53 protein-coding genes and 1 pseudogene are annotated in these 55,132 nt (G+C 73.7%); 44 read left to right on the top strand and 10 right to left on the bottom strand.

Translation table 11 applies throughout. From position 1 onward, the window contains the following. The 10 genes from ACSNOC_RS06450 to mutM form a co-directional block, all read left to right on the top strand. The coding region (locus ACSNOC_RS06450) for an ATP-dependent DNA helicase RecG (RefSeq protein ID WP_436746279.1) at positions 1-1,465 on the top strand (1,465 nt) is incomplete at its 5' end. A 116-nt stretch (positions 1,466-1,581) separates the two neighbouring features. Then, the gene (locus ACSNOC_RS06455; RefSeq protein WP_436746280.1) at positions 1,582-2,100 is read left to right on the top strand and encodes a hypothetical protein; all 519 of its coding nucleotides are present in this window, start codon (positions 1,582-1,584) and stop codon (positions 2,098-2,100) included. A gap of 134 nt (positions 2,101-2,234) precedes the next feature. Next, on the top strand, positions 2,235-2,660 hold the full coding sequence (locus ACSNOC_RS06460; protein WP_436746281.1) for a DUF6227 family protein: 426 nt from the start codon (positions 2,235-2,237) through the stop codon (positions 2,658-2,660). A gap of 113 nt (positions 2,661-2,773) precedes the next feature. Then, on the top strand, positions 2,774-3,361 hold the full coding sequence (gene rsmD, locus ACSNOC_RS06465) for a 16S rRNA (guanine(966)-N(2))-methyltransferase RsmD (RefSeq protein WP_436746282.1): 588 nt from the start codon (positions 2,774-2,776) through the stop codon (positions 3,359-3,361). A 26-nt stretch (positions 3,362-3,387) separates the two neighbouring features. Next, on the top strand, positions 3,388-3,867 hold the full coding sequence (gene coaD, locus ACSNOC_RS06470; protein ID WP_436746325.1) for a pantetheine-phosphate adenylyltransferase: 480 nt from the start codon (positions 3,388-3,390) through the stop codon (positions 3,865-3,867). A 70-nt stretch (positions 3,868-3,937) separates the two neighbouring features. Continuing rightward, complete coding sequence (locus ACSNOC_RS06475; protein ID WP_436746283.1) at positions 3,938-4,999, top strand: ATP synthase F0 subunit B; 1,062 nt, start codon at positions 3,938-3,940, stop codon at positions 4,997-4,999. A 193-nt stretch (positions 5,000-5,192) separates the two neighbouring features. Next, a complete protein-coding gene (locus tag ACSNOC_RS06480; protein WP_436746284.1) occupies positions 5,193-5,810 on the top strand; it encodes a YceD family protein in 618 nt (205 codons plus the stop codon). A gap of 2 nt (positions 5,811-5,812) precedes the next feature. Continuing rightward, the gene (gene rpmF / locus ACSNOC_RS06485) at positions 5,813-5,986 is read left to right on the top strand and encodes a 50S ribosomal protein L32 (protein ID WP_326596328.1); all 174 of its coding nucleotides are present in this window, start codon (positions 5,813-5,815) and stop codon (positions 5,984-5,986) included. A gap of 19 nt (positions 5,987-6,005) precedes the next feature. Then, positions 6,006-6,779, top strand: coding sequence for a ribonuclease III (rnc, locus tag ACSNOC_RS06490; RefSeq protein WP_436746285.1), 774 nt, complete (start codon positions 6,006-6,008; stop codon positions 6,777-6,779). Next, a complete protein-coding gene (gene mutM, locus ACSNOC_RS06495) occupies positions 6,772-7,632 on the top strand; it encodes a bifunctional DNA-formamidopyrimidine glycosylase/DNA-(apurinic or apyrimidinic site) lyase (RefSeq protein WP_436746286.1) in 861 nt (286 codons plus the stop codon). Before rnc ends, mutM begins: the two co-directional genes overlap by 8 nt. 22 nt (positions 7,633-7,654) lie before the next feature. Here the strand turns inward: mutM and ACSNOC_RS06500 are convergent, their stop codons facing one another. Then, a complete protein-coding gene (locus ACSNOC_RS06500; RefSeq protein WP_436746287.1) occupies positions 7,655-8,545 on the bottom strand; it encodes a CAP domain-containing protein in 891 nt (296 codons plus the stop codon). A gap of 131 nt (positions 8,546-8,676) precedes the next feature. Between ACSNOC_RS06500 and ACSNOC_RS06505 the strand changes: the two genes are divergently transcribed. The 5 genes from ACSNOC_RS06505 to ftsY all read left to right on the top strand — a co-directional run bounded on the left by ACSNOC_RS06505 (position 8,677) and on the right by ftsY (position 16,268). Further along, positions 8,677-8,988 carry an acylphosphatase gene (locus ACSNOC_RS06505; protein ID WP_436746288.1) on the top strand — a complete coding sequence of 104 codons (312 nt, stop codon included), beginning with the start codon at positions 8,677-8,679 and terminating at the stop codon, positions 8,986-8,988. A 335-nt stretch (positions 8,989-9,323) separates the two neighbouring features. Beyond that, the gene (locus tag ACSNOC_RS06510) at positions 9,324-9,530 is read left to right on the top strand and encodes a hypothetical protein (protein ID WP_059011724.1); all 207 of its coding nucleotides are present in this window, start codon (positions 9,324-9,326) and stop codon (positions 9,528-9,530) included. A gap of 196 nt (positions 9,531-9,726) precedes the next feature. Then, on the top strand, positions 9,727-13,323 hold the full coding sequence (gene smc / locus ACSNOC_RS06515; RefSeq protein ID WP_436746289.1) for a chromosome segregation protein SMC: 3,597 nt from the start codon (positions 9,727-9,729) through the stop codon (positions 13,321-13,323). A gap of 121 nt (positions 13,324-13,444) precedes the next feature. Then, the gene (locus ACSNOC_RS06520) at positions 13,445-14,938 is read left to right on the top strand and encodes a sugar porter family MFS transporter (RefSeq protein ID WP_436746326.1); all 1,494 of its coding nucleotides are present in this window, start codon (positions 13,445-13,447) and stop codon (positions 14,936-14,938) included. Positions 14,939-15,071: 133 nt separating this feature from the next. After that, complete coding sequence (ftsY, locus tag ACSNOC_RS06525; protein WP_436746290.1) at positions 15,072-16,268, top strand: signal recognition particle-docking protein FtsY; 1,197 nt, start codon at positions 15,072-15,074, stop codon at positions 16,266-16,268. On the opposite strand, the gene ACSNOC_RS06530 is transcribed toward ftsY, so the two are convergent. Beyond that, entirely contained in the window at positions 16,265-16,942 is a 678-nt protein-coding gene (locus ACSNOC_RS06530) for a bifunctional DNA primase/polymerase (protein WP_436746291.1), read from the bottom strand. The two genes, ftsY and ACSNOC_RS06530, sit on opposite strands and share 4 nt — an antisense overlap. Before the next feature lie 313 nt (positions 16,943-17,255). On the opposite strand from ACSNOC_RS06530, the gene nsdA reads away from it, so the two are divergent. From nsdA to ACSNOC_RS06620, 18 genes are all read left to right on the top strand, one after another. Then, the gene (nsdA, locus tag ACSNOC_RS06535; protein ID WP_436746292.1) at positions 17,256-18,773 is read left to right on the top strand and encodes a transcriptional repressor NsdA; all 1,518 of its coding nucleotides are present in this window, start codon (positions 17,256-17,258) and stop codon (positions 18,771-18,773) included. A gap of 389 nt (positions 18,774-19,162) precedes the next feature. After that, positions 19,163-20,416, top strand: a complete 1,254-nt coding sequence (locus tag ACSNOC_RS06540) for an ammonium transporter (protein WP_436746293.1) — start codon at positions 19,163-19,165, stop codon at positions 20,414-20,416. Next, complete coding sequence (locus ACSNOC_RS06545) at positions 20,413-20,751, top strand: P-II family nitrogen regulator (protein ID WP_059011713.1); 339 nt, start codon at positions 20,413-20,415, stop codon at positions 20,749-20,751. Before ACSNOC_RS06540 ends, ACSNOC_RS06545 begins: the two co-directional genes overlap by 4 nt. Positions 20,752-20,776: 25 nt before the next feature. Continuing rightward, positions 20,777-23,275, top strand: coding sequence for a [protein-PII] uridylyltransferase (locus tag ACSNOC_RS06550; protein ID WP_436746294.1), 2,499 nt, complete (start codon positions 20,777-20,779; stop codon positions 23,273-23,275). Between the two features lie 75 nt (positions 23,276-23,350). Continuing rightward, positions 23,351-24,883 (top strand): signal recognition particle protein, encoded by a 1,533-nt coding sequence (gene ffh / locus ACSNOC_RS06555; protein WP_436746295.1) that lies wholly within the window; start codon positions 23,351-23,353, stop codon positions 24,881-24,883. Between the two features lie 43 nt (positions 24,884-24,926). Further along, the gene (gene proS, locus ACSNOC_RS06560; protein ID WP_436746296.1) at positions 24,927-26,342 is read left to right on the top strand and encodes a proline--tRNA ligase; all 1,416 of its coding nucleotides are present in this window, start codon (positions 24,927-24,929) and stop codon (positions 26,340-26,342) included. 132 nt (positions 26,343-26,474) lie between these two features. Then, on the top strand, positions 26,475-27,074 hold the full coding sequence (locus ACSNOC_RS06565; protein ID WP_436746297.1) for a hypothetical protein: 600 nt from the start codon (positions 26,475-26,477) through the stop codon (positions 27,072-27,074). 151 nt (positions 27,075-27,225) lie between these two features. Further along, positions 27,226-27,666 carry a 30S ribosomal protein S16 gene (rpsP, locus tag ACSNOC_RS06570; RefSeq protein ID WP_436746298.1) on the top strand — a complete coding sequence of 147 codons (441 nt, stop codon included), beginning with the start codon at positions 27,226-27,228 and terminating at the stop codon, positions 27,664-27,666. A gap of 2 nt (positions 27,667-27,668) precedes the next feature. Next, the gene (locus ACSNOC_RS06575) at positions 27,669-27,908 is read left to right on the top strand and encodes an RNA-binding protein (RefSeq protein WP_436746299.1); all 240 of its coding nucleotides are present in this window, start codon (positions 27,669-27,671) and stop codon (positions 27,906-27,908) included. A gap of 98 nt (positions 27,909-28,006) precedes the next feature. Next, positions 28,007-28,585 (top strand): ribosome maturation factor RimM, encoded by a 579-nt coding sequence (gene rimM, locus ACSNOC_RS06580; RefSeq protein ID WP_436746300.1) that lies wholly within the window; start codon positions 28,007-28,009, stop codon positions 28,583-28,585. Then, positions 28,582-29,391, top strand: a complete 810-nt coding sequence (gene trmD / locus ACSNOC_RS06585) for a tRNA (guanosine(37)-N1)-methyltransferase TrmD (RefSeq protein WP_436746301.1) — start codon at positions 28,582-28,584, stop codon at positions 29,389-29,391. The genes rimM and trmD overlap by 4 nt, the downstream gene beginning before the upstream one ends. Before the next feature lie 139 nt (positions 29,392-29,530). After that, positions 29,531-29,878: a 50S ribosomal protein L19 gene (rplS, locus tag ACSNOC_RS06590; protein WP_436746327.1), complete on the top strand. Its 348-nt coding sequence runs from the start codon at positions 29,531-29,533 to the stop codon at positions 29,876-29,878. A 29-nt stretch (positions 29,879-29,907) separates the two neighbouring features. Next, positions 29,908-30,609: a signal peptidase I gene (lepB, locus tag ACSNOC_RS06595; RefSeq protein ID WP_436746302.1), complete on the top strand. Its 702-nt coding sequence runs from the start codon at positions 29,908-29,910 to the stop codon at positions 30,607-30,609. Next, a complete protein-coding gene (gene lepB / locus ACSNOC_RS06600) occupies positions 30,602-31,753 on the top strand; it encodes a signal peptidase I (RefSeq protein WP_436746303.1) in 1,152 nt (383 codons plus the stop codon). The genes lepB (ACSNOC_RS06595) and lepB (ACSNOC_RS06600) overlap by 8 nt, the downstream gene beginning before the upstream one ends. Further along, complete coding sequence (gene lepB / locus ACSNOC_RS06605) at positions 31,647-32,645, top strand: signal peptidase I (protein ID WP_436746304.1); 999 nt, start codon at positions 31,647-31,649, stop codon at positions 32,643-32,645. The genes lepB (ACSNOC_RS06600) and lepB (ACSNOC_RS06605) overlap by 107 nt, the downstream gene beginning before the upstream one ends. A 58-nt stretch (positions 32,646-32,703) precedes the next feature. After that, positions 32,704-33,468 carry a signal peptidase I gene (gene lepB / locus ACSNOC_RS06610; protein ID WP_436746305.1) on the top strand — a complete coding sequence of 255 codons (765 nt, stop codon included), beginning with the start codon at positions 32,704-32,706 and terminating at the stop codon, positions 33,466-33,468. Positions 33,469-33,481: 13 nt separating this feature from the next. After that, positions 33,482-33,817: a DUF2469 domain-containing protein gene (locus tag ACSNOC_RS06615; protein ID WP_436746306.1), complete on the top strand. Its 336-nt coding sequence runs from the start codon at positions 33,482-33,484 to the stop codon at positions 33,815-33,817. 108 nt (positions 33,818-33,925) lie between these two features. After that, positions 33,926-34,528 carry a murein hydrolase activator EnvC family protein gene (locus ACSNOC_RS06620; RefSeq protein WP_436746307.1) on the top strand — a complete coding sequence of 201 codons (603 nt, stop codon included), beginning with the start codon at positions 33,926-33,928 and terminating at the stop codon, positions 34,526-34,528. Here ACSNOC_RS06620 and whiG read toward each other — a convergent pair. The 4 genes from whiG to ACSNOC_RS06640 form a co-directional block, all read right to left on the bottom strand. Continuing rightward, complete coding sequence (whiG, locus tag ACSNOC_RS06625) at positions 34,518-35,360, bottom strand: RNA polymerase sigma factor WhiG (protein WP_436746308.1); 843 nt, start codon at positions 35,358-35,360, stop codon at positions 34,518-34,520. The two genes, ACSNOC_RS06620 and whiG, sit on opposite strands and share 11 nt — an antisense overlap. A 153-nt stretch (positions 35,361-35,513) precedes the next feature. Then, positions 35,514-36,677: a DNA-processing protein DprA gene (gene dprA / locus ACSNOC_RS06630; protein WP_436746309.1), complete on the bottom strand. Its 1,164-nt coding sequence runs from the start codon at positions 36,675-36,677 to the stop codon at positions 35,514-35,516. After that, entirely contained in the window at positions 36,674-38,284 is a 1,611-nt protein-coding gene (locus ACSNOC_RS06635) for a YifB family Mg chelatase-like AAA ATPase (protein ID WP_436746310.1), read from the bottom strand. The genes dprA and ACSNOC_RS06635 overlap by 4 nt, the downstream gene beginning before the upstream one ends. Next, positions 38,284-38,670, bottom strand: coding sequence for a YraN family protein (locus tag ACSNOC_RS06640; RefSeq protein WP_436746311.1), 387 nt, complete (start codon positions 38,668-38,670; stop codon positions 38,284-38,286). Before ACSNOC_RS06640 ends, ACSNOC_RS06635 begins: the two co-directional genes overlap by 1 nt. Before the next feature lie 380 nt (positions 38,671-39,050). Here ACSNOC_RS06640 and rpsB point away from each other — a divergent pair, with 380 nt between their 5' ends. The 9 genes from rpsB to ACSNOC_RS06685 all read left to right on the top strand — a co-directional run bounded on the left by rpsB (position 39,051) and on the right by ACSNOC_RS06685 (position 48,604). Continuing rightward, the gene (gene rpsB, locus ACSNOC_RS06645) at positions 39,051-39,905 is read left to right on the top strand and encodes a 30S ribosomal protein S2 (RefSeq protein WP_436746312.1); all 855 of its coding nucleotides are present in this window, start codon (positions 39,051-39,053) and stop codon (positions 39,903-39,905) included. Between the two features lie 121 nt (positions 39,906-40,026). Continuing rightward, on the top strand, positions 40,027-40,863 hold the full coding sequence (gene tsf, locus ACSNOC_RS06650) for a translation elongation factor Ts (protein WP_436746313.1): 837 nt from the start codon (positions 40,027-40,029) through the stop codon (positions 40,861-40,863). Between the two features lie 166 nt (positions 40,864-41,029). Next, positions 41,030-41,767 (top strand): UMP kinase, encoded by a 738-nt coding sequence (gene pyrH, locus ACSNOC_RS06655; protein ID WP_436746314.1) that lies wholly within the window; start codon positions 41,030-41,032, stop codon positions 41,765-41,767. Positions 41,768-41,816: 49 nt separating this feature from the next. Continuing rightward, the gene (gene frr, locus ACSNOC_RS06660) at positions 41,817-42,374 is read left to right on the top strand and encodes a ribosome recycling factor (protein WP_436746328.1); all 558 of its coding nucleotides are present in this window, start codon (positions 41,817-41,819) and stop codon (positions 42,372-42,374) included. An 81-nt stretch (positions 42,375-42,455) separates the two neighbouring features. Continuing rightward, positions 42,456-43,466 carry a phosphatidate cytidylyltransferase gene (locus ACSNOC_RS06665; protein WP_436746315.1) on the top strand — a complete coding sequence of 337 codons (1,011 nt, stop codon included), beginning with the start codon at positions 42,456-42,458 and terminating at the stop codon, positions 43,464-43,466. 60 nt (positions 43,467-43,526) lie between these two features. Next, positions 43,527-44,633 carry a 23S rRNA (adenine(2503)-C(2))-methyltransferase RlmN gene (rlmN, locus tag ACSNOC_RS06670; RefSeq protein ID WP_436746316.1) on the top strand — a complete coding sequence of 369 codons (1,107 nt, stop codon included), beginning with the start codon at positions 43,527-43,529 and terminating at the stop codon, positions 44,631-44,633. A gap of 187 nt (positions 44,634-44,820) precedes the next feature. Further along, positions 44,821-45,903, top strand: coding sequence for a thiamine ABC transporter substrate-binding protein (locus tag ACSNOC_RS06675; RefSeq protein WP_436746317.1), 1,083 nt, complete (start codon positions 44,821-44,823; stop codon positions 45,901-45,903). After that, positions 45,900-47,543, top strand: coding sequence for an ABC transporter permease (locus ACSNOC_RS06680; protein WP_436746318.1), 1,644 nt, complete (start codon positions 45,900-45,902; stop codon positions 47,541-47,543). The genes ACSNOC_RS06675 and ACSNOC_RS06680 overlap by 4 nt, the downstream gene beginning before the upstream one ends. A 2-nt stretch (positions 47,544-47,545) precedes the next feature. Further along, the gene (locus tag ACSNOC_RS06685; protein WP_436746319.1) at positions 47,546-48,604 is read left to right on the top strand and encodes an ABC transporter ATP-binding protein; all 1,059 of its coding nucleotides are present in this window, start codon (positions 47,546-47,548) and stop codon (positions 48,602-48,604) included. Between the two features lie 212 nt (positions 48,605-48,816). Here the strand turns inward: ACSNOC_RS06685 and ACSNOC_RS06690 are convergent, their stop codons facing one another. Then, entirely contained in the window at positions 48,817-50,016 is a 1,200-nt protein-coding gene (locus tag ACSNOC_RS06690; protein WP_436746320.1) for a hypothetical protein, read from the bottom strand. Further along, a pseudogene (locus tag ACSNOC_RS06695) lies at positions 49,998-50,624 on the bottom strand (ABC transporter ATP-binding protein); the annotation flags it as partial. The gene ACSNOC_RS06690 and the pseudogene ACSNOC_RS06695, both read right to left, overlap by 19 nt. Positions 50,625-51,040: 416 nt before the next feature. On the opposite strand from ACSNOC_RS06695, the gene ACSNOC_RS06700 reads away from it, so the two are divergent. Both ACSNOC_RS06700 and ACSNOC_RS06705 read left to right on the top strand, forming a co-directional pair. Next, positions 51,041-52,474: a gamma-aminobutyraldehyde dehydrogenase gene (locus ACSNOC_RS06700; RefSeq protein ID WP_436746321.1), complete on the top strand. Its 1,434-nt coding sequence runs from the start codon at positions 51,041-51,043 to the stop codon at positions 52,472-52,474. Between the two features lie 67 nt (positions 52,475-52,541). Further along, a complete protein-coding gene (locus tag ACSNOC_RS06705) occupies positions 52,542-53,156 on the top strand; it encodes a Uma2 family endonuclease (protein ID WP_436746322.1) in 615 nt (204 codons plus the stop codon). Positions 53,157-53,166: 10 nt separating this feature from the next. Here the strand turns inward: ACSNOC_RS06705 and ACSNOC_RS06710 are convergent, their stop codons facing one another. Together ACSNOC_RS06710 and ACSNOC_RS06715 are read right to left on the bottom strand one after the other, a co-directional pair. Then, a complete protein-coding gene (locus ACSNOC_RS06710; protein ID WP_436746323.1) occupies positions 53,167-53,856 on the bottom strand; it encodes a glycerophosphodiester phosphodiesterase in 690 nt (229 codons plus the stop codon). Further along, positions 53,844-54,866 carry an adenosine deaminase gene (locus ACSNOC_RS06715; protein WP_436746324.1) on the bottom strand — a complete coding sequence of 341 codons (1,023 nt, stop codon included), beginning with the start codon at positions 54,864-54,866 and terminating at the stop codon, positions 53,844-53,846. The genes ACSNOC_RS06710 and ACSNOC_RS06715 overlap by 13 nt, the downstream gene beginning before the upstream one ends. Positions 54,867-55,132: the final 266 nt, after the last annotated feature.

Here is a 55,132-nt window from a genome sequence, read left to right on the forward strand (position 1 = left end):
CGCCGCCCCCCGCCGCCCCGCCCCCGACGGCCTGCTCAGCGCCTTCGACGCCCGGCTGCCGTTCACGCTGACCGAGGGACAGCGGCAGGTCAGCGCGGAGATCTTCGCCGACCTGGCCGCCGAGCACCCCATGCACCGGCTGCTCCAGGGCGAGGTCGGCAGCGGCAAGACCCTGGTCGCGCTGCGCGCCATGCTCGCCGTCGCGGACTCCGGCGGCCAGTCGGCGCTGCTCGCGCCCACCGAGGTGCTGGCCCAGCAGCACCACCGCTCCATCACCGGGATGATGGGGCCGCTGGCCGAGGGCGGGATGCTGGGCGGGTCCGAGCGGGGCACGAAGGTGGTGCTGCTGACCGGCTCCATGGGGGCGGCGGCCCGGCGGCGGGCGCTGCTGGACGCCGCGACCGGCGAGGCGGGCATCGTGATCGGCACGCACGCGCTGATCGAGGACGTGGTGACGTTCCACGACCTCGGGCTGGTGGTCGTGGACGAGCAGCACCGCTTCGGCGTCGAGCAGCGCGACGCCCTGCGCGCCAAGGGCGAGCGGCCACCCCACCTGCTGGTGATGACCGCGACGCCGATCCCGCGCACGGTCGCGATGACCGTCTTCGGGGACCTGGAGACCTCGGTGCTGGACCAGCTCCCCGAGGGCCGCTCCCCGATCGCCAGCCACGTCGTTCCGGCCAGGGACAAGCCGCACTTCCTCTCCCGGGCGTGGGAGCGGGTCCGCGAGGAGGTCGAGGCGGGCCACCAGGCGTACGTCGTCTGCCCGCGCATCGGGGACGACGAGGAGCCGGGCCCGGGCGCGGCGGCGAAGAAGGGCCGGGCCGGGGAGCCGGAGGGCGAGGAGCGCCGCCCGCCGCTCGCCGTGCTGGACGTGGCGGCCGAGCTGGCCGGGGGCCCGCTGCGCGGCCTGCGCACCGAGGTGCTGCACGGCCGCCTCGCCCCGGACGCCAAGGACGACGTGATGCGCCGCTTCGCCGCCGGGGAGGTCGACGTGCTGGTGGCCACCACGGTGATCGAGGTCGGGGTCAACGTGCCCAACGCCACCGCCATGGTGATCATGGACGCGGACCGGTTCGGCGTCTCCCAGCTCCACCAGTTGCGCGGTCGCGTCGGCCGCGGCACCGCGCCGGGGCTGTGCCTGCTGGTCAGCGAGGCCCCGGAGGGCAGCGCCGCCCGGACCCGGCTGGCGGCGGTGGCGGCGACGACGGACGGCTTCGAGCTGTCCCGCGTCGATCTGGAGCAGCGCCGGGAGGGCGACGTGCTGGGCCAGGCCCAGTCGGGCGGGCGGAGCAGCCTGCGGATGCTCGCCGTCATCGACGACGAGGAGGTCATCGCCGAGGCCCGCGCGGAGGCCACCGCCCTGGTCGCCGCCGACCCGGACCTGGCCGGTTCGCCCGCCCTGCGGGCGGCGCTGGACGCGCTGCTCGACGCGGCGCGCGAGGAGTTCCTCGACAAGGGCTGACCTGCGCCTCGACCCTGTCTGACGGCCCGTCAATTGTCAGTGCCGCCTGGGAGAATGATTCCAGTCCGCGCCGATCCATCCGGGATCGGGCGGGATGGACCGTTGGGGGTTGCTCGATGGCATTCCGGCACATCAACGAACTGCCGCTCGGCGACAAGATCTTCCGCGTCGAGCTGGCGAGCGACGACGACATCACCGTGACCCTGTCCCTGACCGGCTGGCGCGAGTCGCTGCCCGAGGTCCCGCTGGCCTCCGGCTCGCTCACCATGCCCCTGGCCGACGTCCCCACGCTGCGCATCGCCCTCAACCGGGGCCTGCGCGCGCTCGCCCTGGCCGCCGACGTCGCGGAGCCCATCCCGGACCGGGACATCCTCCGCGAGCTGTTCCCCGGCCACGGCGCCCCCTGGATCCCGCAGCACGAGGAGGACCTCACCCGCCGGTTCCACGCCGGCGAGACCATCGCCCGCATAGCGGCCCGCTTCGGCCGCACGCCCGACTCCGTGCGCACCAAGCTCAGGGAGCTGGGCCACGACCCGCGCCGCCCGGAGCACTGCCCGCCCGACGGCTGCATGTCGTGGTCGCGGTATGCCTCGCCGGCGCTGATCGGCGCCCCCGAGGAGCCCGCCGGGAGCTGACAGCGTGTGCTCGGCGCGTGCTCATCCGCCGCGCACATGTTCTTGATTCCGTAAAGGGGGTCCCCCGGAGCGCATCCGGGGGACTACGGTGAGTACGCACGGGCATCGGACGCCGCATATCGGAAGGATTCAGCATGACCGATCGCCGCGAAGCTCCGCGGGACCGGAGCCTCGGGCCGGACGCGCTCACCGTGCTGGGAGTCGGGATCCCGGGCCAGCGGGCCTACCCGGGCCAGGACTCCTCGGAGCACGCTCGCCGGCTGCTCCGCCGCGCGGTCAACGCCGACCGGCCGGGCGAGGAGATACTCCGCCTGCTGTCGGCCGCCCGCGGGTACGGCATCGAGCGGCTGCCCGAGCCCCGCGGCCACGCCGGCGGCGGGCACTGGTGCTCGCTGTACGAGCACGCCTTCCTGCTCGACGACGACAGCGAGCTCTGCCTGTACGAGCTGGAGCACGACCGCACGGCGGACGGCGGGCTCGTCTGCGAGGTCTACCCGGACGTGCTGAGCGCGGGGCGCGCCGCCCAGCGGCACGCCCGCGTCCGGGGAGGTGACGCCTGACGCCGCCCACCGGGAGCGTCCCCGGGCCCCTCGCCGTGCTCGTCGGCGAGGGGCCCGTATAGCGTGGAGTCCGACGGCTGACGGACGAGCGTGTGAAGGGGACGAGGACGCCCATGACCCGCGTGATCGCCGGCATCGCCGGCGGGCGGCGGCTGGCGGTGCCGCCGGGCGGTGGCACCCGCCCGACGTCCGACCGGGCGCGCGAGGGGCTGTTCTCCACCTGGACCGCGCTGTGGGGCCCGCTCGACGGGGCCCGGGTGCTCGACCTCTACGGCGGCTCGGGTGCCGTCGGCCTGGAGGCGCTCTCCCGCGGAGCCGCTCACGCCCTGCTCGCCGAGACCGACGCGAGAGCCGCCAGGACCATCAGGGACAACATCCGCGCCCTCGGGCTGCCCGGCGCCGAGCTGCGCGCCGCGCGGGCCGAGCAGCTCGCCGCGGCACCGCCCGCCGATGGCCCCTATGACCTGGTTTTTCTCGATCCGCCCTATGCCGTGGGCGACGACGATCTCCGCGAGATCCTGCTCACACTCGTGACGAACGGCTGGCTGGCGGCCGGTGCCGTCGTCACGGTGGAGCGCAGCACCCGGGGCGGTGCCTTCGACTGGCCGGACGGATTCCAGGGGCTGCGTTCACGCCGCTACGGCGAGGGCACTCTCTGGTACGGACGGTCCACCGACCACCACGTAAGCGACCGGCCATGAGCGGCCGGAAGAGCGAGGAGAGACCGTTGCGCCGCGCAGTCTGTCCGGGGTCCTTCGACCCCATCACCAATGGCCACCTCGACATCGTCGCCCGCGCCTCGAAGCTCTACGACGTCGTCCATGTCGCCGTCATGATCAACAAGTCCAAGCAGGGGCTGTTCAGCGTGGAGGAGCGCATAGCCCTGATCGAGGAGTGCACCAGCGGCTACGGCAACGTCGTGGTCGAGGCGTTCCACGGCCTCCTCGTCGACTACTGCAAGCAGCGTGACATCCCCGCCATCGTCAAGGGGCTGCGGGCGGTCAGCGACTTCGACTACGAGCTGCAGATGGCCCAGATGAACAACGGCCTCTCCGGCGTCGAGACGATGTTCATCCCCACCAATCCCGTCTACAGCTTCCTCTCCTCCAGCCTGGTCAAGGAGGTCGCCGCCTGGGGCGGGGACGTCTCCCACCTGGTCCCCGAGCCCGTGCTGCGGGTCCTCGGGGAGCGGCTGGCCCAGCGCTAGAGGGCTTCCGCACGGCACCGGCCGCACCGACCGGTGCCCGCGGGTCCCCCGTTGGCCGTACAGTCGCACCGTGGACGTACAGCAGAAACTCGACGAGATCGTCGCGGCGGTCCGCAGCGCCAAGAGCATGCCCATGTCGGCGTCCTGCGTCATCAACCGCTCCGAGCTGCTCTCCCGGCTCGACGAGGTCCGCCAGGCGCTGCCCGGCTCGCTCGCCGAGGCCAGGGAGGTGCTCGGGGACCGCCACCAGGTCGTCGCCGAGGCCCAGCAGGAGGCGCGGCGCATCGTCGAGGCGGCGCACGCGGAACGCGGCTCGCTCGTCGGGACCACCGAGATCGTGCGCCAGGCGCGGGAGGAGGCCGCCCGCATCCTCGCCGAGGCCCGCCGCGAGGCCACCGAGGTGCGCGCCGAGGCCGACGACTACGTGGACAGCAAGCTGGCCAACTTCGAGGTGGTCCTCGGCAAGACCATCGGCTCGGTCGACCGCGGCCGGGCCAAGCTTCTCGGCCCCGACCGCGGCGACCCGCAGGAGCTGCTCGCGCAGGCCGACGCCTATGTCGACGCCCAGTTCGGCGCCATCGAGGCGGTGCTCCGCAAGACCCTGGAGGCGGTCGGCCGCGGCCGGCAGAAGCTGACCGGCCACCGCCCCAGCGACGAGCTGGCCGAGCACGTCGCCGAGCAGGAGGCGCGGGACGGCACCGGCGGCGGGCAGCCCGGCGACGCGTACTTCGACCGGGCCGAGCAGGACACCTACGACTACCTCGGGATGCCGCAGCCCGAGCCGGCCGCCCCGGCGGTCCCGGCCCCGGCTCCCGCCCCCGCGGGCTACGACGCGCCGGACCCGTACGCCCTCCAGCCCGCCGCGCGGGCCGACGGCTACGGCACCGGCCAGGACGGCTACGACGGCCGGCCCTACGGCCAGGAGCAGGGCTACGCGCCCGCCACCCCGTACGGCGACGACGGCTACGGCGCCGGCGGATACCCCCAGGAGGACCCCTACGCGCAGCCGTCGGCCCAGCAGCAGCCGTCGTACGGATACCCGTCCCCGGCGGTGCTGGACGAGACCAGCCTCTTCGACACCGGCATGATCGACGCCGAGCAGCTCCGCCGCTACCAGCAAGGACAGTCCTGACCGCCGCCGATTGGGTGCCCGGCGGCCCGGGAGGTATGCTGGCTCTTCGGCCGTGGCACCCGTCTCCCGACTCGTGATCCCGGCCGCCCGCCCGGCCCCTCGGTGAGGGGCCTGCGTGCGCGGCTCCGTCGCAGGCAGCACCGTGAGAAAGCAGAACGCCCTGAACGCCCCGCTGGACCACCGAGCCCCTCTCGTGTTCGACACACGTGAGCTGGGGCGGCGTCCCGGTGCGCTCAAGCGGATCTCCCGCACGGTCGACGCCCCGCCCGACCTCGGCACCGAGGTCATCGGGGTCCCCGAAGGGGCGCCGCTGACGGTGGAGCTGCGCATGGAGTCGGTGATGGAGGGTGTGCTGGTCACCGGCACCGTCCGGGCGCCGCTGGCGGGGGAGTGCGTAAGGTGTCTGGAGCCGCTGGCCCGTGAGGGCGAGGCGGAGTTCCAGGAGATGTTCTCGTACCCCGAGACCGATGGGCACGGCCGCCGTCCGGCGGACGCCGTCGAGGACGAGGGGGACGAGGAGACGCTGTTCCTTCAGGGCGACCTGTTCGACCTTGAGCCCGTGCTGCGCGACGCGGTGGTGCTGTCACTGCCGCTGCAGCCGGTGTGCCGGGAGGACTGCCCGGGTCTGTGCCCCGAGTGCGGGGCACTGCTCGCGGAGGACCCCGACCACCATCACGACGACGCCGTCGACATCCGTTGGGCGGCTCTGCGGGAGTTCGCCGGGACCCTCGGTCCCGGGGAGACCTCCGGCAGGCAGGACAAGCAGAACAAGGCACCCCGCGGTCGCGGGGACGAATCACAGGAGAAGTAGCCGTGGCTGTTCCGAAGCGGAAGATGTCGCGCAGCAACACGCGCCACCGCCGGTCGCAGTGGAAGGCTGTGGCCCCGAGCCTGGTGCGTTGCGAGCGCTGCCAGGAGCCGAGGCTGCAGCACACCGCGTGCGGCAACTGCGGCACCTACAACCGTCGTCAGGTCCTCGAGGTCTGATCGGCGGGTGACAGGCTCCATGCCACACGCCAGGAGGTCGCAGCCCCAGGCGTCGGAGGACACAGCCTCATCCCTCGCGATTCTGGAAGGGCGGCTCGGCTACCGGCTCGAGCCCGCCCTTCTGGTGCGTGCGCTGACCCACCGCAGCTACGCGTACGAAAACGGCGGACTGCCGACCAACGAGCGGCTGGAGTTCCTCGGGGACTCCGTGCTCGGCCTGGTCGTCACCGACACCCTGTATCGCAGGCATCCGGACCTGGCCGAGGGACAGCTCGCCAAGCTGCGCGCGGCGGTGGTGCAGGCCAGGGCGCTGGCCGAGGTGGCCCGCGGGCTCGACCTGGGCGCCTTCGTCCGGCTCGGGCGGGGCGAGGAGGGCACGGGCGGCCGGAACAAGGCGTCGATCCTCGCGGACACCCTGGAGGCCGTGATCGGCGCCGTCTACCTCGACCAGGGCCTGGACGCGGCGGACGAGCTGGTGCACCGGCTCTTCGACCCGGTGATCGAGCGCTCCTCGAACCTGGGCGCGGGGCTCGACTGGAAGACCAGCCTCCAGGAGCTGAGCGCGGCGGAGGGCCTCGGCGTGCCCGAGTACGTGATCACGGAGAGCGGCCCGGACCACGAGAAGACCTTCACCGCTGCCGCCCGTGTCGGTGGCGAGACCTACGGCACCGGCACCGGCCGCAGCAAGAAGGAAGCCGAGCAGCAGGCCGCCGAGACGGCCTGGCGGGCCATCCGTTCCGCGATCGACGGCCGCGACGGCACCGCGACGGCCGGGGGAGCGCCCGTTGCCTGAGCTGCCGGAGGTCGAGGTCGTCCGGCGCGGCCTCGACCGCTGGATCAGCGGCCGGACCATCACCGCGGCGGAGGTGCTGCACCCGCGCGCCGTCCGCCGCCACGTGGCGGGCGCCGGGGACTTCGCCGACCGGCTGCGGGGCGCGCGGGTGGCCGACGTGCGCCGCCGGGGCAAGTATCTGTGGCTGCCGCTGGGGTCCGAGTTCGCGCTGCTGGCGCACCTGGGCATGAGCGGGCAGCTTCTCGTCCAGCCGGACCGCGCCCCTGACGAGAAGCACCTGCGGATCCGGATCACGTTCACCGACCCGGCGGGCGGCGAGCTGCGCTTCGTCGACCAGCGGACCTTCGGCGGGCTGTCCCTCCACCCGGTCACGACGGACGGGGTGCCGGACGTGATCGGGCACATCGCGCGCGACCCGATGGACCCGGAGTTCGACGAGGACGCCTTCCACGCGGCGCTGCGCCGCCGCCGGACGACCATCAAGCGGGCGCTGCTCGACCAGTCGCTCATCAGCGGCGTCGGGAACATCTACGCCGACGAGGCGCTGTGGCGCACCGGGCTGCACTACGACCGCCCGACCGCCGGCCTCACCCGGACCAGGACCGCCGAGCTGGTCACGCACATCCGCGCGGTGATGGCGGCGGCCCTGGCGGTCGGCGGCACGAGCTTCGACAGCCTCTACGTGAACGTCAACGGCGAGTCCGGCTACTTCGACCGCTCGCTGGACGTGTACGGCCGCGAGGGCCGCCCCTGCCGCCGCTGCGCCACCCCGGTCCGCAGGCGCCCGTGGATGAACCGCTCCAGCTACTTCTGCCCCCGCTGCCAGCGCCCGCCGCGCCTGCCGCGGCCTTGAGGCCCGGCCCGGCGGCGCCGGGTCAGAAGCCGAACTCCTGCGTCCACCAGGGGCCGTCGGCCTGGATGTGGACACCGATGCCCACGGTGGTGAACGCGCAGTTCAGGATGTTGGCGCGGTGGCCCTCGCTCTCCATCCAGGCGTCCATGACCGCCTCCGGGTTCGGCTGGCCCCAGGCGATGTTCTCGGCGCCCAGGCTGGTCACGCCCGCCGCGGCCGCGTGGTCCCACGGGGTGAGCCCGTCCGGGTCGGTGTGCGCGAAGTAGTCCCGTGCGGCCATGTCCGCGCTGCGGCCGGCGGCCAGCTCCGTCAGCTCCGGGTCGGTGGTCAGCGGTCGGCAGCCGACGGCCGCCCGCTCCTCGTTGACCAGGGCCAGCACCGCCTGGGCGGCGGCCAGCTCGGGGTCCGTGACCGGGGCGGGAGCAGGGGCGGGGGCGGGCTCCGGGGCCTCCTCGGCGGGCGGGTCGGCCCGGTCCGGCTCGGGTGCCGCCTCGGCGTCCCGCTCCTCCTCGGGCTCCGGCTCCTGCTCCGCGGCCTCGGGCTCCGGCTCCGGGGCGGTCCTGGACCCGGCCTCCGGCTCGGGCTCCCGCTCCCGGGGGGAGGGCTGCTCCCGCGAGGGGGCCGGTGTCCCGGCGGACGACGTCTCCTCCTCGGCCGGCCCCGACGTCTGGCCGGTCGGCTCCGGCGCGCTGCCGCGCTCCTCCGCCCGCGGGGACGAGGGCGAGGACGACGCCCCGGCGGAGGCGGCGCTCCGCTCGACGGCCGTCCGCTCGTCGGGGCCGCTGAGCGTGAGGCCGTCCCCGAGACCGGGCAACAGGCCCGTGCTCACGGCCACCGCACCCACGGCGAGGGCCGCGGAGGCACCGATCAGCCCGGTCCGCGCATGCCCCCCATGGCGGCGATGGCGTCCCATCCGACGCACCTTCCTTGTCACCTAGATGATCACAAATCACCCGAACAGGTGATTCGTTACCGCGTGACTGTACGCGATGTGAGCATGGGCGCCAGTGTCTCGCTCCGGATCGAGGGGATAGCGTGCGTCACATGGACCGACCGACTCCGCCGTCCGCCGGTGATTCCGGGCCCGTCCGGCTGACCGCCTGGGTGCGCGGCCAGGTGCAGGGCGTGGGCTTCCGCTGGCACACGCGCGCCCGCGCGCTGGCCATCGGCGAGCTGCGTGGATTTGCCCTGAATCTGGCGGACGGCCGGGTGCAGGTCGTCGCGGAGGGCGACCGCGAGCGGTGCCTCCTCCTGCTGGAGTGGCTCCGCGGCGGCGACACGCCCGGACGGGTGACGGGCGTCACCGAGATTTGGGACACACCGCGCGGGGGATACGAGGGCTTCTCGGTCCGCTGAGGGGTGCGCCCGGGGCCCCGGGAAAATTCCGGAAACTGCTTGCCAACCCCGCTCCGACGTGCGAGGCTGCCGCCACCACCGCCGCCCGGCGGAGCCGCCCGACCCGCCGACGAGTGATCCTCCACCCCCTCGCGCGGGCCTTCCGAGGCCATGGCACACGGGCGATACGCGGTGTGATCGTGTTGACCGTCCCACTTTTTGGTGAGACGCTGAAAGTCCCGCGCATCTCAGCTTTGTGACCCTGGAACACATCGCGGAGCCCATGGCGCGGATTCATTCACCTCATGACCCACCAACGGCTTCGGTCGGTCACTCAGTGTGGAGGACCATCCATCATGGCAAAGGCGCTTCTTGGTCACGTCGGCGGCTTCGACCCCCGAGTGCTCGCCGAGATGCGGCGGCTTCAGCAGCGCGTTCAGGACCTGGAGACGCAGCTCCTCCGGGTCCAGGCGGAGAACGACGCGCTTGCCGCCGCCGCCCGGCACGGCGACTCGGTGCTCGACAGCATCGACGTGCACAAGGCGGAGCCCGCCCTGACCTGACCTCAAAGGCGAGGCAGACCGCGAGGGCACGGCTTGGCTTGCGGAAGTAGTTAATGCGAGGGACGCTTCGGCGTCCCTTCGTCATGTGCGGGTCCCCTGGCACCGCTTGGCTTGCTTGGCTCACTGACTGATGTGCCCTGCATCCTCTGCGTCGAAACGGCGAATCCCAGAAGAGCGACAGGTAAAGTCCCACGGCGTGCACCTCAAGAGCCTGACCCTGCGCGGGTTCAAATCCTTCGCGTCCGCCACCACGCTGCGCTTCGAGCCCGGAATCACCTGCGTGGTCGGCCCCAACGGGTCCGGCAAGTCCAATGTGGTGGACGCCCTTTCGTGGGTCATGGGGGAGCAGGGCGCCAAGTCGCTGCGCGGCGGCAAGATGGAGGACGTCATCTTCGCCGGCACCACGGGCCGCCCGCCGCTCGGCCGCGCCGAGGTGTCCCTGACCATCGACAACTCCGACGGCGCCCTCCCGATCGACTACACCGAGGTCACCATCACGCGGACCATGTTCCGCAACGGCGGCAGCGAGTACCAGATCAACGGCGACACCTGCCGCCTCCTCGATGTCCAGGAGCTGCTGTCCGACTCCGGCATCGGCCGCGAGATGCACGTCATCGTCGGGCAGGGCCAGCTCGACTCCGTCCTGCACGCCGACCCCACCGGCCGCCGCGCCTTCATCGAGGAGGCCGCGGGCGTGCTCAAGCACCGCAAGCGCAAGGAGAAGGCGCTGCGGAAGCTGGACGCCATGCAGGCGAACCTGGCCCGCGTCCAGGACCTCACCGACGAACTGCGCCGCCAGCTCAAGCCGCTGGGGCGGCAGGCCGCGGTCGCCCGGCGGGCCGCCGTCATCCAGGCCGACCTGCGGGACGCCAGGCTCCGGCTGCTCGCCGACGACCTGGTGACGCTGCGGACCGCGCTGCGCGCCGAGATCGCGGACGAGGCCGCCCTGAAGCAGCGCAAGGAGGCCGCCGAGGAGCGCCTGCGGGAGGCCCTGCGCCGGGAGGCGGAGCTCGAACAGGAGGTGCGGACCCTCGCGCCGCGCGTGCAGCGGGCCCAGACCACCTGGCACGAGCTGTCGCAGCTCGCCGAGCGGGTGCGGGGCACCGTCAGCCTCGCCGACGCCCGGATCACCAGCGCCCGCGCCCAGGTGCCCGAGGAGCGGCGGGGGCGCGATCCGGAGGACATGGAACGGGAGGCCGCCCGGATCCGCGAGCAGGAGGCCGAGCTGACGGCGGCCATGGAGGCGGCCGACCGGGCGCTGGAGGACACCGTCGAGCACCGGGCCGCGCTCGAACGGGCGCTGGCCGAGGAGGAGCGGCGGCTGAAGGACGCGGCCCGCGCCCTCGCGGACCGCCGCGAGGGCCTGGCCCGGCTGCACGGGCAGGCGAACGCCGCCCGCAGCCGCGCCGCGTCGGCCCAGTCCCAGATCGACCGGCTGGCCACCGCCCGCGACGAGGCGCGCGAGCGGGCCGCCGCGGCCCAGCGCGAGTACGAGGCGCTGCGCGCCGAGGTGGACGGGCTCGACGCGGACGACACCGAGCTGGCCGGGGAGCACGAGGCGGCCAGGGCCGCCCTCGCCGCCGCCGAGTCCGCGCTGACCGCCGCCAGGGAGGCCGCCACCGCCGTGGAACGGGAGCGCGCCGCCGTCTCCGCCCGGCACGACGCGCTCGCCCTCGGCCTGCGCCGCAAGGACGGCACCGGCGCGCTGCTGGCCGCCGCCGACCGGCTCGCGGGGCTGCTCGGCCCGGCGGCCGGGCTGCTGACCGTCACGCCGGGGTTCGAGGTCCCGGTGGCCGCCGCCCTGGGCGTGGCCGCCGACGCGGTGGCCGTGGACGGGCCCGCCACGGCGGCCGAGGCGCTGCGGCTGCTGCGCAAGACCGATGCGGGCCGGGCGGCCCTGCTGCTCGGCGCGCCCGGCGCCCCGGCCGAGTCCGCCGCGTCGGGGCCGGAGGGCGGCGCCCCCGCCGTGCCCGGGCCGGGGGCCGAGCCGGTCCCGGCGGCGGCCCTGGTGAGCGGCCCCGCGCATCTGCTGCCCGCCGTGCGCCGCCTGCTGCGCGACGTCGTGGTGGTCGGCACGCTGGACGACGCCCAGCAGGTGCTGGCCGCCCGGCCGGAGCTGACCGCCGTCACCACCGAGGGCGACCTGCTGTCCCGGCACCTGGCCCAGGGCGGGTCGGCCGGCGCGCCCAGCCTGCTGGAGGTCCAGGCGTCGGTGGACGAGGCGGCGGCGGCGCTGCGCCGTCTGACCGGGCGCTGCGCGGAGCTGGCCGCCGCCCAGGAGGAAGCGGACGAGCGGCGCCGGGCGTGCGCCGCGGCGGTGGAGGAGCTGGCCCGGCGGCGCAGCGCGGCGGAGCGGGAGAAGTCGAAGGTGGCCCAGGACCTGGGCCGCCTGGCGGGCCAGGCGCGGGCGGCCGGTGGCGAGGCGGACCGGGCGGAGGCCGCCGTGGCGCGGGCCAGGGAGGAGCTGGCCCGCGCCGTCGAGCAGGCCGAGGAGCTGGCCGAGCGGCTGGCGGTCGCGGAGGAGGCGGCGGACGGCGAGGAGGAGCCGGACACGACGGTCCGCGACCGGCTCGCGGCCGACGGCGCCAATGCCCGGCAGACCGAGATGGAGGCCAGGCTGCAGCTGCGCACCCACGAGGAGCGGGTCAGGGGACTGGCCGGCCGGGCGGATTCCTTGGACCGCGCGGCGCGCGCCGAGCGGGAGGCGCGGGCGCGCGCCGAGCAGCGGCGCGCGCGGATGCGGCACGAGGCCGCGGTCGCCGCCGCCGTGGCCGCCGGGGCGCGGCAGCTCCTGGCGCATGTGGAGGTCTCGCTGGCCCGTGCCCTGCGGGAGCGGGAGGTCGCCGAGCGGGCCAGGGCGGAACGGGAGCAGGCGCTCGTGGTCGAGCGCAACGCGGGGCGGGAGCTGAAGGAGGAGCTGGACAAGCTGACCGACTCGGTGCACCGCGGGGAGGTGCTGGGCGCGGAGAAACGCCTGCGCATCGAGCAGCTGGAGGCCAGGGCGCTGGAGGAGCTGGGCGTCGAGCCGGAGATCCTGGTCCGCGAGTACGGCCCGGACCAGTTGGTGCCGCCCGCGCCGCCCGCCGAGGGCGAGGAGCTGCCCGCGGACCCGGACGACCCGCGCAACAAGCCGCGGCCCTACCGCCGGGCCGAGCAGGAGAAGCGGCTGCGGGCCGCCGAGCGGGCGTACAAGCAGTTGGGCAAGGTCAACCCGCTGGCGCTGGAGGAGTTCGCGGCCCTGGAGGAGCGGCACAAGTTCCTCAGCGAGCAGCTCGACGACCTCAAGAAGACGCGCGCCGACCTGCTTCAGGTGGTGAAGGACGTGGACGAGCGGGTGGAGCAGGTCTTCACCGCCGCCTACCACGACACGGCCCGCGAGTTCGAGGGCGTCTTCTCCCGGCTCTTCCCGGGCGGCGAGGGACGGCTGCTGCTGACGGACCCGGCGAACATGCTGACCACGGGCGTGGACGTGGAGGCCAGACCGCCGGGCAAGAAGGTCAAGCGCCTGTCGCTGCTCTCCGGCGGCGAGCGCTCGCTGACGGCGGTGGCCCTGCTGGTGTCGATCTTCAAGGCGCGGCCCAGCCCGTTCTACGTCATGGACGAGGTCGAGGCGGCGCTGGACGACACCAACCTCCAGCGGCTGATCCGGATCATGGAGGAGCTCAAGGACAGCTCCCAGCTCATCGTGATCACCCATCAGAAGCGGACCATGGAGGTCGCGGACGCCCTGTACGGCGTTTCCATGCAGGGAGACGGGGTATCCAAGGTGATCAGTCAGCGCCTCTCTTCATGACGTGAAAAGCCATCAGGCGCATGTGAGCGGGATCACGGATTTCAGGCGGACTTGACTTAGGAGCTTGAAGGCATAACCTCTCCAAGGCCGCTCGTACGTTCAACTGGTGGCTCTCGTGCGGATGTGCCCCACTGGACCGTGCGAGCTGAAGGACGGACCGGCAGTGCCGCCGGACACCCAGGAGTGCACCGTGACCCCAACCACCAAGGTGGAGCCGGCGGCCCGTGACCGACGCCCGCCGCACCTCACCTACGTGATCTTCATCGCCGCCACCGCGGCGCTGGGAGGCTTTCTCTTCGGCTACGACAGCGCCGTCATCAACGGCGCCGTCGAGGGGATCCGCGGCAGATTCGACATCTCCTCCGGCAGGCTCGGCACCGTCGTGGCCATCGCGCTCCTCGGCGCCGCGCTCGGCGCGGTCGTCGCCGGCCGCCTCGCCGACCGTCTCGGCCGCATCCGCGTCATGCAGATCGCCGCGGTGATCTTCGCCGTCAGCAGCGTCGGCTCGGCGCTGCCGTTCGGGGTCTGGGACCTGGCGTTCTGGCGCACGCTGGGCGGCGTCGCCATCGGCATGGCCTCGGTCATCGCCCCCGCCTACATCGCCGAGGTCTCCCCGCCCGCGTACCGGGGCCGGCTCGCCTCCTTCCAGCAGGCCGCGATCGTGCTCGGCATCGCCATCTCCCAGCTCGTCAACTACGCGCTGGTCAACCTCGCCGACGACGACCAGCGCGGCTCGCTCCTCGGCCTGGAGGCATGGCAGGTCATGCTCGGCGTCGGGGCGATCCCCGCCCTGCTCTACGGCCTGATGACCCTGCGCATCCCCGAGTCGCCGCGCTTCCTGATCAGCGCCGGCCGGCGGGACGACGCGCGGCGCGTGCTCGCCGACGTGGAGGGCGCGGACACCGACCTGGACGCCCGGGTCGCCGAGATCGAGCACCACATCCGCACCGAGCACAGGTCCACCTGGCGCGACCTGATCGGCGGGCGGGCCGGGCTGCTGCCCATCGTCTGGATCGGCATCGGCCTGTCGGTCTTCCAGCAGCTCGTCGGCATCAACGTGATCTTCTACTACTCGAACTCGCTGTGGCAGTCGGTCGGCGTCGACCCCGAGGGCTCGTTCTTCTACTCGTTCACCACGTCGATCATCAACATCATCGGCACGATCATCGCCATGCTCCTGGTGGACCGCATCGGCCGCAAGCCGCTCGCCCTCATCGGCTCCGCGGGCATGGCCGTCTCGCTGGGCCTGGCCGCCTGGGCGTTCTCCTTCAAGGAGGGGACCGGCGACGACATCCGGCTCCCCGACACCCAGGGCACCGTGGCCCTGATCGGCGCCCACGGCTTCGTGCTGTTCTTCGCCCTCTCCTGGGGCGTGGTCGTCTGGGTGCTGCTCGGCGAGATGTTCCCCAACCGGATCCGCGCCGCCGCGCTGGGCGTCGCCGCCTCCGCGCAGTGGGTCGCCAACTGGGCCATCAGCCAGAGCTTCCCGACCCTGTCGGACTGGAACCTCTCCGGCGCCTACGTGATGTACACCTGCTTCGCCGTGCTCTCGATCCCGTTCATCCTGCTGTGGGTGCCGGAGACGAAGGGCAAGGCGTTGGAGGAGATGGGCTGACCCCCCCGCCGCCCGTCTCCTCGTTCACCACCGCTGCCCCTGTCCGCCACTCGCGGGCGGGGGCAGCGGTCCCCGGGGGCCGCTTCGGTACGTTAGACCCGTTGTCCCACCGCCAGGCCGCTCAAGGGAACCGATGGACATCCTCATCCTCGTCGTCATCATCGCCGTGGTCGCCGTCGCCGCGATCAGCGGGCTCGTCGTCACCAGTCGCCGCGGGAAGCGCGGGCAGGCGCCGCCGGAGGGCGGGCGGCCCGTGACGGCGGCGCCGCCCGAGCCGCGCGTCGGCGACGAGGCCGCCACGCCCGTGGACGAGGAGCGCCGCACCATCGAGGACGTCACGCTGCCCGGCGGCGCGGCGGCCCCGGTGCCCGAGGCGCCCCCGGTGGAGGTGCCCGAGCCCGCCGCGGGCCGGATGGTCCGGCTGCGCGCCCGGCTCGCCCGGTCGCAGAACACGCTGGGCCGCGGCCTGCTCACCCTGCTGGCCCGCGAGCACCTGGACGAGGACACCTGGGAGGAGATCGAGGACACGCTGCTGACCGCCGACATCGGCGTCGGCCCCACCCAGGAGCTGGTGGAGCGGCTGCGCGAGCGGGTCCGCGTGCTGGGCACCCGCACCCCCGACGGACTGCGGGCCCTGCTGCGCGAGGAACTGCTGGCCCAGCTCGGCCCCGACCTCGACCGGGTGGTCCACACCGAGGGCGGCGTCTCCGCCGAGGGCGAGGAGCTCCCGGCCGTGATCCTGGTGGTCGGCGTCAACGGCACGGGCAAGACCACCACCACCGGAAAGCTCGCGCGGGTCCTGGTCGCCGACGGCAGGTCCGTCGTCCTCGGTGCCGCCGACACCTTCCGCGCCGCCGCCGCCGACCAGCTCCAGACCTGGGGCGAGCGGGTCGGCGCCCGCACGGTGCGCGGTCCCGAGGGCGGCGACCCGGCCTCGGTGGCGTTCGACGCGGTCAAGGAGGGCATCGCCGCCGGCGCCGACGTGGTGCTGGTCGACACCGCCGGGCGGCTCCACACCAAGACCGGCCTCATGGACGAGCTGGGCAAGGTCAAGCGGGTCGTGGAGAAGCACGGCCCGGTCAACGAGGTGCTGCTCGTGCTGGACGCGACCACCGGGCAGAACGGCCTGGTCCAGGCCCGGGTCTTCGCGGAGGTCGTGGACATCACCGGCATCGCCCTTACCAAGCTCGACGGCACGGCCAAGGGCGGGATCGTCGTCGCCGTCCAGCGCGAGCTGGGCGTCCCGGTGAAGCTGGTGGGCCTGGGGGAGGGCCCGGACGACCTCGCCCCGTTCGAGCCCGAGGCGTTCGCCGACGCGCTGATCGGCTAACGCGCGCCGGGCCGCGCCGCGTCGTCCAGGGCCGGGCCGGACCGGCGGCAGGCGTAGGCCAGCACGCCCAGCAGCAGCCGGGCGCGGGGCGGTCGCGCGGCCGTCTCCAGACCGGGCGGGCGCAGCCAGCGGACCGGGCCCAGGCCCGCGTGGTCCGAGGGCGGCGCGGTCACGTGCCCTCCGGGCCCCAGGGCCCGCAGGTCCAGCGGGGCGTCGTCCCAGCCCGCCCGGTACAGCAGCCGGGGCAGCTCCGCCGCCGCGCCCGGCGCGACGAAGAACCAGGCCCTGCCGTGCGGCGCCAGGGCGACCGGGCCCAGCGGCAGGCCCATCCGCTCCAGCGGCGGCAGCGCCCGCAGCCCCGCGGTCGCGGGCACGTCGATCACGTCGAAGCTCCGCCCGGTGGGCAGCAGCACGGACGCGCCCGGCGTGCGCGCCCACGCGTCCACCACCCCCTCCAGCGTGGTGCCGGCCGGGATGAGGAGCGCCGGGTCGAGCGGATGCGCCCCCGGCGCCGGGCAGCCCGGCCGGCCGCAGGAGCAGTCCGGGCGGCCGTCGCCGCCCAGCCCGGCGCGCGCTCCCGGCAGCACGTCCCACCCCCACAGGCCGGTGTACTCCGCGACCGCCGTGGGGAAGCAGATCCGGTCGGCCCGCCGTCCGCCGATCGTGAAGCCCATGCCCCTCCAACGGGTCCGTTCGGCCGATGGTTACGGACCGGCACGGCGCGGCCGAACAGGGGGAGCGAGCCGGATCGTGCGCGCCCCCGTCGTGCTTCGCATCGCCCGCCGCCGGGGTGCCGTCCGCACAAGTCAAGCGCGCCGCGCGGGCAATAGGTTCAGGCAGAGGGGTGGCGAATGGTGGCGATTGGTAGCCTCCCCTCGCCACGCCGGTGACCGCGGGACTGCTTTCGGTGCGCCTTCCGGGCGTGGTGCCGCCACACATCCGTCATTTCGCGCATCGCGACAGACTCCCTGGATTGGGGGCGACACCGTGTCCGGCAACGGCAGCGGCATCTCCGCGAAGCGGCCCAACGAGCGCCTGAACTCGTGGTTCCGGCGCAGCGGCTGGTCCAAGGGCGAACTGGCCCGCCAGGTGAACCGGCGCGCCCGCCAACTCGGCGCCCACCACATCAGCACCGACACCTCCCGGGTGCGGCGCTGGCTCGACGGCGAACAGCCGCGCGAGCCGATCCCGCGCATCCTCTCCGAGCTGTTCTCGGAGCGCTTCGGCAGCGTCGTCGGCATCGAGGACCTCGGGCTGCGCTCGGCCCCCCAGTCGGCGGCCGTCTCCGGCATCGACCTGCCGTGGGCCGGACCGCAGACGGTCGCGCTGATCAACGAGTTCTCCCGCAGCGACCTGATGCTCGGCCGCCGCGGCTTCCTGGGCACCTCGCTCGTCATGTCGGCCGGACCCGGCCTGATAGAGCCCATGCAGCGCTGGCTGGTGCCCGCGCCCGCCGGGGAGGCGCCGCCGTCGGCCGGGGCCCGGCTGACCGTGCCGGCCCAGAGCCGGTCCGAGCCCCGCCGCCTGACCGGCCTGTCCGGTCCGGAGCTGGCGCAACTGGAGGACTCCACCGCCCAGTTCCGGCGCTGGGACGCGGTCAGCGGCGGCGGCCTGCGGCGCAAGGCGGTCGTCGGCCAGCTCCACGAGGTCACCGACCTGCTCCAGGAGTCGCACCCCGAGGGCGTGCGGCGGCGGCTGTTCCGGATCACGGCCGAGCTGTCGGAGCTGGCGGGTTGGATGAGCTACGACATCGGGCTCCAGCCGACCGCCCAGAAGTACTTCGTGCTGGCCCTGCACGCGGCCAAGGAGGCGGGGGACCGGCCGCTCGGCGCGTACATCCTGTCCAAGATGAGCCGGCAGATGATCCACCTCGGCCGCGCCGAGGACGCGCTGGAGCTGATCCACCTCGCCCAGTACGGCAGCCGCGGCCGTGCCACCCCGCGCACCCAGTCCATGCTCTACGCGCTGGAGGGCCGGGCCTACGCCACGCTGGGCCAGGTGCCCAAGTGCCACCGCGCGGTGCGGATGGCGCAGGAGGCGTTCGGCGACATCGCCGCCGGGGAGCGGGAGCCGGACTGGATCCGCTTCTTCTCCGAGGCCGAGCTCAACGCCGAGAACGCCCACTCCTACCGTGACCTGGCGTACGTCGCGGGCCGCAGCCCGGCGTATCTCGCCCGGGCCAGGCCCCTGATGGAGCGCGCGGTCGAACTCTTCGCGCGCGAGTGCGCGGAGAACGCGACCGGGGGACACCAGCGTTCGTATGCACTCAACCTCATCGGCATGGCCACCGTGCACCTGCTGGAGCGGGAGCCGGAGGCGTGCGCGGCGCAGACCGCCGAGGCGGTGACCCTCGCCCGGCGGCTGCGCTCGGAGCGCGTGAACAACCGGCTGCGGAAGACGTGGGCCACCGCGCGGCGGGATTACGGAAAGGTCCCGGAGATCATCGCGCTGACCGAGCGCCTCACCACGGAATTCCCGGAAAGCGAGGCCGGCCGGGCGGTGTGATCCGCCGCCCGCACCCCGGCGCCGGCCGCGCCGGCCGTCCCGCCGAGCCCCGGCCCGGCTCCCCCGCGCCGGGCCGCGCCGGACGGCCGCCGCGGCCGGCGGTTCCGTGCCCGGCGCGCGCGGCGACGGGCGTCGGACGGCAGTGCGGGACACCGTAACCGGGCTCTCCCCCGCGACTAACCGACTTCATCGCGGTGTAACGCACGGGCCGCCATCGTCACATCCACGAAACATGGGGGGCCATCGGCGGAAACGGCCCTCAGAGAGCCTGTGGCGAATCCTGACCCGACCAAGATCCTGCCCGCACGGGTCGTAATTCCGAGGAGACGTCCACTTTGAGTCCTGAAGACACCAGTTTCGTATTGATCTGTTCGGCCTTGGTGATGCTCATGACCCCAGGGCTCGCCTTCTTCTACGGCGGCATGGTCCGGGTCAAGAGCGCCCTCAACATGCTGATGATGTCCTTCATCTCCCTGGGCGTCGTCAGCGTGCTGTGGGTCCTGTACGGCTTCAGCCTCACCTTCGGCTCCAACTACTCGGCCAGCACCGACGACGGTGGCATCATCGGCAACCTGGACTTCATCGGGTTCCAGGACACCATCGCGCTGACCCCGGACGGCGTCTCGCCGGAGAGCACCGGTCTGCTGACCTTCGCGCTCTTCCAGCTCATGTTCGCGATCATCACCCCCGCGCTGATGAGCGGTGCGCTGGCCGACCGCGTGAAGTTCAGCAGCTGGGCCGTCTTCATCGCGCTGTGGGTCACGGTTGTCTACTTCCCGGTCGCCCACTGGGTCTGGGCCGCCGACGGCTGGCTCTTCGGCGAGGAGGTCATCGACTTCGCCGGCGGCACCGCCGTCCACATCAACGCGGGTGCCGGCGCGCTGGCCGCCGTGCTGGTGATCGGCAAGCGCAAGGGCTTCAAGAAGGAGCCCATGCGCCCGCACAACCTCCCGATGGTGCTGCTCGGCGCCGCCCTGCTGTGGTTCGGCTGGTTCGGGTTCAACGCGGGCTCCGCCCTGTCCCCGACGGGCACCGCCGCCGTGATGGCCCTCAACACCCAGCTCGCCACCGCCGCCGCCATGATCGGCTGGCTCGTCTACGAGCGGATCCGCCACGGCGCGTTCACCACGCTGGGCGCCGCCTCCGGCGCGGTCGCGGGCCTGGTCGCCATCACCCCGTCCGGCGCGCACGTCAGCCCGATGTCCGCGCTGCTCATCGGCGTGGTCGCCGGCGCCGTCTGCGCCTGGGCCGTCAGCCTGAAGTTCAAGCTGGGCTACGACGACTCGCTCGACGTCGTGGGCGTCCACCTCGTCGGCGGCCTCATCGGCACCCTGATGGTGGGCTTCCTGGCCTCCGACAAGATCAACACCATCGCCGGCGGCTTCGAGCAGTTCGGCAAGCAGGCCCTGGGCGCCTTCTCCGTGCTGGCGTACTCCTTCGTCGTCACCTTCATCCTGGCGACGGTCATCCAGCGCACCATCGGCTTCCGCTCCTCCGAGGACGAGGAAGTCGCCGGGCTGGACCTGGCGTACCACGCGGAGACCGGGTACGACTTCACCCAGGGCGGCACCGGTTCCGTGCCCGTCAGCAGCACCCCGGCCCCCGCCGACCTGGCGGCCGGCGAGAAGAAGGTGGACGCATGAAGCTCATCACCGCGGTGATCAAGCCGCACCGGCTGGACGAGGTCAAGGACGCCCTCACGGCTTTCGGGGTGCACGGCCTGACCGTGACCGAGGCCAGCGGCTACGGCCGTCAGCGCGGTCACACCGAGGTCTACCGGGGCGCCGAGTACACCGTCGACCTGGTGCCGAAGGTCCGCATCGAGATCCTGGCCGAGGACTCCGACGCCGAAGCCCTCATCGACGTCGTGGTCAAGGCCGCGCGCACCGGGAAGATCGGGGACGGCAAGGTCTGGAGCCTGCCCGTCGACACCGCGATCCGCGTGCGCACCGGTGAGCGCGGCCCGGACGCCCTCTAGCAGAACACCAGGAGTTGGGGACCGCATGACGGCGGAGACGACATCCACGACCGGCGGAGAGACGGGCCCCAGCGGTGGCTACGCGGCGGCCCGGCTGCACCTCCTCACCACGGAGGAGCAGCCCGGGCCGCCGCGCCGCGCGCGGCTCGCGCGCCTCACCGACGCCTGGCTCGCGGGCCTCCTCGGGGACGGACCCCGCCCCACCCGGGTCGCGCTGGTGGCCGTCGGCGGCTACGGCCGCGGGGAGCTCTCCCCGCGCAGCGACCTCGACCTCCTCCTGCTCCACGACGGCAAGGCGAGCCGTGCCGAGATCGCGGCCCTCGCCGACCGGCTCTGGTACCCCGTGTGGGACCTGGGCATCTCCCTCGACCACTCGGTGCGCACCCTGGCCCAGGCGCACGAGACCGCCGCGGAGGACCTGAAGGTCCACCTCGGCCTGCTGGACGCCCGCCACGTCGCCGGCGACGCCGCCCTCACCGCCGAACTGCGCACCGCGCTGCTCGCCCAGTGGCGCGCCCAGGCCCCCGCCCGCCTCCCCGAACTCCACGAGCTCGGCAGGGAACGCGCCCGCCGCCAGGGCGAGCTGCCGTTCCTCCTCGAACCCGACCTGAAGGAGGCCCGCGGCGGACTGCGGGACGCCACCGCCCTGCGCGCGGTCGCCGCCTCCTGGGTGGCCGACGCCCCCCGTCAGGGCCTGGAAGCCGCCCGCAACACCCTCCTCGACGTCCGCGACGCCCTGCACCTGGCCACCGGGCGGGCCACCGACCGGCTCGCCCTGGAGGACCAGGACCAGGTGGCCAGGGCCCTCGGCCTGCTCGACGCCGACGTCCTGCTGCGCCGCGTGTACGAGGCGGGCCGCACCATCGCCTACGCCTCGGACGTCACGTGGCGCGAGGTCAGCCGGGTGCTGCGCGCGCGCTCCGCGCGGAGCCGGTTCCGCGGCCTGCTGGGCGGGCGTCCGGCCCGCCGCGCCCCGGGCGAGGAGCGCACCCCGCTCGCCGAGGGCGTCGTGGAGCAGGAGGGCGAGGTGGTGCTCGCCCGGACCGCCCGCCCCGACCGCGACCCGGTGCTGCCGCTGCGCGTCGCCGCCGCGGCGGCCCAGGCCGGCCTGCCCCTCGCCCTGCCCGCCGTGCACGCGCTGGCCGCCGCCGACACCACCCTCCCGGTGCCCTGGCCGGCCGAGGCGCGCGAGCAGTTCATCACCCTGCTGGGCGCCGGCCCCGACACCGTCCCCGTCTGGGAGGCGCTGGAGGCCGCCGGGCTGATCACGCGCCTGCTGCCCGACTGGGAGCGCGTCCGCTGCCGCCCGCAGCGCAACGCCGTGCACCGCTGGACCGTCGACCGGCACCTGGTGGAGACCGCCGTGCGCGCCTCCGCCCTCACCCGCCGGGTCCAGCGCCCCGACCTGCTGCTCGTCGCCGCGCTCCTGCACGACATCGGCAAGGGCTGGCCCGGCGACCACAGCGTCGCCGGGGAGACCATCGCCCGCGACATGGCCGCCCGGATCGGCTTCGGGCCGGCCGACACCGAGGTGCTCGCCACCCTCGTCCGCCACCACCTGCTGCTGATCGAGACCGCCACCCGGCGCGACCTGGACGACCCGGCCACCCTGGCCCACGTCGCCGGGACCGTCGGCAGCCGGTCCACCCTGGAACTGCTGCACGCCCTCACCGAGGCCGACGCCCTCGCCACCGGCCCCGCCGCCTGGTCCTCCTGGCGCGCCTCGCTCCTGGCCGACCTGGTCAAGCGGGTCGCGGCCGTACTGGAGGACGGCGGCGACCCGGCGCGCCCGGCGCCTGCGCAGCCGAGCGTCGCGGCCGAACGGCTGGCCGTCGAGGCGTTCCGCACCGGCGCCCCCGTGCTCGCCCTCCACCCGCGTCCCGACCGGGACCCGGCGGGCGGGCCGGACCGCGGCGAGGAGGCCGAGCCGGAGCCGGTCGGCGTGGAGCTGGTGGTCGCCCTTCCCGAGCAGCCGGGCGTGCTCCCGGCGGTCGCCGGGGTCCTGGCGCTGCACCGGCTGACCGTGCGCTCCGCCGAGCTGCGCGGCGTCGACCCGACGGGCCAGAGCTCTGTCCTGCTGCTCGACTGGCGGGTGGCCGCCGAGTACGGCTCGCTGCCCCAGGCCGAGCGGCTGCGCGCCGACCTGGTCCGGGCCCTGGACGGCTCCCTCGACATCGCCGGCCGGCTCGCGGAGCGGGAGGCCGCCTACCGGCGCCCGCGCCGCAGGCTGCCGCTGACCCCGCCGCCCCGGGTCACCGTCGCGCCCCAGGGCTCGAAGGTCGCCACCGTCATCGAAGTGCGCGCCCAGGACGCCCCCGGCCTGCTCTATCGGATCGGCCACGCCCTGGAGGGCGCGGGCGTCACGGTCCGCAGCGCGCACATCAGCACGCTCGGCTCCAACGTCGTGGACGCCTTCTACGTCACCGGGCCCGACGGCCTGCCGCTCACCGAGGACGCGGCGGCCGGCCTCGCCGGCGACGTCGAACGCGCCCTGGCCGACCGGCCCCCGGCCACCGCGGGCTGACGGCACCCGCGCCGGGCGGGATACGCTGGAGGACACCGCCGACCGACCGCCTACGTGTAAGGATCCGCCAGCGCCGTGTTCGACACACTCTCCGACCGCCTTGCGGCAACGTTCAAGAACCTCAGGGGCAAGGGCCGCCTGAGCGAGGCGGACATCGATGCCACGGCGCGCGAGATCCGTGTCGCCCTGCTGGAGGCGGATGTCGCGCTGCCGGTCGTCCGCTCCTTCATCAAGCAGGTCAAGGAGCGGGCCCTCGGCTCCGAGGTGTCCAAGGCGCTGAACCCCTCCCAGCAGGTCGTCAAGATCGTCAACGAGGAGCTCGTCGCCATCCTCGGCGGCGAGACCCGGCGGCTGCGCTTCGCCAAGACCCCGCCGACCGTGGTGATGCTCGCCGGCCTCCAGGGCGCGGGCAAGACCACCCTGGCCGGCAAGCTCGGCCGCTGGCTGAAGAGCCAGGGCCACACCCCGCTGCTGGTCGCGTGCGACCTCCAGCGCCCCAACGCGGTCAACCAGCTCAGCGTCGTCGCCGAGCGGGCCGGCGTCGCCGTCTTCGCGCCCGAGCCGGGGAACGGGGTCGGCGACCCGGTCAAGGTGGCCGAGGACTCCCTCGCCCACGCCAGGGACAAGCAGTACGACGTCGTCATCGTCGACACCGCCGGCCGGCTCGGCGTCGACGAGGAGATGATGCGGCAGGCCGCCGACATCCGCGACGCCGTCCGCCCCGACGAGATCCTCTTCGTGGTGGACGCCATGATCGGCCAGGACGCCGTCACCACGGCGGAGGCGTTCCGCGACGGGGTCGGCTTCGACGGCGTCGTCCTCTCCAAGCTCGACGGCGACGCGCGCGGCGGCGCGGCCCTGTCCGTCGCGCAGGTCACCGGCCGGCAGATCATGTTCGCCTCCAACGGCGAGAAGCTGGACGACTTCGACGCGTTCCACCCGGACCGCATGGCGTCCCGCATCCTCGGCATGGGCGACGTCCTCAGCCTCATCGAGCAGGCCGAGCGGACGTTCAGCCAGCAGGAGGCCGAGAAGCTGGCCAGCAAGCTGGCCAAGGGGCCCAAGGAGTTCACGCTCGACGACTTCCTCCAGCAGATGGAGCAGGTCCGCAAGATGGGCTCGATCTCCAAGCTGCTCGGGATGATGCCCGGCATGGGCCAGATGCGGGAGCAGATCAACAACCTCGACGAGCGCGAGGTGGACCGCACCGCCGCCATCATCAAGTCCATGACCCCGGCCGAGCGCGCCGACCCGAAGATCATCAACGGCTCGCGCCGCGTCCGCATCGCCCGCGGCTCCGGCGTGGACGTCAGCGCGGTCAAGGGCCTGGTGGAGCGCTTCTTCGAGGCGCGCAAGATGATGTCGCGGATGGCCCAGGGCGGCGGCCTGCCCGGGATGCCGGGCATCCCCGGCATGGGGGGCGGCGGCGGCAAGCGCAAGCCCAAGCAGCAGAAGAAGGCCAAGGGCGCGCGTCGTTCGGGCAACCCGATGAAGCGTCAGGAGGAGGAGCGGACGGCCGGCCGGGGGCCGGGCGAGGGCGGTGCGGCGTTCGATCCCGAATCCTTCGAACTGCCCAAGGAGTTCCGGGACATGCTCCCGCCCAAGTAATCCGATTCACGCTTCGGGGCGGTTGCCCCGTACCATTCCCGCCATGGCTAAGGCTCCCGTGCTCACCCCCCAGGCGGAGGACTTCCCGCGCTGGTACCAGGACATCATCAACAAAGCCGAGCTGGCCGACAACGGCCCGGTGCGCGGCACGATGGTCATCCGGCCGTACGGGTACGGGCTCTGGGAGCGGATGCAGCAGGAGATCGACGCCCGCATCAAGGCGGCGGGCGCCCGCAACGCGTACTTCCCGCTGTTCATTCCGCAGAGCTACCTGGCCAAGGAGGCCGAGCACGTCGAGGGCTTCGCCCCCGAGCTGGCGGTGGTGACGCACGGCGGCGGCAAGCAGCTGGAGGAGCCCGCCGTCGTGCGGCCCACCTCCGAGATGATCATCAACGCCTCGTTCGCCAAGTGGGTGCAGAGCTACCGGGACCTGCCGCTGCTGATCAACCAGTGGGCGAACGTGGTCCGGTGGGAGATGCGCCCCCGGGTGTTCCTGCGCACCACCGAGTTCCTCTGGCAGGAGGGGCACACCGCGCACGCCAGCTACGAGGAGGCGCGGGACTTCGCCGCGCACATCCACCGGGAGGTCTACGCCGACTTCATGGTCAACGTGCTGGCCATCGACGTCGTGCTGGGCCGCAAGTCGCCCTCCGAGCGCTTCGCCGGCGCCATCAACACCCTCACCCTGGAGGGCATGATGGGCGACGGCAAGGCGCTCCAGATGGGCACCAGCCACGAGCTGGGGCAGAACTTCGCGCGGGCCTTCGACACCCGCTTCCTGGCCAAGGACGGCAGCCGCGAGCTGGTCTGGCAGACCTCCTGGGGCTGCTCGACCCGCATGGTCGGCGGCCTGATCATGTCCCACGGCGACGACGACGGGCTGCGCGTCCCGCCGCGCCTGGCGCCCGTGCAGGTCGTGGTGCTGGCCATCAAGGACGACGAGGCGGTGCTCGCGAAGGTCCGCGAGATCGGGGCGGCGCTGGCCGCGGCCGGGATCAGGGCCGAGGTCGACGACCGCACCGAGACCCCGTTCGGCCGCCGCGCGGTGGACTGGGAGCTCAAGGGCGTCCCGGCCCGCGTCGAGGTCGGCCCGCGCGACCTCCAGGCCGGCACGGCGATGCTGGCCCGCCGCATCCCCGGCGGCAAGGAGCCCGTCGCCATCGACGCGCTGCCCGCGCGGCTGCCGGAGGTCCTTCAGGAGGACCAGGCACTGCTGCTGCGCCAGTCCCGCGAGCGCCGCGAGGCCAGGACCACGGACGTGCGGACGATCGAGGACGCGATCGCGGCGGCCACCGCGGGCGGCTGGGCCCGGATCCCGTGGGCCGACCTCGGCGCCGAGGGCGAGGCGCGACTGGCACAGGACGCGGTCACGGTGCGCTGTCTGGTCGGCGAGGACGGCTCCATCCCCGAGTCCGACGACGCGCCGGGCACGCTCGCCGTCGTCGGCCGGGCGTACTGATCCGGGCGGATCCGGCCGCTGTCGCCTGTGCGGGTCGCGCGTCCCCATAGGCGGCGAACTGACTGGTAAGTGCAAATTCGTGGACTTGGCCCGGAATCGGAACACCCCGGGGGACTCGCTCGTTAGGTAGACGTGAGCACGACACCACCAGTTCTCGCCGCCGAGCTGGCGCACGCGTGGGCCGATATTCAACGGCACCACCCGGAGCTGCCTGATCTGGCCGCGCCCGAATCCTTGATCGGAGAGTCCTCGTCCGCCTGCGGCTCCGAGCTCTCCTTCGAACGGCTGTTGCACGAGGCCGTGCACGGTATCGCCGCCGCCCGGGGGGTGAGGGACACCTCCCGCGCGGGGCGGTATCACAACCGCCGCTTCCTCGCGATCGCGGAGGAGCTCGGCCTCGACCACGCCGACGACCCGCATCCCAGCAGCGGCTTCTCGCTCGTCACGATGAACGCCGAGGCCCGCCGCCGGTACCGGCCCACGGCCGAGCGGCTGGCGCGCGCGCTGAAGGCCCACATGGCCGCCACCGCGACCGACACCAAGCGGAGCTTCCGCGGCCCGGCGGCGCGGCACGGCTCCTCGGGCGGCGGCGTGCGCGTGAAGGCGGTCTGCGAGTGCGGGCGGAACGTGCGGGTCGTCCCGTCGGTGCTGGCGCAGGCGCCCATCGTGTGCGGCGCGTGCAAGAAGCCGTTCCAGATCGCCGAGGCCATGACGGTGGCGGCTTCCTCCTGACGGCCTATGGCAGAATAGGCGGTTGAACTCGGCAGTCGCACAGGATCCCTCTCTCCTCCGGCTGACGCGTCCACCGGGCCCGAAGGCGCCGCAGCCCCACGCGGTCCGCCGCCACGGCCCATCACGCCAAGACGCAGGAGACACCACACTCGTGGCAGTCAAGATCAAGCTGAAGCGACTGGGCAAGATCCGGTCGCCGCACTACCGCATCGTCGTCGCCGACTCCCGCACCCGCCGGGACGGCCGCGCCATCGAGGAGCTGGGCCTGTACCACCCGGTGCAGAACCCCTCGCGCATCGAGGTCAACTCGGAGCGCGTGCAGTACTGGCTCGGGGTCGGCGCGCAGCCGACCGAGCCGGTCATGGCGATCCTCAAGGTGACCGGCGACTGGCAGAAGTTCAAGGGCCAGCCGGCGCCGCCGCCCATGAAGGTCGCCGAGCCCAAGCCGGACAAGCGCGTCCTCTTCGAGGCCGCGGCCAAGGAGACCGGCGGCGAGCCGAGGGGCGAGGCCATCACCCCGAAGGCGAAGAAGGCCGAGAAGAAGGCTGACGCCGAGGCCACGGAGGCCCCGGCCGAGTCGACCGAGGGCTGAGGATGCTCGAAGAGGCCCTGGAGCACCTGGTGAAGGGCATCGTCGATCATCCCGACGAGGTCCAGGTCGCCTCGCGCACGCTGCGCCGTGGGCGGATCCTCGAAGTCCGGGTGCACCCCGACGACCTCGGCAAGGTGATCGGCCGCAACGGCCGCACCGCGCGTTCGCTGCGCACGGTCGTGGGCGCGCTCGGCGGCAAGGGCGTCCGCGTCGACCTGATCGACGTGGACGAGGTCCGCTGAGGGCGCCGTCGGTATCGCATCGAGGGCCGTGGACGGCGAATCGCCGCCCACGGCCCTCGTCGTCTGTCACGCACGCAAGGGAAAGCGGAAGAAGCACAGTGCAACTCGTCGTCGCGCGCATCGGCCGCGCCCATGGCATCAAGGGTGAGGTCTCCGTCGAGGTCCGCACCGACGAGCCCGAGGTCCGGCTGGCGCCGGGCGCGGTCCTGGCCACCGACCCGCCGGAGACCGGCCCGCTCACCGTGGCCGGCGGCCGGGTGCACAGCGGCCGGCTGCTGCTGCGCTTCGAGGGGGTGGCCGACCGGACCGCCGCCGAGGCGCTGCGGAACACCCTTCTGATCGCGGAGGTCGACCCGGACGAGCAGCCGGAGGACCCCGAGGAGTTCTACGACCACCAGTTGGTCGGCCTCGACGTGGTGACCGGGGACGGCGTGCGCGTCGGCTCCGTCACCGAGATCGCCCACCTGCCGGGCCAGGATCTGCTGGTCGTCGCGCGGGACGGCGGGGGCGAGGCGCTGATCCCGTTCGTCGCGGAGATCGTCCCGACGGTCGACCTCGCCGCGCGCCGCGCGGTCGTCACCCCGCCCCCCGGCCTGCTCGACGGCGAGGAGGGCCCGGAAGGCGACAAGGGCGACGAGGGGGACGAGGGGGACGAGCGCGGGGACGCCGGCGCATGAGGCTGGACGTCGTCACGATCTTCCCCGAGTACCTGGAGCCGCTGAACGTCTCGCTGGTCGGCAAGGCCCGCGCCCGCGGCCTGCTGGACGTGCGGGTGCACGACCTGCGCGCGTGGGCGCGCGACCGGCACCACACCGTGGACGACACCCCGTACGGCGGCGGCCCCGGCATGGTGATGAAGCCCGAGCCCTGGGGCGACGCGCTGGACGCGGTGCTGGCCTCGGGGGAGGGCAGCCCGGTCGTCATCGTGCCCACGCCCAGCGGCCGGCCGTTCACCCAGGAGCTGGCCGGGGACCTGTCGGGCAAGCCGTGGCTGGTCTTCACCCCGGCCCGGTACGAGGGCATCGACCGCCGGGTGATCGAGGAGTACGGCAGCCGGCTCGACGTGCGCGAGGTCTCCATCGGGGACTACGTGCTGGCGGGCGGCGAGGCGCCGGTGCTGGTCATGGTCGAGGCGATCGCCCGGCTGCTGCCCGGCGTGCTGGGCAACGCCGACAGCCACCGCGACGACTCGTTCGCGCCGGGACCGATGGCGGACCTGCTGGAGGGACCCGTCTACACCAAGCCGCCCGAGTGGCGCGGCCGGACCGTGCCCGAGGTGCTGATCAGCGGCCACCACGGGCGGATCGCCCGCTGGCGCCGTGACGAGGCGCTGCGCCGCACCAGCCGGCACCGGCCGGACCTGATCGAGCGCTGCGACCCCGGGGCGTTCGACCGGCACGACCGGGCGACGCTCGCGGAGCTGGGCTGGCGGCAGGAGGCGGACGGCCGATTTGGGCGGGCGCCGGACGGCGTGGAAGAATAGGTCCTCGGCTCTCGTCCGGCGCGCGACCCTGCCACAGGGGGACCGACGCCCGCCGCAGGCGACCGGGCCGCATCCGTCTTCGTCATCACCACCGTTTCCGCCGATGACCTGTGGCATCGGCGAGGAAAGCAGACAGGTCATGAACCTCCTCGACAGTGTCGACTCCGCGTCCCTGCGGGACGACATCCCGGCCTTCCGTCCCGGGGACACCGTCAACGTCCACGTCCGCGTCATCGAGGGCAACCGCTCCCGGGTGCAGCAGTTCAAGGGCGTGGTGATCCGCCGCCAGGGCTCCGGCGTGCGGGAGACCTTCACGGTGCGCAAGGTCAGCTTCGGCGTCGGCGTGGAGCGCACCTTCCCGGTGCACACCCCGGTCGTGGAGCGGATCGAGCTGGTGACCCGCGGCGCCGTCCGCCGGGCCAAGCTCTACTACCTGCGGAACCTGCGCGGCAAGGCGGCCAAGATCAAGGAGAAGCGCGAAAACTGAGCGGCACACCCGCCGGTTACCATCGCGGCGTGACCGATGCCGACGCACCACCTCCGGAGCGCGACCACACCCCCAGCCCCCTCAGGGGCGGGTGGTGGCGGTCGCGCTCGGTGCGTCTGTGGACGACGGCCCTGGTGAGCACCATGGTCCTCACCTCCTGCACCAGCTCCTTCGTGGCGCAGCCGTTCCTCATCCCCAGCGGGTCGATGGAGGGCACCCTCCAGGTGGGCGACCGGGTGCTGGTGAACAAGCTGGCGTACCGTTTCGGTGGCGAGGTCGAGCGCGGGGACGTGATCGTCTTCGACGGCACGGGGTCCTTCGTCGCCGAGGGGTCGGAGCCCGGGCTGCTCGGCGGCCTGCTGCGGAGCGCGGGCGCGGCGGTGGGGCTCGTCCCGGCCGCCGGCACGGACTACGTGAAGCGGGTGATCGGCGTCGGCGGCGACCGCGTGCGCTGTTGCGACGGCTCAGGCAGGATCGAAGTCAACGGCGAGCCGCTGGAGGAGCCGTACCTGTACCCCGGGGACGCTCCTTCGATTGTCAGGTTTGATGTCATAGTCCCGGAGGGACGGTTGTGGGTGATGGGCGATCACCGTTCTGACTCGGCGGATTCCCGGGAGTATCTGGGCTCCCCGGGGGGCGGCACCGTTCCCGAGGAGAAGGTGATCGGCCGCGTGGAACTGATCGGCTGGCCGGCGGACCGCTGGGGCTGGGTGCGGTCGGACCATGGGTGAGCGGGGACGGCCCAGGTCCATGAGCCGCCACGGGACGACGCGGGACGAGCCGGGGCAGATGTACGAGCGGGTGGACGCCGAGCCGCGTCCGACGCTGCGCGGTCCCGGCGAGGGCCGGGCGGCCCGGCGGCGCGCGGCCAAGCGGATCAAGCGCCGCCGGCGGCTGCGGGCCACCCGCGAGGTGCCGATCCTCATAGGCACGGCGCTGCTGATCGCGCTGATCCTCAAGACGTTCCTGGTGCAGGCGTTCGTCATCCCGTCCGGGTCGATGGAGCAGACGATACGGATCGACGACCGGGTGCTGGTCGACAAGCTGACGCCCTGGTTCGGCTGGGAGCCGGAGCGCGGCGAGGTCGTCGTCTTCAAGGACCCCGGCGGCTGGCTCCAGGCGGACCCGCAGGCCACCGCCGACGACGAGGCCCCGATCGTGATCGAGCAGATCAGGGACGCGCTGACCTGGATAGGACTGCTGCCGACCCAGAACGACCAGGACCTGATCAAGCGGGTCATCGGGGTCGGCGGCGACCGCGTGGTCTGCTGCGACGACGAGGGCCGGGTCACGGTCAACGGGGAGCCCCTGAACGAGGAGGCGTACCTGTACCCGGGTAATCCCCCCTCGACCATCACCTTCGACGTCACGGTTCCCGAGGGACGGCTCTTCGTCATGGGGGACCATCGCTCCAACTCCGCTGATTCCCGCTACCACTTGGACGAGGCCGGGCAGGGTACGGTACCCGAGGACCTGGTCGTGGGCCGGGCCGTGGTGATCGCCTGGCCCTTCGGGCACTGGGGCCGGCTGGACGGGACGGAGGCGTTCGCCTCGGTGCCCGACCCCGGGCCGGGCACCGAGGGTGCCGCCGCGGGGGTCGATCCGGACGAATTCGCGCGTCTCCCGATGCCTGTGGAACTTCCGCTCGTTATGGGAGTGGTGGGCCTGTCGCGGGCGCGAACCAGGCCGGAGCGGAGCGTGAGGAGCGAATGTGGGGGATGTAGCGGTGGATGCGCGGACCGGCTCGGGCGAACCGGAGAAGCGTCCGGTGGATCCGGGTGGCGAGGCATCCGGCGAGGATTCCCCCGGTGCACGGCCCGGCTCCGGTGGCGCCGCCGGAGGCGACGAGCCGGGCCATGGCGATCACGGGCGTGACGCCCCCCCGGGGGACGCGGACACCGCGGCGGACGCGGACGCGGCCGTGGGGCACGGGGACGACGCGGAGGACGACGCGGCGGGGCGCCGCAGGCGGGCCGCGAAGCAGCGCTCGTTCTGGAAGGAGCTGCCGCTCCTGATCGGCATCGCCGTGGTGCTGGCGCTGCTCATCAAGACATTCCTGGTGCAGGCGTTCTCCATCCCGTCCAACTCGATGCAGGACACCCTCCAGAAGGGCGACCGGGTCCTGGTCGACAAGCTGACCCCCTGGTTCGGCAGCGAGCCCGAGCGCGGCGAGGTCGTCGTGTTCCACGACCCGGGCGGCTGGCTGGCGGAGGCGCCGGAGCGCGGCGGGGTCGGCTCGGCCGTCCAGAGCGCGCTGAGCTTCATCGGGCTGATGCCCTCGGCCGACGAGCAAGACCTGATCAAGCGGGTGATCGCGGTCGGCGGGGACACCGTGGAGTGCCAGGAGAACGGCCAGGTGATGGTCAACGGCGAGCCCCTGGACGAGAGCGACTACCTGTACCCGGGGAACACGCCGTGCGGCGACGAGCCCTTCGGGCCCATCGAGGTCCCCGAGGGCCGGCTGTGGGTGATGGGCGACCACCGGCAGGACTCGCTGGACTCCCGGTATCACCAGAACCTGATCGGCCAGGGCACCGTCTCCGAGGACGACGTGGTCGGCCGTGCCATCGTCATCGCCTGGCCCGTGACCCGCTGGGGCACGCTGCCGGTGCCGGACGCGTTCGGGACCCTGGGTGCCGCGGCGGCGGCCGGGCCCGCGGCGCTCGGCCTGGCCGGGGCGCTGCCGCTGGTGCTGTGGCGCCGCCGCAGGCTGCTGGACCGGGCCGTCGCGTCGGCCGCGGCGGGCGAGGAGCAGGTCCGGGGCTGACCGGCGGCCCGGCGCTGGGTAGGGTCGACCTCCTGACGACTCTTCGGGAGGGGACGTGATGAGCGGAGCGCCGCCGCGCCGCGGGGGCCGGGTGAGCCGGACGCTGTCCGGTCTCGTCCTGGGCCTGGGCTGCGTGCTGCTGCTGGGCGGGTTCGTGCTCGCCGCCGTCCTCTACCAGCCCTACACGGTCCCCACCGACTCCATGGCGCCGACGGTGGCCGCGGGGGACCGGGTGCTTGCCCAGCGGATCGACGGCGGCGAGGTGCGCCGGGGGGACGTCGTCGTCTTCACGGACGCCGAGTGGGGCCCCTCACCGATGATCAAGCGGGTCGTCGGGACCGGCGGCGACACGGTCGCCTGCTGCGACGACCAGGGCCGGCTCACGGTGAACGGCGACCCGATCACCGAGCCGTACGTCGAGGAGGAGACCGGGGCGTCGCCCATGGGCTTCTCGGCCGAGGTGCCCGAGGACGAGCTGTTCCTGCTGGGCGACAACCGGGGGGACTCGCGGGACTCCCGGACCCTGCTGGCGGAGACCGGCACGGGAAGCGTGCCCCGGGACGCCGTCTCCGGGCGGGTCGAGGCCGTGGTGTGGCCGACGGGCGAGGCCGGGCTGCTGGACCGGGCGACGGGGTTCGCGGACCAGCCCGGCGGGGTGTCGGGGGAGGGGCCGCTGCGGCCGTTGTTCTACGCCACGAGCGCGGGAGCCGCGCTGATTCTCGTGGGGGCGGCGTGGGGCGGGATCGCCCACCGGGTCTCCCGGAAGGGCCGCCGCGGCGTGCGGACGTCCGGAGTGGCGCACAATGAGGGAACGCACGGCTGAAGGGGATCACGCCATGAGTGCCGAGGACCTCGAAAAGTACGAGACCGAGATGGAGCTGAAGCTCTACCGGGAGTACCGGGACGTGGTCGGGTTGTTCACTTATGTGATCGAGACCGAGCGGCGTTTCTACCTCACCAATGATTATGAGATGCAGGTGCACTCGGTACAGGGGGAAGTGTTCTTCGAGGTCTCCATGGCCGACGCGTGGGTGTGGGACATGTACCGCCCGGCTCGCTTCGTCAAGCAGGTGCGGGTCCTGACGTTCAAGGACGTCAACATCGAGGAGCTCAACCGCAGCGAGCTCGACCTGCCCGAGGACTCGGGCTTCGGCGGCGGCCGGACCGGCTGAGCCGCCCGATTCACCCGACCGGGGGGCGGCCGTATCCGCCGTACCCGGTTTGTCCACAGATTTCCGGCGCGGGCACCACGGCGCGACCGGGCGCGGCAGGCTGCCGGTATGAGCGTTCTCACCGCGTTGCTGTCCGTCCTGCTGCTTGCCGCGCCCGCGGTGCCGGTGCGTCCCGCGGAGCCGGCGGCGCCCGGTGCCGGGGCTCCCGCGTTCGGCGCGTGGCCGGTCCCCGGCGCCGCCGGGGCCGCCCGGCCGCTGGTCGCCCGGCCCTGGGATCCGCCTCCGGCCCCCTGGGCGGCCGGTCACCGGGGCGTCGACCTGGCCACCGAGGCGGGCGCGCGGGTGGTGGCCCCGGCCGCGGGGCGGGTGAGCTTCGCGGGGCAGGTGGCCGGGCGCGGGGTGGTCACGATCGAGCTGGCGGGCGGCGAGGGGGAGGCGGTCCCGCTGCGCACCACCCTGGAGCCGGTGTCCGCCGGTGTGGCGGAGGGGGAGCGGGTGGCGGCGGGCGACGTGGTCGGCACGGTGCCGGCCGGCGGCCCGTTCCACTGCGCCGGGCCGTGTCTGCACTGGGGTCTGCTGCGCGGAGAGACCTACCTCGACCCGCTGTCGCTGCTGCCGCGCGGGCTGCTCGGCCGGGGGCCGTCCCGGCTGCTGCCGACCGAGGGGGTCCCCGAGCCGGAGGGGGCCGGGTCGGTGCCGGTCAGCCGTTGACGTCGGCGAGCTTCGCACGGAGCTGGAGCACCGATTTGGTGTGGATCTGGCTCACCCGGCTCTCGGTGACGCCGAGCACCTCCCCGATCTCCGCGAGGGTGAGCCCCTCGTAGTAGTAGAGGGTGACGACCGTCTTCTCCCGCTCGGGCAGCGTGTTGACGGCGCGGGCCAGGAGCCGCCGCAGCTCGCGGTCCTCGGCCACCTCCACGGGGTTGTCCGCGGCGGTGTCCTCCAGCGTGTCCATCAGGCTCAGCCGGTCGCCGCCCTCGCCGCCGGCGTGCAGCAGCTCCTCCAGGGCCACCACGTTCGCCAGGGACAGCTGGCTGAAGACGCCGTGCAACTCCTCCAGGGTGACGCCCAGTTCGGCCGCCACCTCGGGCTCCGACGGCGTGCGGCGCAGCGACGCCTCAAGGGTGGCGTAGGCGCGCTCGATCGCCCGCGCCTTCTGCCGCACCGAGCGCGGGATCCAGTCCAGGGCGCGCAGCTCGTCGATCATCGCGCCACGGATGCGGGTGATGGCGTACGTCTCGAACTTGATGGACCGGTCCGGGTCGAACTTCTCGATCGCGTCGATGAGGCCGAACACACCGGAGGAGACGAAGTCGGCCTGCTCCACATTGGGCGGCAGCCCCACGCTCACCCGGCCCGCCACATACTTGACGAGCGGGGAGTAGTGCAGGATGAGCTGCTCCCGCAGCCGCTCGTCGCCGGTGGCCTTGTACGAGCGCCACAGCGTGTCGAGCGCGGTGGGCGCGGTCGGCGTCGTGGTGCCCTCCGCCGCGGCCGGCGCTGCCGGAGCCGCGTGCTGAGGCCCGGAGGAGTGCTGTGGCATACGTCGTCGTGAGCCGTTCTGCGGGGAGTGCGTGCGGGGGCTGGACGTTCTGGCGACAGAACCCTGTGAGCGTAGCGTGACAACAGGAATGCGGTGCGCATGTGCGCCACCCCGGAGGATGCGCAGATACGTTCCGCCCACCGCACGGTGGTGTTACGCACCGGCGTGCGCCGGGGCATTCGGGCCGCCCGCGTGTCGGGGTCCGGCCCGCGACAACTGCCACAGATCGCCCACGCGTTCGACAAAGCCCAGCGAACTCAGCTCCCGCAGCCGGGCCAGCGCCGCCGCCGGGCTGGTGCACGCGCCCCGCGCCACGTCCTCCACCGCGACCGCGCCCTCGGCGGGCAGCGCGTCGAGCACTTCGCCCGTCGGCGGCGCCAGCAGGTCGCGCGGCACGGCCGGACCGTCCGGATCCGGCGACAGCTCGCCCATGTCCCCGACCAGCTCGATGACGTCCGCCGCGTCCCCGACCAGCGTGGCCTCCTCCCGGATCAGCCGGTGCGTCCCGGCCGACAGCCCCGACGTCACCGGACCCGGCACGGCCATCAGATGCCGGCCCAGCCGCCCGGCCTGCCGCGCGGTGATCAGCGAACCGCTGCGCCGGGCCGCCTCCACCACCACCGTGCCCCGGGTCAGCGCGGCGATCACCCGGTTCCGCTGGACGAACCTGGCCCGCGTCGGGCGCTCGCCCGGCGGCAGCTCGGCGAGCAGCAGCCCGCTCTCCGCGATGTTCCGCAGCAGCTCGCCGTGGGCCGCCGGATAGGGGACGTCGACCCCGCAGGCCAGCACCGCCACCGTGGACCCGCCGACCGCCAGCGCCCCCCGGTGCGCCGCGCCGTCCACCCCGTACGCCGCGCCCGACACCACCGTCCAGCCGCGCCCGGCCAGCGCCGTGGCCAGCTCGGCGGCCACATGCGCCCCGTAGTCCGTGCAGGCGCGGGCACCCACCAGGGCGACCGAGCGCAGCGACACGAACCGCAGCGAGCAGGCGCCGCGCACCCACAGGCCCACCGGCCGGGCCGCCCCGAGGTCGTCGAGCTGACGGGGCCACTCCCGGTCGCCCGGGCACACGAAGCGCCCACCGAGCCGGGCGATCCGCTCCAGGTCGCGCCCGGGCTCCGCCCGCCGCGCCCGCAGCCGCAGCCCGGCCCACCGGTCGGCCGAGACGCCGTCCAGCGGCGGGCCGCCCTCCCGCAGCGCCCGCCAGGTCTCCACCGGGCCGAGCCGCGCCAGCCACCGCCCGACCCTCTCGTCGCCCGGCTCCGCGACCCTGGCCAGCGCCGCCCGCGCCAGCCGGGCCTCCTCCTCCCCGCTCACGGCAGGCTCCCCACGACGCCCGCCCCGCGCCGCAGCCCGGTGCGCAGCTCCAGCGCGGCGTCGACGTCCGCCGCCGTGGGCCGGTCGTGCCCGGCCAGGTCGGCCACCGTCCACGCCACCCGCAGCACCCGGTCCAGACCCCGCGCGGTCAGCAGCCCCCGCTCCAGGTCCAGCTCGGCCCGGGCCAGCGCGCCCGGCACCGGCGCCCACCGGGTGCGCAGCTCGTGCCCCGGCACCTCCGCGTTGGTCCGCCACGGCGTCTCCGCGTACCGGGCGGAAGACCGCTCGCGGGCCGCGCGCACGCGCTCCGCCACCACGGCCGTCGGCTCCCCGCCGCCGCCTCCCGTGATCAGCTCCGCGCGGCTCACCGGCTCCACCGGCACCCGCAGGTCGACGCGGTCCAGCAGCGGCCCGGACAGCCGCGCCCGGTACCGCCGGACGGTGCTGGGCAGGCACTCGCAGTCCCCGGCCGGCGAGCCGTGCCGCCCGCAGGGGCACGGGTTCGTGGCGAGGACCAGCAGCACCCTCGCCGGCATGCGCACCACGCCCGCGGCCCTGGCCACCACCACGTGGCCGGACTCCAGCGGCTGCCGCAGCGCGTCCAGCACCTGACTGCTCATCTCGGCCGCCTCGTCCAGGAAGAGCACCCCGTGGTGGGCCAGGGACACCGCGCCCGGGCGGGGCAGCCCGGTGCCGCCGCCGACGAGCGAGGCCATCGACGCCGAGTGGTGCGGCGCGCAGTACGGCGGGCGGTCGATCAGCGGGCGGCCCGGCGGCAGCGAGCCGCCCACCGAGTGGACGGCGGTGACCTCCAGCGCCTCCTGCCGGGTGAGCGGCGGCAGCAGGCCGGGCAGCCGCTCGGCGAGCATCGTCTTGCCCGCACCGGGAGCGCCCTTCAGCAGGAGGTGGTGCCGTCCGGCCGCGGCCACCTCCAGCGCCCGGCGCGCCACCCGCTGGCCCGACACCTCCGCCAGATCGGGCGGGTGCTCGCCGCCGACCGGGAAGAACAGACCCCCGGGCTGCGGCAGTCCCCACCCCGGGCCGGGCGCGGCGACCGGCCCGGCCGCCTCGTCCGGCGGCTCCTCGGGCACGGGCTCGTCGGCGAGCACCGCGATCAGCTGCCGCAGGCTGCGCACCCCCAGGACCGCCACGTCGGGCACCAGGGACGCCTCGGCCGCGGCCGGCTCGGGCACCACCACCTGCCGGTATCCGGCGTCGGCGGCCGTGAGCACCGCGGGCAGCACCCCCCGGACCGGGCGCACCCGCCCGTCGAGGCCCAGCTCGCCGATCATCATCACGTCGGCGATGGCCCGGGGGTCGATCCGCTCGGCGGCGGCCAGCACGCTGCACGCCACCGCCAGATCGAATCCGCTGCCGCACTTGGGCACCGCCGCCGGGCTCAGCCCCACCGTCAGCTTCTTCTGCGGCCACGGGGCGCCGGAGTTGATGACGGCGGCCCGGACCCGGTCCCGGCTCTCGCTCAGCGACTTGTCGGCCAGCCCCACCAGCGAGAAGGCCGCGACCCCCGGCTCCAGATCGGCCTGGACCTCGACAACCACGCCCTCGACCCCGACCAGGGCCACCGCGCACGTGCGGGCGAAGGCCATCACGCCACCCCCCGCGCGTGCTCGACCAGCGGCGCGCCGCGCTCGGGCAGCAGCACCCCCACCAGGTCGATCCGCACGCCACCGGGCGGCGGTGCCGCGTACACCGTCAGCCACCGCTCGCTCAGCCACCACTGCGCGAGCCGTCGCAGCCGCTCCGCCTTGCGCGGCGTCACCGCCGCCATCGGATGCTGGAACCGGCCCGCCCGGCGGGTCTTCACCTCGCAGACCACGAGCGTCCGCCCGGCGGCGGCCCGCTCGTGGGCGACGATGTCGATCTCGCCCGCCCGGCATCGCCAGTTCCGCTCCAGGACGGTCAGTCCCTCGTCCCTCAACCGCCGGACCGCGACGTCCTCGCCGAAGCGGCCCAGTGCGCCTCGCTGATTCATGGCGCCTCACCTCCGTCACCGACTGTGAGGGAGGCGAGACGGAGAAGTGGATCTTGGTGGACAACCCGGTGGTTGGGGAAAAATCCGTCACTCGTTCGGGGTGTTCGCGCCGTGCCCACGGACAGGTCATGGCGCCGGGCGACGGTCGCCCGGCCCTGTTCCGGTCCCGTACACTTCTGGTGGCGATCCGGGTTCCCGGATCGACCTCGCATGCCCCGCCACCGGGCGCCCGGTCCACACCCGGCGCCCCGGTGGCCGCGCGTCTCGGTCCACGGAGCGGTCTGCCGCGCAGGCCCTCCCTGGCACAGCGCGTCAGGGGCGTCAGGGGCGCCGGTCACCCGGCCGGCGCTGACAACCGAGCGTCCACAAGGAGAACGGCCATGGCCGTCGTCACGATGCGGGAGCTGCTGGAGAGCGGCGTCCACTTCGGGCACCAGACCCGTCGCTGGAACCCGAAGATGAAGCGCTTCATCTTCACCGAGCGCAACGGCATCTACATCATCGACCTGCTCCAGTCGCTGTCGTACATCGACCGCGCCTACGAGTTCGTCAAGGAGACGGTCGCGCACGGCGGCACCGTCATGTTCGTCGGCACCAAGAAGCAGGCCCAGCAGGCGATCGCCGAGCAGGCGGCCCGCGTCGGCATGCCCTACGTCAACCAGCGCTGGCTCGGCGGCATGCTCACCAACTTCTCGACCGTGCACAAGCGGCTCCAGCGCCTGAAGGAGCTGGAGGCGATCGACTTCGACGACGTCGCCGCCTCCGGCCTCACCAAGAAGGAACTGCTCGTCCTCTCCCGCGAGAAGGCGAAGCTGGAGAAGACCCTGGGCGGTATCCGCGACATGCAGAAGGTGCCCAGCGCCGTCTGGATCGTGGACACCAAGAAGGAGCACATCGCCGTCGGCGAGGCCCGCAAGCTCAACATCCCGGTCGTCGCGATCCTCGACACGAACTGCGACCCGGACGAGGTGGACTACAAGATCCCGGGCAACGACGACGCGATCCGTTCGGTCACCCTGCTCACCCGTGTGATCGCCGACGCCGTCGCCGAGGGCCTCATCGCCCGGTCCGGTGCCGCCGAGGCGAAGGACGGCGAGAAGCCGGCCGGCGAGCCGCTGCCCGAGTGGGAGCGCGAGCTCCTGGTGGGCGCGGAGGCCAAGGCCGAGGAGCAGCCGGCCGGGGAGCAGACCGCTCCGGCCGCCGAGGCCGCGGAAGCCCCCGCCGAGCAGGGCTGACGCGGACGATAGGCCCGGCCGGGCCGGCGGCGGGCGCGCGGGCCGGTGGCCCGGCGCCTCCGCCGCCCCCGGCAGGGGCCAAGCGATCCGAACGACTTCCCGGGAAGAGAATCACGTAACCATGGCGAACTTCACCGCCGCCGACGTCAAGAAGCTCCGTGAGCTCTCCGGCGCCGGCATGATGGACTGCAAGAAGGCCCTGGACGAGGCCGAAGGCGACGTCGCGCAGGCCCTCGAAATCCTGCGCGTCAAGGGCCAGAAGGGCGTGGCCAAGCGCGAGAGCCGCACCGCCGAGAACGGCGCGGTCGTCTCCGTCATCGCGCCGGACAACGCCTCGGGCGTCCTCGTCGAGCTCAAGTGCGAGACCGACTTCGTCGCCAAGGGGGACAAGTTCCAGGCCGTGGCCCAGGCCATCGCCGAGCACGTCTTCGCGACCGCCCCCGCCGACCTGGCGTCGCTGCTCGCCTCCGAGATCGAGGCCGGCAAGACCGTCAAGGAGTTCGTCGACGAGGCCAACGCGACGCTGGGCGAGAAGATCGTTCTCGACCGGTACGCGCGCTTCGCCGGCGGCTACGTCGCCACCTACCTGCACCGCACCAGCCCGGACCTCCCGCCGCAGGTGGGCGTCCTGGTCGAACTGGAGCAGGAGAACGCCGAGGTGGCCAAGGACGTGGCGCAGCACATCGCCGCGTTCTCCCCGCGCTTCCTCACCCGCGACGAGGTGCCCGCCGACGTGGTGGAGAGCGAGCGCCGCATCGCCGAGGCCACCGCGCGCGAGGAGGGCAAGCCCGAGGCGGCCCTGCCGAAGATCGTGGAGGGCCGGGTGAACGGCTTCTTCAAGGAGAACGTCCTCCTCGACCAGCCCTTCGCCAAGGACAACAAGAAGACCGTGCAGAAGGTCCTCACCGAGGCCGGCGTCGCGCTGAAGGGCTTCGCCCGCTTCCGCGTCGGCGCCTGATCCCGCGGATACGGACGTCACCCGGCTATTGTCGGGCGGAAGGCCGTCCGGCCGGGTCCCCCGGCCGGACGACCGCAGCCGTGACGAGGAGGCCATTGCCCAGCAGGGGAACCGTATGGATCCACTGGCAGTGGCCTCCTTGGTGTGTGTGCACGAGGAGAGTTCCATGAACCAGGACGACAAACCCCGGCGTTTCCTGTTGAAGCTGTCGGGAGAAGCCTTCGCGGGCGGCGGCGGGCTCGGCGTGGATCCCGATGTCGTGCACAAGATGGCCCGGGAGATCGCCGCGGTGGTGCGCGACGGCTCGCAGATCGCCGTGGTGATCGGCGGCGGCAACTTCTTCCGGGGCGCCGAGCTCCAGCAGCGCGGCATGGACCGGGCCCGCTCGGACTACATGGGCATGCTCGGCACGGTCATGAACTGCCTGGCGCTCCAGGACTTCCTGGAGAAGGAGGGCATCGACTCCCGGGTGCAGACGGCCATCACGATGGGTCAGGTCGCCGAGCCGTACATTCCGCTGCGCGCCGTGCGGCACTTGGAGAAGGGCCGCGTCGTCATCTTCGGCGCGGGTATGGGCATGCCGTACTTCTCCACGGACACCACCGCCGCCCAGCGTGCGCTGGAAATCCACGCCGAGGCCCTGCTGATGGGGAAGAACGGGGTCGACGGGGTCTACGACTCCGACCCGGCGAAGAACGCCGACGCCGTGAAGTTCGACGCCCTGGACTACGGCGAGGTCATCACCCGGGACCTGAAGGTCGCGGACTCCACCGCCATCACCCTCTGCCGCGACAACAACCTGCCGATCCTGGTCTTCGAACTGCTCGCGGAGGGCAATATCGCCCGTGCGGTAAAGGGTGAGAAGATCGGCACACTCGTCAACAGCCAGGGCCGCCGGGCCTGAAACGGTCCGTCACGCCACACACGTCAACACATCGAACCAGGAGCACGTGGTGATCGAAGAAGCCCTCCTCGAAGCCGAGGAGAAGATGGAGAAGGCGGTCGGAGTCGCCAAGGACGACCTCGCCGCGATCCGTACCGGCCGAGCCCACCCTGCGATGTTCAACAAGATCGTGGCCGAGTACTACGGCACCATGACCCCGATCAACCAGCTCGCGTCGTTCTCGGTTCCCGAGGCGCGCATGGTCGTGGTGACCCCGTTCGACAAGACCGCGCTGCGCAACATCGAGCAGGCGATCCGCGATTCCGATCTGGGCGTCAACCCGACCAACGACGGTCACCTCATCCGCGTCGTCTTTCCCGAGCTGACGGAGGAGCGGCGGCGCGAGTTCATCAAGGTCGCCCGGTCCAAGGGCGAGGACGCGAAGATCTCGATCCGCGGCGTCCGCCGCAAGGCCAAGGAGATCATCGACAAGGCCGTCAAGGACGGCGAGGTCGGCGAGGACGAGGGCCGGCGCGGTGAGAAGGAACTGGACGACACCACCGCCAAGTACGTCGCCCAGGTGGACGAGCTGCTGAAGCACAAGGAGAGCGAGCTGCTCGAGGTCTGAGGCTCCGGCCGAGGACCCGGGCGCCGCCCGGCGGCGGATGCCGCTGATGATGTCGAGGACCGCTGAAGGACGCTGTCACCTGTGAACGATTCATCCTGGGGGCCGCCCCGGGCCGCCGGGTACTTCGAGCCGCGCGAGCCTGCCCGCGCCGTACCGGCGGGTCCCCTGCGCGATTCCGGTGAGGCGGCGCAGACTCGCCCTATGTCGATCGTGCCCGAGCCAGGCGGCGGTGTGCCCGAGCAGCGGCCGGACGGCGGTGAGGGGAAGCGGACCAGGAAGCGCGCGGGCCGGGACCTGCCCGCCGCGATCGGGGTCGGGCTGGCCCTGGGCGCCGTCATTCTCGCCTCGCTGTTCGTCTACAAGCCCGTCTTCGTCGGCGTGATAGCGGTGGCCGTGGTCGTGGGACTGTGGGAGCTGTCCTCGCGGCTGGCCGAGCGCAAGGGGATCCGGGTGCCGCTGCCGCCGCTGGCGGCCGGCGGCACCGCCATGGTGGTGAGCGGCTATCTGCGCGGCGCGGAGGGCGCGTGGGTGGCCGCGGCGCTGACCGCGCTGGCCGTGCTGATCTGGCGCATGGCACGGCCGCCGGAGAACTATCTGCGGGATGTCACGGCCGGGGTGTTCGCCGCCTTCTACGTCCCGTTCCTGGCCACCTTCGTGGCCCTGATGCTCGCCGCGGACGACGGCGCCTGGCGCGTGCTGACGTTCCTGCTGCTCACCGTGGTCAGCGACACGGGGGCCTACGCCGTCGGCTGGAAGCTGGGCCGGCGCAAGCTCGCGCCCCGCATCAGCCCGGGCAAGACCCGCGAAGGGCTCGCCGGTGCCGTGGTGTTCGCCATGGCCGCCGGGGCGCTGTCCATGGAGTTCCTGATCGACGACGGCGCCTGGTGGCAGGGGCTCGTGCTCGGTCTCGGGGTCGCGCTCAGCGCCACCCTGGGCGACTTGGGCGAGTCCATGATCAAACGGGACCTCGGCATCAAGGACATGGGCACGCTGCTGCCCGGCCACGGCGGGATCATGGACCGGCTGGACTCGCTGCTGCCGACCGCGCCGGTGACCTGGCTGCTGTTCCTGGCCTTCGTCGGCACGGGCTGACCGGCCCGCGGACGCCGGGCGGGCCGGGCGGTTCCGCCGATCTGCGACACTGGCTCCATCATGCCTGCACCTGGAGAGCTCACCTTCGTCGCGCCGCGCGGGGCCGCGAAGCCGCCGCGGCACCTCGCCGACCTCACGCCCGCGGAGCGTCGCGACGCGGTCTCCGCGTTGGGCGAGAAGCCGTTCCGCGCCCGTCAGCTTTCGCGCCACTACTTCGGGCGGTTCACCGACGACCCGGCGGCCTGGACCGACATCCCGGCGGCGGCCAGGGAGCGGCTGTCCGAGGCGCTGCTGCCCCGGCTGATGACGGCTCAGCGGCACGTGAGCTGCGACGACGGCGCCACCCGCAAGACGCTGTGGCGGCTGCGCGACGGGACGCTGGTGGAGTCGGTGCTGATGCGGTACCCGGACCGGGTCACCATGTGCGTCTCCTCACAGGCCGGCTGCGGGATGAACTGTCCGTTCTGCGCGACCGGTCAGGCGGGCCTGGAGCGGAACCTGTCGACGGCCGAGATCGTGCACCAGATCGTGGACGGCATGCGCGCCCTGCGCGACGGCGAGGTGCCGGGAGGCCCGGCGCGGCTGTCGAACATCGTCTTCATGGGCATGGGCGAGCCGCTGGCCAACTACCGGCGCGTCACGGGCGCCATCCGCCGGCTCACCGACCCGGACCCGGACGGCGCCGGGCTGTCGCAGCGCGGCATCACCGTCTCCACCGTGGGCCTGGTCCCGGCGATGCGGCGGCTGGCCGACGAGGGCTTCTCGTGCCGGCTCGCGGTCTCGCTGCACGCGCCCGACGACGAGCTGCGGGACACGCTGGTGCCGGTCAACACCCGGTGGAAGGTCCGGGAGGTGCTGGACGCGGCGTGGGAGTACGCCGAGAAGTCCGGGCGCCGGATCTCCGTGGAGTACGCCCTGATCCGGGACATCAACGACCAGGCGTGGCGCGCCGATCTGCTGGGCCGGCTGCTGCGGGGACGTGGCGCGCACGTCAATCTGATCCCGCTCAACCCGACGCCGGGCTCGAAGTGGACGGCGTCGCGGCCGGAGGACGAGCGGGCGTTCGTCGCCGGGCTCCAGGCGCACGGGGTGCCGGTCACCGTCCGGGACACCCGGGGCCAGGAGATCGACGGTGCCTGCGGCCAGTTGGCGGCGGCCGAGCGGTAGCGCGGCGGCTGCTATCGTTTGAGCACACAACCATCACACAGTCCGACAGGGGAGCGCTCGCAGCGCTGAGAGTGCGGCACCGGCCGCAGACCCTCGAACCTCGCCCAGGTCATGCTGGGTAGGAAGTCCGGATCGCTCTCGTCCGTGCTGCCCGCGCGCCTCCGCGGAGGACGCGAAGGAACGCCAGATGAGACGCACCGCCCCGCTCGCCCTGACCATGAGCGCCGCCCTGCTCGCCCTCACCGCAACCGCCTGCGGCGACGGCGGTGACGACGCGGCGGACGGCGGCCCGGGCGGCGGCGGGGACGAGGTCACGCTCGTCACGCACGACTCCTTCCTGGTCTCCGACGAGGTCCTCGCCGCGTTCACCGAGGAGACCGGCTACCGGGTCGAGGTGCTGCGCGGCGGGGACGCCGGGGTCGTGGTCAACCAGGCGGTGCTGTCGAAGGACAACCCGCAGGGCGACGTGCTCTTCGGCGTCGACAACACCCTGCTCTCCCGCGCCCTGGACGCCGGGATCTTCGCCCCGCACGAGGCGGCGGGCCTGGACCGGATACCCGAGGACGTCCGGCTGGACGGCGAGGCGCACCGCGTCACGCCCGTGGACACCGGCGACATCTGCGTCAACTACGACCGCGCCTGGTTCGCCGACCACGGCCTGACCCCGCCCGAGACGTTCGACGACCTGGCCGACCCGGCCTACGCGGACCTGCTGGTCGTGGAGAACGCCGCCACCTCCTCGCCCGGTCTCGGCTTCCTGCTCGCCACGGTCGCCGCCTACGGCGAGGACGGCTGGCAGGACTACTGGCGGCGGCTCGCGGACAACGGCGTCGAGGTGGTCGACGGCTGGGAACAGGCGTACAACGAACGGTTCTCCGGCGCCGGCACCGGCGACCGGCCGCTGGTCGTCTCCTACGCGACCAGCCCGCCCGCCGGGGTGCTGTACGGCGGCGACGAGCGGCCCGAGGAGGCCCCGACCGGGGTCTCCACCGGCACCTGCTTCCGCCAGATCGAGTTCGCCGGGCTGCTGACCGGCGCCGCCAACCCCGAGGGCGGCCGGGCGCTGATCGACTTCCTGCTCAGCCGTACGTTCCAGGAGGACATGCCGCTGCAGATGTTCGTCAACCCGGTGCTCCCCGACGCCGAACTGCCCGACCTGTTCACCCGGTACGGTGAGCGGATCGACGAGCCGCTGACGCTCGCCCCGGAGACGATCGCGGCCAACCGGGAGCAGTGGGTCGACCAGTGGACCTCCCTGGTCGTCAGGTGACGCGCGCGGGCTGGACCCGGCTCGCGCTGCTGGTGGTGCCCGTCGCGTTCCTCGGCGTCTTCTTCGCCTACCCGGTCGCCGCGATCACCGCGCGCGGGCTGCGCGCGGACGGCGCCTGGCAGTGGGGGCGGGCCGGTGAGGTGCTGACCGACGCGGACACCGCGCACGTGCTGTGGTTCACGGTCTGGCAGGCCGCCGCCTCCACCGCGCTGACCCTGGCGCTGGCGCTGCCCGGCGCCTACGTCTTCGCGCGGCTGTCGTTCCCGGGCAAGCGGCTGCTGCACGCCGTCGTCACCGTGCCGTTCGTGCTGCCGACCGTCGTGACCGGGGCGGCGTTCCTCGCGCTGCTCGGCCGCGGCGGGCTGCTGGACGAGCTGTGGGGCGTGCGGCTGGACACCACGGTGTGGGCCATCCTGCTGGCTCACGCCTTCTTCAACTACGCCATCGTGGTGCGGACCGTCGGCGGCCTGTGGGCGCAGCTCGACCCGCGCCAGGAGGAGGCGGCCCGGGTGCTGGGGGCCGGGCGGTTCGCCGCGTGGCGCCGGGTGACGCTGCCCGCGCTCGCGCCCTCGGTGGCCGCCGCCGCGCTGATGGTCTTCCTGTTCACCTTCACCTCCTTCGGCGTCGTGCAGATCCTCGGCGGACCCAGGTACGCCACGCTGGAGGTCGAGATCTACCGGCAGACCGCGCAGCTCCTCGACCTGCCGACCGCGGCCGTGCTCACGCTGCTGCAGTTCGCCGCCGTCGCCCTGCTGCTGGGCGCCCACGGGTGGCTCGTGCGCCGCCGGGAGAGCGCCCTGGCGCTGGTGGACCCGGCACGCACCTCCCGCCCGCCGCGCGGCGCGGCCCAGTGGGGCCTGCTCGGCGGGACGCTGGCCGTGATCGCGCTGCTGCTCCTGCTGCCGCCGGCCGTCCTCGTGGAACGCTCCCTGTCCGGCCCGGACGGCTACGGCCTCGCCCACTACCGGGCGCTCGCCTCCAGCGAGGGCGGGACGTTCCTCGTCGCGCCCTGGGAGGCCGTGGCCACCTCGCTGCGCTACGCCTCCGTCGCCACCGTCATCGCGCTGCTGGTCGGCGGGCTCGCGGCGGCGGCGCTGACCCGGCGGGCCGGGCGCCTCGCGCGCGGCTTCGACGCGCTGCTCATGCTGCCGCTGGGCACCTCGGCCGTCACGGTCGGCTTCGGCTTCCTGATCGCCCTGGACGAGCCGCCCCTCGATCTGCGGTCGTCGTGGATCCTGGTGCCGCTGGCGCAGGCGCTGGTCGGCGTGCCGTTCGTGGTGCGCGTGATGCTGCCGGTGCTGCGTGCCGTGGACGACCGGCTGCGGGAGGCGGCGGCCGTGCTCGGCGCCTCGCCGGTCCGCGTCTGGCGGGAGGTGGACCTGCCGCTGGTGCGGCGGGCCGCGCTGGTGGCGTCGGGCTTCGCGTTCGCCGTCGCGCTGGGGGAGTTCGGCGCGACCGTCTTCATCGCCCGCGCCGACGCCCCGACGCTGCCGGTCGCCGTGGCCCGGCTGCTCGGGCGGGCCGGCGAGCTGAATTACGGGCAGGCGATGGCCCTGAGCACGATCCTGATGCTGGTGTGCGTGCTGACCCTGCTCGCGCTGGAGAGCCTGCGGCCGGCGCGCACGACGGAGCTGGTGTGACGATGACGACGACGCCCCTGCTGGAGACCGAGGGGCTGACCGTGCGGTACGCGGACCGCACCGCGCTGGACGCGGTGAGCCTGCGGGTCGCGGAACACGAGACGGTCTGCGTGCTCGGCCCCAGCGGCAGCGGCAAGTCCACGCTGCTGCGCGCGGTCGCGGGGCTGACCGACCCCGCCGCGGGCACGGTCCGGCTGGCCGGCCGTGACCAGGCCGGGGTGCCCGTGCACCGCCGGGGCGTCGGGCTCATGTTCCAGGACCATCAGCTCTTCCCGCAGCGGGACGTGGCGGGCAACATCGCGTTCGGGCTGCGGATGCGCCGCGTTCCCCGGGCCGAGGCCGCGCGACGGGTGGCCGAGCTGCTCGACCTGGTGGGGATGCCGGGCGCCCAGCGCCGCCCGGTGGCCGCCCTCTCCGGCGGGGAGCAGCAACGGGTCGCGCTCGCCCGCGCGTTGGCGCCCCGGCCCCGGCTGCTGATGCTGGACGAACCGCTGGGCCAGCTCGACCGCGATCTGCGGGAACGGCTGGTCATCGAGCTGCGGCAGCTCTTCCGCCGCCTGGGGACCACCGTCCTGGCCGTCACCCACGACCAGGGCGAGGCGTTCGCGCTGGCCGACCGGGTGGTGGTGATGCGGGACGGGCGGGTGGCGCAGACCGGCGGCCCGGCCGAGGTCTGGGGGCGGCCGGCCGACGCGTTCGTCGCCCGGTTCCTCGGCTTCCGCAATCTGGCCGGAGCGACGGTCGGCGCGGACGGGACCGCCGAGACGCCCTGGGGCGCCGTGCCGGTGCCCGGGGGCACGCCGCCGGGCCCGTGCCGACTCCTCGTCCGGCCGTCCGGCGTCCGCCCGACCGCGCCGGACGCGGGCCCGCGCGCCGTGGTCCGGGCGCGCACGTTCCGCGGCGACCACGTGGTGCTGCACCTCGACCCCGAGCGCGGGCCCTCGCTGGAGGCCGCGTGCCCACCGCACGAGGCCCCGCCGGAGGGCGCGGCGGTCGGGCTCCGGTTCGACCGCGCGGAGGTGGTCGTGCTGCCCGCCGGGGACGAGCCTCGACTCCGTTGAGACGCACGGGAAAAAGGTGGAAGTTTCCAGTCGTGCGGGCCGACCCGGGGGGGAAGGGAATGGTCCGGGCCGTACCTCGACCGCCTGGCGCAAGAGACCCGTACGGGACGGATCCTGATCCGTCGGCGTGGCCGGCCGCCACCGACCGCGGCCCGGCCCCGGTACCGCCTCCCCGGCCGGGACCGGGCCGCCACCCGTGCCGTCCCGGCCGACTAGGCGCCGGCCGGCAGGGCGATCAGGTAGGCGGCCAGCCAGGTCACCGGGGTCAGGACCGAGATCAGGACCGTGGCCCGCAGCACGACCGCGCCGCGCAGCAGCATCCGCGGGGCGCCCAGCCGAACCAGCGCCGCGGTCGCCGTCCGGCGCGCCGCCCGCCCCTCGTCGGCGACGGTGGCCACCGTGCCCAGCGCGCAGGCCAGCACCACGCCGGTGCCCAGGGCGCCCAGCGGGCCGAACTCCCGCAGCCCGTCCAGCTCCCGCGCCGCGAGCAGCGCGGCCGACGCGGCGACCAGCGCCCCCACCGGACGGCCGATGCGGCAGGACTCCTCCTGGAGCGCCCGCCCGGCCAGCAGCCGCACCACGCCCGGCCTGCCGCCGGCCAGGAGCAGCCCGCAGAGGTGCACCAGGCCCGGCGCGGCCAGCACGATCCCGGCCGCGATCAGCAGCCAGCCGCCGACCACGCCCGCCGTCACGCCGCCCAGCGCGCCGGGCAGCGGCAGCCAGCCGGCCGGCTCCTGGGCGGCGGCCGGGGCGTCGGTCCCGGCGTAGGCGCTCAGCGCGATGCCCCCGGTGATCAGGGCGGTACCCCAGGGCAGCCCAGGCGGCGCGGGGACCGGCGGGTCGTGGCGCGGCGGATCGGACGGGTCGGCCACCGGCGGGGCGGGCCGGGGCGGCACGGCCGTGGACCGGGGCCGCATGACGAGCGCGCTCGCGGCGGCGGCACTCGCGGGCGCGACGGACAGCAGGGTCAGGGCGGCGCCCAGCGGCAGGGGACGGCCGGCCGCGAGCGTCCCGGCGGCGGCGCCGCCGAACGGCAGCCCGGCCAGGTCGCCGCGCAGGTGCAGGAAGAGCAGCAGCGCCAGCCCGCTGCCCAGCGTCCCGGCAAGGGCCGTCGACATCGCGGCGAGCACCGGCAGCCGGGCGGGACCCATGCCCGCCATGTCGAGGCCGGAGGCCGGCCGCGCGGCCGGGTCCGCCCGGGCCACCGCGACGGCGAGCTGCACCGTGGCGGCCAGCGGCACCGCGCACCAGGCCAGGCGCAGCACCGCCGGGCGGCCCTCTCCGGGGTGGTCGACGGCGTAGGCGAGGGCGCTGAGCAGCAGGAACCCGACGCCGCCGGCCGCGCAGGTCAGCAGCAGCCTGCGGCACAGGGCCAGCGGGTCCGCGCCGCGGGCTAGGCGGAGAGCGAGCATGCGGCTGTGCTGGCCGCGCCGGACGCGCGGCCGTCGACGAGGTGGACGGTGCGGTCGGCGAGGGTGGCCACCTCGGGGTCGTGCGTGGCGAGGACCACCGTGATGCTGTGCGAGCGGCCGGCCGTGGTGAGGGTGCGCAGCACCTGCGCCCGGTCCGCCCGGTGCAGCGGGGCGGTCGGCTCGTCCGCGAACAGCACGTCCGGCTGGTGCACCAGCGCCCGGGCGATCGCGATCCGCTGCCGCTGGGCCTGGAGCAGCGCGTCGGGCCGCTTGCGGGCGCAGTCCCCGACGTCGAGCCGGTCCAGCCACTCCATCGCGGTCCGCCGGGCCTTGCGGTGGCCGGTGCCGGCCAGCAGCAGCGGCAGCGCGGCGTTCTCCCAGGCGGTCAGCTCGGGCAGGAGCTGCGGGCTGTCCCCGACCCAGCCGAAGCGGTCGCGGCGCAGCCGCTCGCGGGAGGTGGGGGTGAGGGTGTGGACGGGCATGCTGTTGAACCAGACCTCGCCCTTGTCGGGCACGAGCTGCCCGGACAGGCAGCCGAGCAGCGTGGTCTTGCCGCAGCCGCGCGGTCCGGTGACGGCGAGGATCTCGCCCTGCCGGACGCCGAGGGAGATCCCCAGCAGCGCGGGCGAGCCGTGGTGGGCGTAGTGCACAGCGCGAGCCCAGAGGACATCGTTGTCGGGTGGGGCCATGGATCCGGCACCTCCGCTCGTAGCGGTCTTCACTCCCCCGACCGGGTGAACGAGCGGCCGGGGAATCGGTCACAGACTCCCCCGCACGCTGACACAGCCCCGCGGGGCGCCGGAGGCAGACTCGGCGGGGCGGTCCGCAGAATCCTCCGAACGGTGCACCGAGAAGCACGCCGGGCGAAAAATCTCTCTTCATCGGTCGGCATATGGCTTGTTTTTCCGTCCCGGATGGGGGTGGCACGGGAGAATCTGCTGACTGTGGCAGTGTTGTATGACCGGGGTGGGGGCATAGGCTGGGGGACCCGACGACCGTCGGCCCGGGAAGGCAGGAGGGTGCCGTGACCAGCGAACCGCGCCGTTTGCGCAACTACATCGACGGGGAGTCCCGGGACGCCGCCGACGGGCGGACCACCGAGGTGGTGGACCCGACGACCGGGCTGGCCTACGCCACCGCGCCGCTGTCCGGCGCGGCCGACGTGGACGCCGCGATGGCCGCCGCCGCGGCGGCCTTCCCCGCCTGGCGCGACACCACCCCGGCCGTCCGGCAGCGGGCGCTGCTCCGCATCGCGGACGCGTTCGAGGAGCACGCGGACGAGCTGCTGGCAGTCGAGTGCGAGAACACCGGCAAGCCGCTGGAGCTGACCCGCCAGGAGGAGCTGCCGCCGATGCTGGACCAGCTCCGCTTCTTCGCCGGCGCGGCCCGGATGCTGGAGGGCAAGTCGGCGGGGGAGTACATGGAGGGGATGACGTCGTTCGTCCGGCGCGAGGCGATCGGCGTCTGCGCGCAGGTCACCCCGTGGAACTACCCGGTGATGATGGCCGTGTGGAAGTTCGCCCCGGCGCTGGCCGCGGGCAACACGGTGGTGCTGAAGCCGTCCGACACCACGCCCGCCTCCACGGTCTTCGTCGCCGGGCTGCTGGGCGAGATCCTGCCTCCCGGGGTCTTCAACGTCGTCTGCGGCGACCGGGACACCGGGCGGCTGATGGTCGGGCACCCCACCCCCGCCATGGCCTCGATCACCGGCTCGGTGCGGGCCGGCACCGAGGTGGCCGCCGCCGCCGCGGGGGACCTCAAGCGGGTCCACCTGGAGCTGGGCGGCAAGGCGCCCTGCGTGGTCTTCGAGGACGCCGACCTCCCGGCGGCCGTCGAGGGCATCCGGGACGCGGGCTTCTTCAACGCCGGCCAGGACTGTACGGCCGCCACCCGGGTGCTGGTCCACGCCTCGGTGCACGACGACTTCGTCACCGCGCTCACCAAGGCGGCCCAGGAGGTCCGCACGGGCGACGTGACCGACCCGGACTGCTTCTACGGCCCGCTGAACAACCCCGGTCACCTGGCCAGGGTCGCCGCCTTCGTCGACGGCCTCCCGCCCCACGCCACGGTCACCACGGGCGGCCACCGGGTGGGCGAGCGCGGGTACTTCTACGCCCCGACCGTGGTGACCGGCTGCCGCCAGGACGACGAGATCGTCCAGCGCGAGGTCTTCGGCCCGGTGATCACGGTCCAGAGCTTCACGGACGAGGCGCAGGCGGTGGCGTACGCCAACGACGTGGAGTACGGGCTCGCGTCGTCGGTGTGGACGAAGGACCACGCGCGGGCGATGCGGATGTCGCGGGCCCTGGAGTTCGGCTGCGTGTGGATCAACACCCACATCCCGCTGGTGGCCGAGATGCCGCACGGCGGCTTCAAGAAGTCCGGCTACGGGAAGGACCTCTCGGCGTACGGGCTGGAGGACTACACGAGGGTCAAGCACGTGATGACCGCGCTGTGACCGGGCGCCGGGCGTGTCGTTGTACCGCGCGGCCACCCAGCCCGGTGTGGCGGGGAGGAGCGTCACCGTGACCGTCCCGACCGAACGGACCCACCGGGCCGGGATGGCCGAGCGCGACGCGCGGAACGAGCTGGACAGCCTGTTCGAGCTCGTGGACCGCATGCAGATCCCCGAGGGTTTCACGACCGAGATCGTCGAGGGAGCCATCCGCATGACGCCGCGGCGGGACGATCACTGGGAGAGCATCGCCGGAGTGTATGACCAAGTGCGCACGCTCTTCGAGCGGTCGCGCCTGAGGTCGGACGTCCGGATCGACTTCCCCGGCTACCGCAACGGCTTCGCGCCCGACCTGGTGCTGCTCGCCGAAGACGCCAAGAAGAACGCGCGCGGCCGGTGGCAGTACCAGGACGTGGAGTTCGTCCTGGAGGTCATTTCCCGCGAGACCGCGGACAACGACTACGGCAAGAAGAAGCAGGCGTACGCCCGCGCCGGAGTCGGCGTCTGCCTCATCGCGGACCCGTGCACCGCCACGTGCCACCTGTTCACCCGGCCCGGTGACGAGGGCTACGGGACGACCGCGCGCTTCCCGTACGGCGAGGCGATCGACCTCAAGCCCTGGGGCATCGATCTCGCCCTGCGCACCGACGAGTTCCCGCGGCACGAGTCCGACGGGCGGCCCTGACCCCGGCCCCTCACCGCTCCGCCGCGGTCAGGACCGCGCGGAGGGCCGCCACGCGGTTCGTCGTGATCGCCGTGACGCCCAGGGCCAGCAGCCGTCGCATCGTGCGGCGGCTGTCCGCCGTCCAGGCGGCGACCCGGTAGCCCTCGGCCGTGGCGCGTTCCACCGTGTCGCGGGTGATCAGGCCGAAGCGGTAGTTGAGCCAGCGGGGGCGCAGCTCCTCCAGCAGCGCGTCGCGCGGGCGCGCGGTCCGCTTCCACGTCAGGGCGATCTCCGCCTCCGCGTCGGCCGCCCGGACCGCGCGCAGGGCGGCGGTGTCGCCGCAGTACCAGACGCGCGCCCCCGCGCCGCAGTCCCGGACGGCGGCCAGCGCGGCCAGCGCCGCGGCCGGTCCGCGCTCCGGCAGGTCGATCAGCGTCCGCACCGGCGCCGTCACCGCCAGCGCCTCGGCCAGCGTGGGGACGCCGCCGCCCGTCAGCTCGGCGATCCGCTCGGCCGTCAGCCGGGCCACGGGCAGGTCGTGGCCCCACAGCCGCTTGAGCGTGGCGTCGTGCACCACCACCGGAACGCCGTCGGACGAGAGACGGACGTCCAGCTCGACGGCGTCGGCCCCGGCGGCGATGGCGGACCGGAAGGAGGCGAGGGTGTTCTCCCGGATTTCGTACGGGTCGCCCCGGTGGGCGACCGCGATCACCCCTGCCACGCGGCCAGGTACGCGTCGATCTCGGCCGCCAGCCGGGCCTTGCCGGGGGCGTCCAGGAACGACACCGCGACGGCGTTCTTCGCCAGCGCCGCCACTCCCGCCGCGTCCAGGTCCAGCAGGCGCGCGGCGACGGCGTACTCGGTGTTCAGGTCGGTGCTGAACATCGGCGGGTCGTCGCTGTTGACCGTCACCAGCACCCCGGCCTCGACCATCCGCCGGATCGGGTGCTCCGCCAGCGACGGCACCGCCCGCGTCGCCACGTTGGAGGTCGGGCAGACCTCCAGCGGGATCCGGTGCTCGGCCAGGTGGGCCAGCAGCTCGGGGTCCCCGACCGCGCTGATGCCGTGCCCGATCCGCTCGGCGCGCAGCTCCCGCAGCGCGTCCCAGACGGTCTCCGGGCCGGTGGTCTCGCCCGCGTGCGGAACGCTGTGCAGCCCGGCCGCGATCGCCCGGTCGAAGTAGGGCTTGAACTGCGGGCGGGGCCAGCCGATCTCGGGTCCGCCCAGCCCGAACGAGACCAGCCCCTCGGGCCGCAGGTCGCACGCGAGCCGCGCGGTCTCCTCGGCCGCCGGGAGGCCCAGCTCGCCCGGGATGTCGAAGCACCAGCGGAGCACGACGCCGAGGTCCCGCTCCGCAGCGATCCGGGCGTCCTCTATGGCCTCCATGAACGCCACGTCGGGAATGCCGCGCTTCACCGACGAGTGCGGGGTGACGGTCAGCTCGGCGTAGCGGATGTTCTGCCGGGCCATGTCCCGCGCGACCTCGTACGTCAGCAGCCGCACGTCCTCGGCGTCCCTGATGAGTTCGACGACCGCGATGTAGACCTCGATGAAGTGGGCGAAGTCCCGGAAGCTGAAGAACTCGGCCAGCTCCTGCGGGTCCTTGGGCACCGGGGAGTCGGGGTGCCGGGCCGCCAGCTCCGCCACGATGCGCGGTGAGGCGGATCCTACGTGGTGGACGTGCAGTTCGGCCTTGGGCAGGCCGGCGATGAACGCGGTCAGGTCGGACAACGGGCCCTCCGGTCTCGGTGCGCGTGCCCGCACATCGTAGGCGGGAGCCCGCCGCGCGGGCTCGGCCTTTAGGGTGAGGGCTCCGAGGAGTGTGGAGGTCCTGTGGGCGCCGAAGAGCCGTACAACCCGTTCCGTCCGCCGGACGAGCGGGCGCCCGTCCGCGCGCCCCAGCCGCCCCCGTGGCCCGCGACGGCCGGGCCGCCGCAGCCGTACGGGCCCGCCGCGCACCCGCACGTTCCTCCCTACCCGCCCCCGTACCCCTACCC

The sequence above is a fragment of the Streptomyces sp. URMC 129 genome, assembly GCF_051386415.1.
In the GTDB taxonomy this organism is placed as follows: Bacteria; Actinomycetota; Actinomycetes; order Streptomycetales; family Streptomycetaceae; genus Streptomyces.

Excerpts from the sequence above, each read along its gene's own strand:
- ACSNOC_RS06455 (WP_436746280.1), top strand. The coding sequence starts at position 1,582 with ATGGCATTCCGGCACATCAACGAACTGCCGCTCGGCGACAAGATCTTC.
- ACSNOC_RS06460 (WP_436746281.1), top strand. The coding sequence starts at position 2,235 with ATGACCGATCGCCGCGAAGCTCCGCGGGACCGGAGCCTCGGGCCGGAC.
- rsmD (WP_436746282.1), top strand. The coding sequence starts at position 2,774 with ATGACCCGCGTGATCGCCGGCATCGCCGGCGGGCGGCGGCTGGCGGTG.
- rnc (WP_436746285.1), top strand. The coding sequence starts at position 6,006 with ATGCCACACGCCAGGAGGTCGCAGCCCCAGGCGTCGGAGGACACAGCC.
- ACSNOC_RS06500 (WP_436746287.1), bottom strand. The coding sequence starts at position 8,545 with ATGGGACGCCATCGCCGCCATGGGGGGCATGCGCGGACCGGGCTGATC.
- ACSNOC_RS06505 (WP_436746288.1), top strand. The coding sequence starts at position 8,677 with ATGGACCGACCGACTCCGCCGTCCGCCGGTGATTCCGGGCCCGTCCGG.
- ACSNOC_RS06510 (WP_059011724.1), top strand. The coding sequence starts at position 9,324 with ATGGCAAAGGCGCTTCTTGGTCACGTCGGCGGCTTCGACCCCCGAGTG.
- ACSNOC_RS06520 (WP_436746326.1), top strand. The coding sequence starts at position 13,445 with ATGTGCCCCACTGGACCGTGCGAGCTGAAGGACGGACCGGCAGTGCCG.
- ftsY (WP_436746290.1), top strand. The coding sequence starts at position 15,072 with ATGGACATCCTCATCCTCGTCGTCATCATCGCCGTGGTCGCCGTCGCC.
- ACSNOC_RS06530 (WP_436746291.1), bottom strand. The coding sequence starts at position 16,942 with ATGGGCTTCACGATCGGCGGACGGCGGGCCGACCGGATCTGCTTCCCC.
- ACSNOC_RS06540 (WP_436746293.1), top strand. The coding sequence starts at position 19,163 with ATGACCCCAGGGCTCGCCTTCTTCTACGGCGGCATGGTCCGGGTCAAG.
- ACSNOC_RS06545 (WP_059011713.1), top strand. The coding sequence starts at position 20,413 with ATGAAGCTCATCACCGCGGTGATCAAGCCGCACCGGCTGGACGAGGTC.
- ACSNOC_RS06550 (WP_436746294.1), top strand. The coding sequence starts at position 20,777 with ATGACGGCGGAGACGACATCCACGACCGGCGGAGAGACGGGCCCCAGC.
- proS (WP_436746296.1), top strand. The coding sequence starts at position 24,927 with ATGGCTAAGGCTCCCGTGCTCACCCCCCAGGCGGAGGACTTCCCGCGC.
- ACSNOC_RS06575 (WP_436746299.1), top strand. The coding sequence starts at position 27,669 with ATGCTCGAAGAGGCCCTGGAGCACCTGGTGAAGGGCATCGTCGATCAT.
- trmD (WP_436746301.1), top strand. The coding sequence starts at position 28,582 with ATGAGGCTGGACGTCGTCACGATCTTCCCCGAGTACCTGGAGCCGCTG.
- rplS (WP_436746327.1), top strand. The coding sequence starts at position 29,531 with ATGAACCTCCTCGACAGTGTCGACTCCGCGTCCCTGCGGGACGACATC.
- lepB (WP_436746303.1), top strand. The coding sequence starts at position 30,602 with ATGGGTGAGCGGGGACGGCCCAGGTCCATGAGCCGCCACGGGACGACG.
- lepB (WP_436746305.1), top strand. The coding sequence starts at position 32,704 with ATGAGCGGAGCGCCGCCGCGCCGCGGGGGCCGGGTGAGCCGGACGCTG.
- ACSNOC_RS06615 (WP_436746306.1), top strand. The coding sequence starts at position 33,482 with ATGAGTGCCGAGGACCTCGAAAAGTACGAGACCGAGATGGAGCTGAAG.
- ACSNOC_RS06620 (WP_436746307.1), top strand. The coding sequence starts at position 33,926 with ATGAGCGTTCTCACCGCGTTGCTGTCCGTCCTGCTGCTTGCCGCGCCC.
- whiG (WP_436746308.1), bottom strand. The coding sequence starts at position 35,360 with ATGCCACAGCACTCCTCCGGGCCTCAGCACGCGGCTCCGGCAGCGCCG.
- ACSNOC_RS06635 (WP_436746310.1), bottom strand. The coding sequence starts at position 38,284 with ATGGCCTTCGCCCGCACGTGCGCGGTGGCCCTGGTCGGGGTCGAGGGC.
- ACSNOC_RS06640 (WP_436746311.1), bottom strand. The coding sequence starts at position 38,670 with ATGAATCAGCGAGGCGCACTGGGCCGCTTCGGCGAGGACGTCGCGGTC.
- rpsB (WP_436746312.1), top strand. The coding sequence starts at position 39,051 with ATGGCCGTCGTCACGATGCGGGAGCTGCTGGAGAGCGGCGTCCACTTC.
- tsf (WP_436746313.1), top strand. The coding sequence starts at position 40,027 with ATGGCGAACTTCACCGCCGCCGACGTCAAGAAGCTCCGTGAGCTCTCC.
- pyrH (WP_436746314.1), top strand. The coding sequence starts at position 41,030 with ATGAACCAGGACGACAAACCCCGGCGTTTCCTGTTGAAGCTGTCGGGA.
- rlmN (WP_436746316.1), top strand. The coding sequence starts at position 43,527 with ATGCCTGCACCTGGAGAGCTCACCTTCGTCGCGCCGCGCGGGGCCGCG.
- ACSNOC_RS06675 (WP_436746317.1), top strand. The coding sequence starts at position 44,821 with ATGAGACGCACCGCCCCGCTCGCCCTGACCATGAGCGCCGCCCTGCTC.
- ACSNOC_RS06685 (WP_436746319.1), top strand. The coding sequence starts at position 47,546 with ATGACGACGACGCCCCTGCTGGAGACCGAGGGGCTGACCGTGCGGTAC.
- ACSNOC_RS06690 (WP_436746320.1), bottom strand. The coding sequence starts at position 50,016 with ATGCTCGCTCTCCGCCTAGCCCGCGGCGCGGACCCGCTGGCCCTGTGC.